This window comes from Streptomyces sp. NPDC051576 (assembly GCF_040681835.1).
GTDB lineage: Bacteria > Actinomycetota > Actinomycetes > Streptomycetales > Streptomycetaceae > Streptomyces.
Map to the genome: position 1 here is coordinate 153,774 of NZ_JBFAZO010000011.1, position 57,671 is coordinate 211,444.

48 protein-coding genes, 1 tRNA gene and 1 pseudogene are annotated in these 57,671 nt (G+C 70.1%); 24 read left to right on the forward strand and 26 right to left on the reverse strand.

Annotated features, from left to right (window positions below):
* Positions 1-85 precede the first annotated feature (85 nt).
* From AB0M63_RS32280 to AB0M63_RS32295, 4 genes are read right to left on the reverse strand one after another with little or no spacing between them, the layout of a single operon-like run.
* On the reverse strand, positions 86-409 hold the full coding sequence (locus AB0M63_RS32280; RefSeq protein ID WP_366021891.1) for a DUF202 domain-containing protein: 324 nt from the start codon (positions 407-409) through the stop codon (positions 86-88).
* Complete coding sequence (locus AB0M63_RS32285) at positions 406-798, reverse strand: DUF202 domain-containing protein (protein ID WP_355906374.1); 393 nt, start codon at positions 796-798, stop codon at positions 406-408. Before AB0M63_RS32285 ends, AB0M63_RS32280 begins: the two co-directional genes overlap by 4 nt.
* Before the next feature lie 10 nt (positions 799-808).
* Entirely contained in the window at positions 809-1,339 is a 531-nt protein-coding gene (locus tag AB0M63_RS32290) for an NUDIX domain-containing protein (protein WP_355906377.1), read from the reverse strand.
* 37 nt (positions 1,340-1,376) lie between these two features.
* The gene (locus AB0M63_RS32295) at positions 1,377-2,270 is read right to left on the reverse strand and encodes a DMT family transporter (protein WP_355906380.1); all 894 of its coding nucleotides are present in this window, start codon (positions 2,268-2,270) and stop codon (positions 1,377-1,379) included.
* Positions 2,271-2,623: 353 nt separating this feature from the next.
* On the opposite strand from AB0M63_RS32295, the gene AB0M63_RS32300 reads away from it, so the two are divergent.
* The 4 genes from AB0M63_RS32300 (at position 2,624) to AB0M63_RS32315 (ending at position 6,662) form a co-directional block, all read left to right on the forward strand.
* A complete protein-coding gene (locus tag AB0M63_RS32300; RefSeq protein ID WP_355906383.1) occupies positions 2,624-3,574 on the forward strand; it encodes a hypothetical protein in 951 nt (316 codons plus the stop codon).
* Positions 3,575-3,631: 57 nt separating this feature from the next.
* On the forward strand, positions 3,632-5,185 hold the full coding sequence (locus tag AB0M63_RS32305; protein ID WP_355906386.1) for an APC family permease: 1,554 nt from the start codon (positions 3,632-3,634) through the stop codon (positions 5,183-5,185).
* Between the two features lie 114 nt (positions 5,186-5,299).
* Complete coding sequence (locus tag AB0M63_RS32310; protein ID WP_355906389.1) at positions 5,300-6,043, forward strand: molybdopterin-dependent oxidoreductase; 744 nt, start codon at positions 5,300-5,302, stop codon at positions 6,041-6,043.
* Complete coding sequence (locus tag AB0M63_RS32315; RefSeq protein WP_366021892.1) at positions 6,027-6,662, forward strand: cytochrome b/b6 domain-containing protein; 636 nt, start codon at positions 6,027-6,029, stop codon at positions 6,660-6,662. Before AB0M63_RS32310 ends, AB0M63_RS32315 begins: the two co-directional genes overlap by 17 nt.
* A gap of 291 nt (positions 6,663-6,953) precedes the next feature.
* Here AB0M63_RS32315 and AB0M63_RS32320 read toward each other — a convergent pair.
* The 3 genes and pseudogenes from AB0M63_RS32320 to AB0M63_RS32330 form a co-directional block, all read right to left on the reverse strand.
* Positions 6,954-7,152: pseudogene (locus AB0M63_RS32320) on the reverse strand (L-idonate 5-dehydrogenase); the annotation flags it as partial.
* A gap of 219 nt (positions 7,153-7,371) precedes the next feature.
* A complete protein-coding gene (locus AB0M63_RS32325; protein WP_355906395.1) occupies positions 7,372-8,769 on the reverse strand; it encodes a gluconate:H+ symporter in 1,398 nt (465 codons plus the stop codon).
* Positions 8,770-8,812: 43 nt separating this feature from the next.
* The gene (locus tag AB0M63_RS32330) at positions 8,813-9,331 is read right to left on the reverse strand and encodes a gluconokinase (protein WP_355906398.1); all 519 of its coding nucleotides are present in this window, start codon (positions 9,329-9,331) and stop codon (positions 8,813-8,815) included.
* A gap of 152 nt (positions 9,332-9,483) precedes the next feature.
* Between AB0M63_RS32330 and AB0M63_RS32335 the strand changes: the two genes are divergently transcribed.
* Positions 9,484-10,185, forward strand: a complete 702-nt coding sequence (locus AB0M63_RS32335; RefSeq protein ID WP_355906401.1) for a FadR/GntR family transcriptional regulator — start codon at positions 9,484-9,486, stop codon at positions 10,183-10,185.
* Between the two features lie 5 nt (positions 10,186-10,190).
* Here the strand turns inward: AB0M63_RS32335 and AB0M63_RS32340 are convergent, their stop codons facing one another.
* The 6 genes from AB0M63_RS32340 to AB0M63_RS32365 form a co-directional block, all read right to left on the reverse strand.
* Complete coding sequence (locus tag AB0M63_RS32340; RefSeq protein ID WP_355906404.1) at positions 10,191-10,571, reverse strand: YchJ family metal-binding protein; 381 nt, start codon at positions 10,569-10,571, stop codon at positions 10,191-10,193.
* Between the two features lie 19 nt (positions 10,572-10,590).
* Positions 10,591-11,319, reverse strand: a complete 729-nt coding sequence (locus tag AB0M63_RS32345) for a hypothetical protein (protein WP_355906407.1) — start codon at positions 11,317-11,319, stop codon at positions 10,591-10,593.
* Positions 11,320-11,383: 64 nt separating this feature from the next.
* A complete protein-coding gene (locus AB0M63_RS32350; protein WP_355906410.1) occupies positions 11,384-12,727 on the reverse strand; it encodes a M1 family metallopeptidase in 1,344 nt (447 codons plus the stop codon).
* 80 nt (positions 12,728-12,807) lie between these two features.
* On the reverse strand, positions 12,808-16,674 hold the full coding sequence (locus AB0M63_RS32355; protein ID WP_366021893.1) for a Pls/PosA family non-ribosomal peptide synthetase: 3,867 nt from the start codon (positions 16,672-16,674) through the stop codon (positions 12,808-12,810).
* 291 nt (positions 16,675-16,965) lie between these two features.
* Complete coding sequence (locus tag AB0M63_RS32360) at positions 16,966-17,871, reverse strand: hypothetical protein (RefSeq protein WP_366021894.1); 906 nt, start codon at positions 17,869-17,871, stop codon at positions 16,966-16,968.
* Positions 17,872-18,142: 271 nt separating this feature from the next.
* Positions 18,143-18,230 (reverse strand) — tRNA-Leu (locus AB0M63_RS32365).
* Between the two features lie 198 nt (positions 18,231-18,428).
* Here AB0M63_RS32365 and AB0M63_RS32370 point away from each other — a divergent pair.
* From AB0M63_RS32370 to AB0M63_RS32380, 3 genes are all read left to right on the forward strand, one after another.
* Positions 18,429-19,754, forward strand: coding sequence for a M20/M25/M40 family metallo-hydrolase (locus tag AB0M63_RS32370; RefSeq protein WP_355906419.1), 1,326 nt, complete (start codon positions 18,429-18,431; stop codon positions 19,752-19,754).
* Positions 19,755-19,911: 157 nt separating this feature from the next.
* Positions 19,912-20,145 (forward strand): chaplin ChpH, encoded by a 234-nt coding sequence (chpH, locus tag AB0M63_RS32375; protein ID WP_329508865.1) that lies wholly within the window; start codon positions 19,912-19,914, stop codon positions 20,143-20,145.
* 144 nt (positions 20,146-20,289) lie between these two features.
* A complete protein-coding gene (locus AB0M63_RS32380; RefSeq protein ID WP_355906422.1) occupies positions 20,290-21,105 on the forward strand; it encodes a chaplin in 816 nt (271 codons plus the stop codon).
* Positions 21,106-21,180: 75 nt separating this feature from the next.
* On the opposite strand, the gene AB0M63_RS32385 is transcribed toward AB0M63_RS32380, so the two are convergent.
* A complete protein-coding gene (locus AB0M63_RS32385; protein ID WP_005485166.1) occupies positions 21,181-21,369 on the reverse strand; it encodes a DUF5703 family protein in 189 nt (62 codons plus the stop codon).
* 47 nt (positions 21,370-21,416) lie between these two features.
* Here AB0M63_RS32385 and AB0M63_RS32390 point away from each other — a divergent pair, with 47 nt between their 5' ends.
* The gene (locus AB0M63_RS32390; RefSeq protein WP_355906425.1) at positions 21,417-22,130 is read left to right on the forward strand and encodes a hypothetical protein; all 714 of its coding nucleotides are present in this window, start codon (positions 21,417-21,419) and stop codon (positions 22,128-22,130) included.
* An 87-nt stretch (positions 22,131-22,217) separates the two neighbouring features.
* Here the strand turns inward: AB0M63_RS32390 and AB0M63_RS32395 are convergent, their stop codons facing one another.
* Both AB0M63_RS32395 and AB0M63_RS32400 read right to left on the reverse strand, forming a co-directional pair.
* Complete coding sequence (locus AB0M63_RS32395) at positions 22,218-24,497, reverse strand: helix-hairpin-helix domain-containing protein (protein ID WP_355906428.1); 2,280 nt, start codon at positions 24,495-24,497, stop codon at positions 22,218-22,220.
* Complete coding sequence (locus AB0M63_RS32400; protein WP_355906431.1) at positions 24,494-25,477, reverse strand: aldo/keto reductase; 984 nt, start codon at positions 25,475-25,477, stop codon at positions 24,494-24,496. The genes AB0M63_RS32395 and AB0M63_RS32400 overlap by 4 nt, the downstream gene beginning before the upstream one ends.
* A 186-nt stretch (positions 25,478-25,663) precedes the next feature.
* On the opposite strand from AB0M63_RS32400, the gene AB0M63_RS32405 reads away from it, so the two are divergent.
* Positions 25,664-26,719: an LLM class F420-dependent oxidoreductase gene (locus tag AB0M63_RS32405; protein WP_355906434.1), complete on the forward strand. Its 1,056-nt coding sequence runs from the start codon at positions 25,664-25,666 to the stop codon at positions 26,717-26,719.
* Between the two features lie 237 nt (positions 26,720-26,956).
* A complete protein-coding gene (locus AB0M63_RS32410; RefSeq protein ID WP_355906437.1) occupies positions 26,957-27,745 on the forward strand; it encodes a ferritin-like domain-containing protein in 789 nt (262 codons plus the stop codon).
* 3 nt (positions 27,746-27,748) lie between these two features.
* Here the strand turns inward: AB0M63_RS32410 and corA are convergent, their stop codons facing one another.
* On the reverse strand, positions 27,749-28,747 hold the full coding sequence (gene corA, locus AB0M63_RS32415) for a magnesium/cobalt transporter CorA (RefSeq protein WP_355906440.1): 999 nt from the start codon (positions 28,745-28,747) through the stop codon (positions 27,749-27,751).
* 62 nt (positions 28,748-28,809) lie between these two features.
* Here corA and AB0M63_RS32420 point away from each other — a divergent pair, with 62 nt between their 5' ends.
* The 4 genes from AB0M63_RS32420 to mshC all read left to right on the forward strand — a co-directional run bounded on the left by AB0M63_RS32420 (position 28,810) and on the right by mshC (position 32,281).
* A complete protein-coding gene (locus tag AB0M63_RS32420; RefSeq protein WP_355906443.1) occupies positions 28,810-29,496 on the forward strand; it encodes a histidine phosphatase family protein in 687 nt (228 codons plus the stop codon).
* Between the two features lie 75 nt (positions 29,497-29,571).
* Positions 29,572-30,162, forward strand: coding sequence for a DUF3090 domain-containing protein (locus tag AB0M63_RS32425; protein WP_355906446.1), 591 nt, complete (start codon positions 29,572-29,574; stop codon positions 30,160-30,162).
* On the forward strand, positions 30,126-30,947 hold the full coding sequence (locus AB0M63_RS32430; RefSeq protein WP_355906449.1) for an SCO1664 family protein: 822 nt from the start codon (positions 30,126-30,128) through the stop codon (positions 30,945-30,947). Before AB0M63_RS32425 ends, AB0M63_RS32430 begins: the two co-directional genes overlap by 37 nt.
* A gap of 104 nt (positions 30,948-31,051) precedes the next feature.
* Positions 31,052-32,281 (forward strand): cysteine--1-D-myo-inosityl 2-amino-2-deoxy-alpha-D-glucopyranoside ligase, encoded by a 1,230-nt coding sequence (gene mshC, locus AB0M63_RS32435; RefSeq protein ID WP_355906452.1) that lies wholly within the window; start codon positions 31,052-31,054, stop codon positions 32,279-32,281.
* A 63-nt stretch (positions 32,282-32,344) separates the two neighbouring features.
* Here mshC and AB0M63_RS32440 read toward each other — a convergent pair whose 3' ends face one another.
* The 6 genes from AB0M63_RS32440 to AB0M63_RS32465 all read right to left on the reverse strand — a co-directional run bounded on the left by AB0M63_RS32440 (position 32,345) and on the right by AB0M63_RS32465 (position 39,591).
* Entirely contained in the window at positions 32,345-33,361 is a 1,017-nt protein-coding gene (locus AB0M63_RS32440) for a PAC2 family protein (RefSeq protein WP_366021895.1), read from the reverse strand.
* A gap of 198 nt (positions 33,362-33,559) precedes the next feature.
* Positions 33,560-34,231: a FadR/GntR family transcriptional regulator gene (locus AB0M63_RS32445; RefSeq protein WP_355906458.1), complete on the reverse strand. Its 672-nt coding sequence runs from the start codon at positions 34,229-34,231 to the stop codon at positions 33,560-33,562.
* A gap of 156 nt (positions 34,232-34,387) precedes the next feature.
* Entirely contained in the window at positions 34,388-36,004 is a 1,617-nt protein-coding gene (locus tag AB0M63_RS32450; protein ID WP_355906461.1) for a glycerol-3-phosphate dehydrogenase/oxidase, read from the reverse strand.
* A 20-nt stretch (positions 36,005-36,024) separates the two neighbouring features.
* Positions 36,025-37,563 (reverse strand): glycerol kinase GlpK, encoded by a 1,539-nt coding sequence (gene glpK, locus AB0M63_RS32455; RefSeq protein ID WP_355906464.1) that lies wholly within the window; start codon positions 37,561-37,563, stop codon positions 36,025-36,027.
* A gap of 95 nt (positions 37,564-37,658) precedes the next feature.
* The gene (locus AB0M63_RS32460) at positions 37,659-38,438 is read right to left on the reverse strand and encodes an MIP/aquaporin family protein (protein ID WP_355906467.1); all 780 of its coding nucleotides are present in this window, start codon (positions 38,436-38,438) and stop codon (positions 37,659-37,661) included.
* A 379-nt stretch (positions 38,439-38,817) separates the two neighbouring features.
* Positions 38,818-39,591, reverse strand: a complete 774-nt coding sequence (locus tag AB0M63_RS32465; protein WP_355906470.1) for an IclR family transcriptional regulator — start codon at positions 39,589-39,591, stop codon at positions 38,818-38,820.
* A gap of 319 nt (positions 39,592-39,910) precedes the next feature.
* Here AB0M63_RS32465 and metH point away from each other — a divergent pair, with 319 nt between their 5' ends.
* The 4 genes from metH (at position 39,911) to AB0M63_RS32485 (ending at position 47,954) form a co-directional block, all read left to right on the forward strand.
* Complete coding sequence (gene metH / locus AB0M63_RS32470; RefSeq protein WP_355906473.1) at positions 39,911-43,426, forward strand: methionine synthase; 3,516 nt, start codon at positions 39,911-39,913, stop codon at positions 43,424-43,426.
* A 129-nt stretch (positions 43,427-43,555) separates the two neighbouring features.
* A complete protein-coding gene (locus AB0M63_RS32475; protein ID WP_355906476.1) occupies positions 43,556-44,254 on the forward strand; it encodes an HAD family phosphatase in 699 nt (232 codons plus the stop codon).
* Between the two features lie 447 nt (positions 44,255-44,701).
* Complete coding sequence (locus AB0M63_RS32480) at positions 44,702-46,306, forward strand: ABC transporter substrate-binding protein (protein ID WP_366021896.1); 1,605 nt, start codon at positions 44,702-44,704, stop codon at positions 46,304-46,306.
* Between the two features lie 67 nt (positions 46,307-46,373).
* Positions 46,374-47,954 carry an ABC transporter substrate-binding protein gene (locus tag AB0M63_RS32485; protein ID WP_366021897.1) on the forward strand — a complete coding sequence of 527 codons (1,581 nt, stop codon included), beginning with the start codon at positions 46,374-46,376 and terminating at the stop codon, positions 47,952-47,954.
* Between the two features lie 72 nt (positions 47,955-48,026).
* Here the strand turns inward: AB0M63_RS32485 and AB0M63_RS32490 are convergent, their stop codons facing one another.
* Together AB0M63_RS32490 and AB0M63_RS32495 are read right to left on the reverse strand one after the other, a co-directional pair.
* Positions 48,027-48,698: a response regulator transcription factor gene (locus AB0M63_RS32490; RefSeq protein WP_019066105.1), complete on the reverse strand. Its 672-nt coding sequence runs from the start codon at positions 48,696-48,698 to the stop codon at positions 48,027-48,029.
* Between the two features lie 143 nt (positions 48,699-48,841).
* Positions 48,842-49,774, reverse strand: a complete 933-nt coding sequence (locus tag AB0M63_RS32495; RefSeq protein ID WP_355906487.1) for a PD-(D/E)XK nuclease family protein — start codon at positions 49,772-49,774, stop codon at positions 48,842-48,844.
* Positions 49,775-49,949: 175 nt separating this feature from the next.
* Between AB0M63_RS32495 and AB0M63_RS32500 the strand changes: the two genes are divergently transcribed.
* The 3 genes from AB0M63_RS32500 (at position 49,950) to AB0M63_RS32510 (ending at position 53,324) form a co-directional block, all read left to right on the forward strand.
* Positions 49,950-51,530 carry a site-2 protease family protein gene (locus AB0M63_RS32500; RefSeq protein WP_366021898.1) on the forward strand — a complete coding sequence of 527 codons (1,581 nt, stop codon included), beginning with the start codon at positions 49,950-49,952 and terminating at the stop codon, positions 51,528-51,530.
* 50 nt (positions 51,531-51,580) lie between these two features.
* The gene (locus AB0M63_RS32505; protein ID WP_355906493.1) at positions 51,581-52,486 is read left to right on the forward strand and encodes a tRNA (adenine-N1)-methyltransferase; all 906 of its coding nucleotides are present in this window, start codon (positions 51,581-51,583) and stop codon (positions 52,484-52,486) included.
* A gap of 253 nt (positions 52,487-52,739) precedes the next feature.
* The gene (locus tag AB0M63_RS32510; RefSeq protein ID WP_366021899.1) at positions 52,740-53,324 is read left to right on the forward strand and encodes a hypothetical protein; all 585 of its coding nucleotides are present in this window, start codon (positions 52,740-52,742) and stop codon (positions 53,322-53,324) included.
* Between the two features lie 14 nt (positions 53,325-53,338).
* Here AB0M63_RS32510 and AB0M63_RS32515 read toward each other — a convergent pair whose 3' ends face one another.
* A complete protein-coding gene (locus AB0M63_RS32515) occupies positions 53,339-53,644 on the reverse strand; it encodes a ferredoxin (RefSeq protein ID WP_366021991.1) in 306 nt (101 codons plus the stop codon).
* Positions 53,645-54,030: 386 nt separating this feature from the next.
* On the opposite strand from AB0M63_RS32515, the gene arc reads away from it, so the two are divergent.
* Both arc and dop read left to right on the forward strand, forming a co-directional pair.
* Entirely contained in the window at positions 54,031-55,797 is a 1,767-nt protein-coding gene (gene arc, locus AB0M63_RS32520; protein ID WP_355906499.1) for a proteasome ATPase, read from the forward strand.
* Between the two features lie 245 nt (positions 55,798-56,042).
* Positions 56,043-57,554 carry a depupylase/deamidase Dop gene (gene dop, locus AB0M63_RS32525; protein ID WP_355906502.1) on the forward strand — a complete coding sequence of 504 codons (1,512 nt, stop codon included), beginning with the start codon at positions 56,043-56,045 and terminating at the stop codon, positions 57,552-57,554.
* Positions 57,555-57,671: the final 117 nt, after the last annotated feature.

A 57,671-nucleotide genomic window follows, 5' to 3' on the forward strand; every position in this document is an offset into this window, starting at 1 on the left:
CGCCGGGATCGGCGGTCGGCGCTGGTGGGCTTTGGCGTGTGCGAGCGCATCCGCGGCTCCGGTCGACTCACTGGCACCGCACGCCTCAATACACAAGCACCGCCGCGCACACCGCCACCGCCACCGTGCACAGCACCGCCGTCGTGGCGAGGCGAGGAGAAAGGGCCGGGGGTGTGGTGTCGGTCGTGAGGGTGTGGATTCGGTTGTGGGCCACTGCCAGGAAGGACAGCCAGAGGGTGCAGCACAGGGCGCAGATGATGACCCCCTCCGGGCGGACTCCGCCGTGAAGGGAGGCCTTCACGGCGAGTACCGCGGCGACCGTGCTCGACAGGGTGGTGCGGCGCCAGGCCAGTCGGGTGCGTTCGGGTTGCAGGCCCGGGTCGCGGTCCGGGGCCGGAGGCCTGGTCATCCTTCCCAGCCGGCGAGTACTACGACGACCATCACCACGGCCACCACCGCGACGGCGATGCTCAGCAGCGCCGGGAAACGCGACACCGGCAGATCCTCGCCCCGGCGCATCGCCCGCTCGCAGCGCACCCAGTGGTTGACCGCGCGCAGTGAGCACAGGACGCCCGCCGCGAGCAGCGCGAGGGCGAGGCCGACCCGCCAGGCCCAGCGCAGATCGGGCAGGAACTGGTCGACCGCGAAACCCCCGCCGATCAGCGCGAGCGCGGTGCGCAGCCAGGCCAGGAAGGTGCGCTCGTTGGCCAGCGAGAACCGGTAGTCGGGTGTGCCGCCCTCCTCGCGGATCTCCTGGGGCGCGAACCACAGGCGGACGTTCCGTGCGAATTCGATCACGGGCAGGACCCTATCCGGCCCGTCCGGCCGATTCCTCCCGGTACCCCTTGAGCTTCTCGTAGGCCGCCAGCCCGTCCGGCACCCACTCCCACTCGTCCAGTCGCCGTACGATCTCCCCCTCCTCCAGGAAGGCGTGCCAGGCGACCTCCTCCACCTGCGGGCTGACCGGAAGCTCGCAGCGCACCTCGTACACCGCCGACCACCAGGTCCGCCCGCCGCCGTCGTCGTACAGGAACTTGAAGAGGAAGCCTGGGTGCGGCAGCCCGGAGACGCCCAGTTCCTCCTGGGCCTCGCGCAGCGCCGCCTCGTCGTAGGACTCGCCCGCGCCGACCACCCCGCCGACGAACATGTCGTAGAGGGACGGGAAGACCAGCTTCGTGGGCGTGCGGCGGTGGACGAAGATACGGCCCTGCGCGTCCCGTGCCTGGATGAAGACCGCTCGGTGGCGCAGGCCCCGCGCGTACGCCTCGCCGCGTGGGGCCTGGCCGGTGACCTGGTCGTGCTCGTCGACGATGTCGAGGAGTTCGTCTGCTGCGCTCATGTCCCCATCCAAACAGGGGCCGGGCCGTCGGTGTCGGTCAGTGCGGCTGGAGGTCCAGGGCCTGCCGCGGCTTCGTGATGCCGCGCGGCATCGCGGGGTGCATCCCGAGCAGCAGGATGCCGACGACGATCCCGGCGAGGCCCACCGCCTCCCAGGCCAGCGCCCCGGTGTCGGTGCGCAGCCGGTCGCCCAGGAAGCCCACCCCGCAGATGATCCCGGCCAGCGGCTGGGCCGCGGTGAGAGCGGGCAGGGACATGCGCAGGGGAGCGGTCTCGAACGCGCTCTGCACGAGGATCAGGCCGGTCACCCCGAGCGCGAGCACACCGTACGGCTGCCATCCGGTGACGAGTTCGGTGAGGCCGCCCTCGGTGAAGCGCTGGCCGCTGACCCGGGTCAGCGCGTCCTGCACGCCGTAGAGGAGCCCGGCGGCCAGGGCCAGCAGGACCGGGCCCGAGCTGAGCCGGGACCGCTTGGCGTATGTCGTGAGGAGCAGGGCCAGGCCCACCATCGCGCCGATGATCAGCCAGTGGCGGAAGGGGTCCGAGACCGCCGTCCCGCTGCGCGGCTCGCCCGCGACGATGAAGGTCGTGACGCCGCCGGCGAGCAGCGCGAGGCCCGCCCAGCCCTGACGGCCCAGGGGCTGTCTGGTCTGCTTGCGGGAGAGGGCGAGTGCGAAGAGCAGGTTCGTCGCGAGCAGCGGCTCGACCAGGGAGACCTCGCCGCGGCTGAGCGCTATTGCGCCGAGCACCATGCCCGCGACCATCAGACCGATACCGCCGAGCCAGCGCGGCACCCGCATCAGGTCGAGGAGGAGCCGCGGCGAGAGGAAGTCGCTCAGGGGTGCCTGCTGGGCCACGTTCTGCTGGAGCACGAACCCGAAGCCGAGGCAACAGGCCGCGCTCACCGAGAGCATCAGAACCAGAACCGACACGCTGCGTACCTCGATCGTTGGGCCGGGCTACGGGATGCGTTTGGGCGACTGTAGCGCCCCGGGGTCCGGCGTGCCCCTGGAAGTTCCCGGATACGGGACCGTGCTGCCATGGTCCGCTGCCGAGCGCCCGAGCGCCATGGCGTACGCCACAACGGTGACCCGCGAACGCTTGGGAGCGTACCGTCCCGGGTAGGTGGTCGGGCCACAAGTGCCGCACACGTAACGGCAGTTGACAGGTGTAACGGTGGTGCGGCCCTTGACGTGAAGTATTGGCGGAGGGTTTGCTGTGCGTGATCGGCCGATAGCGCGCCGATGTCCCGCAGCGTCGCGTGAGGATCGTGAGGAATACCCGGGTGTCCCCACCCCCGCCACCCCTCGGACGCCGTCACAAGCGTGCGTCCCAGGCCTTCGACGCCGCGCTCGACGACGACCAACTCGTCGCAGCCCGCGCCGCGTTGGCCCAGGGCCGCTGGCAGGTGGCGCGCGGACTGCTCGCCCGGACGGGCAACGACTGGGACCTCCGTGCCCACCGGGTCACCGTTCTCGCCCTGGAGTCCTACGCCGCCGCCTGGTCCCGCGACTGGCTGCTCGCCGAGCCCGAGTCCGGTGACGCCTCCGTCCTGCTCGCCGTGGCCCAGGTCCAGCGGGTGCTGGCGGGCAAGGAGAAACCGGCCCGCGCCCGCGACGCCTGCCGCGCGGCGGCGGCCCGGGTGCCCGCCGATCCGACGCCGTGGCTCGGGCTGCTGCTCCTGGAGCACGGCGTCGGCGCCGACGAGGAGGTGGTCCGGCTCTTCGACGAGGTCCGTCACCGGCACGCCGACCATCACCACGCCCACCATCTGATGGTGGCCCGGCTGGCGGAGCGCCGGGCCACCGCCGGTCTCGATCCGCTGCACGAGGTCTACGACTTCGCCTACTGGGCCGCCGAACAGGCCCCCGCCGACTCCCCGCTCGCCATCCTGCCGGTGATCGCCCACGCCGAGCGCTACCGCGTGCTGGCCGCCGCCGGTCTGGAACCCGCGGATCCGGCCGCCTCCGGGCACTGGTCGGGGCGCCGGGCCCGGCAGGTCATGAAGGCCGCCTTCGACTGGTGGCTGGAATGGGAGCACGAAGGGCATCCGCGCCGCCTGGTCGACCTCAACTTCCTCGCCCACGCCAAGTGCTGCGAGGGCCGCAGCGCCGAGGCCGCCGCCCTGTTCCACCGCATCGGGGAGCATCCGACCCCGGCCCCGTGGTCCTACCCCGACCGCGACCCGCTCACCGCCTTCCGTGCCGCACGCGCCACCGCGCTCGGGACGTCGTAACGCCCCCGTAGCGACCCCTCAGCGATCCCCTAGTGACTCCGAAAGGACGTTCCCGCCATGACGACGGGCAGTTCCAGCACGAGCAGCGCCACCGCCGACGGCGGCGGCAGCGGTATCAGCACGTTCAGAGGGCAGGAACGCGCCCTGCGCGCCGACCGCCTCGGCACCGGAGGACTGCTGCTCTCCGTGCTCGCGGCGACCGCGCCCCTCATGGTGGTCGCGGGTGTCATGCCCACCACATTCGCGGTGATGGGTATCGAGGGGCAGCCGCTCCTCTTCGTCCTCCTCGGCGTCGTCCTGATCCTCTTCAGCGTCGGCTACGCCGAGATGAGCCGACACGTCCACAACGCGGGCGCCTTCTACGCGTACATCTCCCGCGGCCTCGGCGGCACCGCCGGCGCGAGCGCGGCCCTGGTGGCGCTCGTCGCGTACAACGCCCTCCAGTTCGCCATCTACGGCATCTTCGGCTTCGAGGTCTCCGGGCTGTTCTCCACCTATGCCCACCTCCAAGTGGCCTGGTGGATACCGGCGTTGGTGGGCGTGCTCGTCGTCGGCACGCTCGGCTGGCTGAAGATCGACGTCAACGCGCGCGTGCTCGGCGTCCTGCTGGTCATCGAGGTCGCCCTCGTCGTCATCTTCGACATCGCGGCCGTCGCCGACCCGGCCAAGGAGGGCCTGTCCCTGCACGCCTTCAACCCGGACACCCTCAGCGGCGCCGGGATCGGCACCGCCCTCTGCTTCTGCATCGCCGCCTTCCTCGGCTTCGAACAGGCCCCGGTGTACGCGGAGGAGACCAGCCAGCCGCACATCCTGGTGCCGCGCGTGATGTACCTGGCCGTCGGCGGCGTCGCCGTCTTCTTCGCGCTGAGCTGCTGGGCGCTCACCGTCGCGACGGGGCCCTCCCAGATCGTCGGTGTCTCCCAGAAGCAGAGCGCCGGCCTGCTCTTCTACCTCACCGAGTCCCGGCTCGGCGGCACCTTCACCGACGTGCTGCACGTCCTGTTCGTCACCGGCATGTTCGCGGCCATGCTCAGCTTCCACAACGTCGTCGCCCGGTACGCCTTCGCCATGGGCCGTGAGGGTCTGCTGCCGTCCGCCTTCGGCCGTACGACGGGCTCCAGCGGCGCCCCCGGCACCGGCTCGCTCCTACAGACCGCCGTGTCCGCCGTGACCGTGATCGCCTTCGCGATCGCCGACGACAAGCCCACCGGCGACCCCACCGAACCGGTCCTCCACCTGTTCACCTGGTTCGGCAACATCGGCGCCCTCGGTGTGATCGTGCTGATGGCCGCCGCCTCGCTCTCGGTGATCGTCTTCTTCGCCCGCCGCGGCGCCGCCGGTGCCCAGGCCTGGCGGCTGGTCGCCGCCGGGCTGGCCGGTGTCGCGCTCGTCGTCATCGCCGTCTACACGGTCAAGGACTTCGACGTCCTGGTCGGCGCCGGCCCGAACTCCTCCCTCAGCTGGATCCTGCCCGGCATCATCGGCCTCGCCCTGCTGGTCGGTCTGGCCCAGGGGCTGCTCCTGCGCTCCCGCAACCCCGAGGCGCATGCCCGGATCGGTCTCGGCAACGAGGCGTTCCAGCTCGACAAGGCGGCGACGGAGGCGTCGTAGGAACGGGTCGTCGAAACTCTGGTCGCTGAGAAGCACGTAAGAAGTGGTTACGGAAGTCTGACGGGTATCCGCGATCCCTGGCCGTGCCGGGGTCGCGGGTGTTCGAATGAATGCGTGAACCCTGAACAACCCGAGCCCGAGGGGACAGAGAAGGCGGAGGGCCGGCCGCTCGGCCGCCGTGTCCTGCTCGGCACCCTCGGCCTGGGCGCCCTCGGCGTCATCACCGCGCCCGCCGTGCAGAAAGGCATGGAGGGGTTCCTCGGCGCCATGTCCGGCAAGGACCCCACGGGGCTGACCGGACTGCTCCCGAACGGCGGCGGCTTCCGCTACTACTCCGTCACCGGGTCCGTGCCGCGCAAGAACGCCCAGAACTACCGGCTCACCGTCGACGGCCTGGTCGACAAACCGGCGTCCTACACCCTGGCCGACCTACGGGCCCTGCCGCAGACCAGGCTGGTCAAGGACGTCCAGTGCGTCACCGGCTGGCGGGTCCCCGGGACGCCCTTCGAGGGAGTGCGGCTGTCCCGGCTCCTGGACGCCGCGGGAGTGCGCGCCAAGGCCGGGGCGGTCCGCTTCACCTGCTTCGACGGCGCCTACACGGAGAGCCTCACCCTCGACCAGGCGCGGCGCTCCGACATCCTGGTCGCACTGCGCATGCAGGACAAGGACCTGGGCCATGACCACGGCGGCCCGGTCCGCCTCTACGTCGCCCCCATGTACTTCTACAAGTCCGCGAAGTGGCTCTCCGGCATCACCGTCACCGAGGACGTGAAGCCCGGATACTGGGAGGACCGGGGCTACGACGTCGACGCCTGGGTCGGCAAGTCGAACGGACGCGACGATGACCCTACGAGCTGACACCCCCGCCCCGCGCACGGAACCGTCGGCCCGCGTCCGCCGCTTCGGCCGCACCGAGCGCTGGGTGCACCGGACCACGGCCGCGCTGATGGGCATCTGCGTGGCCACCGCGGCCTGCCTCTACATCCCGCAGTTCGCAGAACTCGTCGGCCGCCGCGAACTCGTCGTCCGTATCCACGAGTTGGCCGGCGTCGCGCTGCCCGTGCCCGTCCTGATCGGCCTCGTCAACCGCGGCTTCCGCGTCAACCTCGGCTTCCTCAACCGCTTCGGCCCGCACGACCGCGTCTGGCTGCGCGGCGCGCTGCTGCGCGACAAACGCCGATCGGCCCGCCCCGCGGGCAAGTTCAACGCCGGCCAGAAGATCTACGCCAACTGGATCGCCGGCGCCACCCTGGTCATGCTCGGCACGGGCCTGATGATGTGGTTCAGCCACCTCACCCCGATCATGTGGCGCACCAGCGCGACCTTCGTCCACGACTGGCTCGCCCTGACGATCGGCATCGTCCTCGGCGGCCACATCGGCATGGCCCTGGGCGATCCGGAGGCACGGGAGGGATTGCGCACGGGGTCGGTGCGCAGGGAGTGGGCGAAACGGGAGCATCCGTTGTGGAAGCCGTAGGGGCGTAGGGATCTTCGGGACTGTTTGATTCTCGGCGGACCCAACTGCTCCGGCGGACGAGGGCGTTGCTGTGTGAGTGGGCCGTAACCAGTGGGCCACGGCGGGGAGTTCCCGGCGGCGGGGGACGTAGGTCCTTGTGTCCGGCGGCGCGCGGAACCCCCGGCCGGGGACGCGGGGCGAGGTTGCCGCTTCTCGGCCTTGGCCGGGCGGTCGGCCGCCCGGGACGTCAGCGCACCCTCGCCAACCGACCTACACCTGGCGGCTGCTGACCGACGGCCGCGCCGGCGCCCTGCCCGAGGGATTGGCCGACCTCAACTGACCTGAGGGGACCACGACTTGGGCCGCGAAGCCGCCCTGTACGTGTGGGAAGCGGGCCGCGCTGCCGAGATGCCGGGTGGCCCAGCGGCACCGGTTCCTTGAGGTGGAAGTCGCCGACGCCGCCGTGGCGCCAGAAGTGGAAGTCGGAGCCGGGGCCGGGCTCCGGGGTCATCAACTCCTCGACGCGCAGGACGTCCTGACCCCGGATCACACAACCCAGCGTGCCCGGCACCGTGGTCCCCTTCACAGCACGCTCGTCATACCGCCGTCGACGTACAGCGCACCTGACCGCTCACGAAGTCCGCTGTCCCGGCGGTGACCGACGGGCCGTCAGTGACGTCGAAGGCGGCCTTGGTGAGCCGGTCGCCGTCACGTCTGTTGCGTCGTACCCCTAGATGATCAGCGAGAGGAGGAGGACCAGTCCGCCCGCGACCACCGAGATGATCGTCTCCATGACGGACCAGGTCTTGAGGGTCTCGCCGACGCTGAGGCCGAAGTACTCCTTCACCAGCCAGAATCCGGCGTCGTTGACATGGCTGAAGAAGACCGAGCCCGCGCCGATCGCCAGCACCAGGAGGGCGGTGTGGGTCGTCGACATGTCGGCGGCCAGCGGGGCGACCAGACCGGCCGCCGAGATGGTGGCGACCGTGGCCGAACCGGTCGCCAGCCGGATCGCCACCGCGATCAGCCAGGCCAGCAGCAGCGCCGGGATCGACCAGTCCTTGGAGATGTCCAGGATCATCTGGCCGACGCCGGAGTCGATCAGCGTCTGCTTGAAGCCGCCGCCCGCGCCGACGATGAGCAGGATGCCCGCGATCGGCATCAGGCCCTTCTCGACGGTCGTGGAGAGACGTTCCTTGGTGAACCCGGCCGGACGGCCCAGCGTGAACATGCCCACGACGACGGCCGCGAGGAGCGCGATCAGCGGGGAGCCGATGACGTCGAAGACGCGCTGCACGGTGTGCTCGGGGTCGTCGATGACGACGTCGACCAGGGCCTTGGAGAGCATCAGCACGACCGGCAGCAGGATCGTGGCGAGGGTCGCGCCGAAGCCGGGACGGTTCTCCAGCTCCTCGGAGGGACGCTCCGGGAGCATGCGGTCCGGCGCCTGGACGTCCACCCAGCGGGCGGCGACCTTCGAGAACAGCGGACCGGCGATGATCACGGTCGGGATCGCGACCAGCACACCGAGCGCGAGGGTCAGCCCGAGGTTGGCCTTGACCGCGTCGACCGCGACCAGCGGCCCGGGGTGCGGCGGAATGAGGCCGTGCATGACCGACAGACCCGCCAGCGCGGGGATGCCGATGCGCATCAGCGAGTAGTTGCCGCGCTTGGCGACCATCAGCACGACCGGGATCAGCAGCACGATGCCGACCTCGAAGAACAGCGGCAGCCCGATCACCGAGGCGATCAGGACCATCGCCCACGGCATCGACCGGGGGCCGGCCTTCGCGAGGATCGTGTCGACGATCTGGTCCGCGCCGCCCGAGTCGGCGAGCAGCTTGCCGAGGATCGCGCCCAGCGCGATCAGCACGCCCACCCCGGCGACCGTGGAGCCGAGTCCGGTGGTGAAGCTGGTGATGGTCTTGTCCAGCGGCGCCCCGGCGAACGCGCCGAGCGCGAGCGAGCCGATGGTCAGCGCCAGGAAGGCGTGCATCTTGAACTTGGTGATGAGCAGGACGATGACGGCGATGCCCGCCAGTACGGCGATGCCCAACTGCGCGTGGCCGGCCGAGGTGATGGGCTCGACGGGGTCCGCTGCCAGCATCTCGACGCTGAGTCTGGTCACAGTGGATTCCTTGCGGATTCGGGGTGGGGTGGGGTGAGAGGTGCTACAGGGTCGGTTCGGGAACCTGTTCCAGCGCTGCTGTCGCCCGCTCGGCGATCTGCTCCGGGCTGCCCGTGATGTCGACGGCGACCCCCGCCTCGTCCGCCTCCAGCGGCTGGAGCGTGGCGAACTGGGAGTCGAGCAGCGCGGTCGGCATGAAGTGCCCGTGCCGGTGCGCCATCCGGTCCTCGATCAGCGAGCGGTCGCCGGTCAGATGCACGAAGACGACACCGGGGGCGGCGGCCCGCAGCCGGTCCCGGTAGGACCGCTTCAGCGCCGAGCTGCTGACCACTCCGCCGAGCCCCGCGCGTCCGTGCGCCCAGGAGCCGATGGCGTCCAGCCACGGCCACCGGTCGTCGTCCGTCAGCGGGTGTCCGGCCGACATCTTGGCGATGTTGGCCTGCGGGTGGAAGTCGTCGCCCTCGGCGTAGGGAACGCCGAGCCGGGCCGCGAGCAGGGGACCGATGGTGGTCTTCCCGGTGCCCGCTACGCCCATGACCACGACGACATGGGGGGTGCGCATCGCTGCCTCGCTGTCCTGTCTCCGTCGGCACCGAATGCCGACCGACCGACTGATGTGAACCCACTGAAACCGATTAGGTACGACGAATTCAAGAGTCTGTGACTTATAAGTCTGACTTTTTGGTTCCGTGACCCGCCCCGTACTCTGAGTGCATGACCACTCCGGGCCGCGGGTTGCACGGCCGCGTACTCGACTCCCTCGGCCCCGACATCACCGCGGGCCAGTACCCGCCGGGCAGTGTCCTGCGTACGGACGAACTGGCCAAGGACTTCGAGGTGTCGCGTTCCGTGATGCGCGAGGCGGTCCGCGTGCTCGAATCCATGCACCTGGTCGAGTCCCGCCGCCGGGTGGGCGTGACGGTGCGGCCCAAGGCCGAGTGGAACGTCTACGACCCGCAGGTCATCCGCTGGCGCCTGGCCGGCGCCGACCGTCCGCAGCAACTGCGCTCACTCACCGTGCTGCGCTCCGCCGTCGAGCCGATCGCGGCGGGCCTCGCGGCCAAGTTCGCCACAGCGGAGCAGTGCGCGGAACTCACCGAGTGCGCGATCGGCATGGTGGCCAACTCCCGCGGCCACAGGCTGGAGGGCTACCTCGTCCACGACGTGGCCTTCCACCGGGTGATCCTGGCCGCCTCCGGCAACGAGATGTTCGCCCGCCTCGGCGACGTCGTCACCGAGGTCCTGGCCGGCCGCACGCATCACGAGGTCATGTTCGAGGACCCCGACCCGGCCGCCGTGACCCTGCACGTCCAGGTCGCGGAGGCGGTCCGCGAGGGCGACGCCGTCCGCGCGGAGGCCCTGACCCGCGAGATCACGGTCGGCGCCCTCCAGGAACTGGACATCCTGGCCCCGTAGCCCTTCTAGTCCAAGAACTCCCCGTCGAGATACACCCACGCCCCGTCGACCCGCTCGAACCGGCTCCGCTCATGGATCGACCCACCCCGGTACGACGCCCGGAACGTCACGGTCCCCGCCGAGTGGAACGCCGACCCGCCCCCCGTCTCCAGAATCTCCAGCCCCGTCCACCGCATCCCCGGGTCGAGCTCCAGCGGTTCGGCGGGCCGCGTCCGCGGGTGCCAGGTGCGCAGCAGATACGGCGCGTCCAGCCGCACGAAGGCGGAGTAGCGCGAGCGCATCAACGCCTCGGCGGTGGGGGCGGCGGCGGTGCCGGAGTGGTAGCGGCCGCAGCAGGTGTCGTAGGGGGTGAGGAGGCCACAGGGGCAGGGGGTGGGTCGGGACATGGGGACCATTGTGCCGGGGTTACGTTCGCGGGCGCTCGGGGGTGACGCGGAGCGGCAGCCGGACATAGTCGTCCTCGGGCAGTTTCGTCTCCTTGTCACGCGTGAGAGCCGCGCAGGCCAGGAGAGGCAGCGGCTCGCCGCCAGGAGGGTCAGGGTCCTCGTGCGCGGGCGCCGCACCGACGAACTGGACGAGGAGCGCGCCGGTGACCCGGGTCCCGATCTGCTTCACGAAGTTCGCCGGGAGCGTCCACTCGACTCCCTGGTGAAGGTCCCCGGCGGGACTGCGGTGCACCCTCTTGACGTACCACTCCTCGTCCCGCATCTGGGGCGCGCTGCGCGCCCTCATGTGGGCCGCGGCGGACGTGATCGCGTTGAGCTCGGGAAAGCCGACCAGGTCCGCCGTGAGCTTGCCGGCGGCCTCCAGAACGGGACCGGCCGCCCGCATGTCCCTGGCCAGTGTGGCCCGCCACGCCCGCTCGTCCGCCACCGGTGGCAGGTGGTACACGATGGCCTGGACGTCCTTCACCCGCCAGCCGCCCACGGCGGGGAACAGCAGCGTGACCTTCACCTGCGGCGCGTCCCCCGTGTACCCCAGCGTCCAGACGTAGAGGTACCCCGTGAAAGGGGCCGCCTTGTCCGATCCCGTGGCGAAGATCCGCTCCAGCGGGATGGACTGCGGCTCCGTCTCCCCGTAGACCTCCAGCCACTCACCCGTCCCCGCGCACCCCCGGCTCCATGCGGCTGCCATGACCTCACCCCCGTGAAGTCACTTGATACTCCGTCAGTTCCACCCTCGCAACGGAACCGACGACTCAGACCGCGATCCCCGTCTCGGCCGAAGGCATCGGCGGCAACCGAGTCCCGAACACCCACGCGTCGAAGAGCTGGTCCAACGGCTCGGAGGTGAACCGGGACGCGTGGGACGTGAACGTCGTCGTGGTGACCGTGCCGTTGCGGTGCAGGCTTGCCCAGCTGCGGAGCATGCGGAAGAAGGCGATGTCGCCCAGCGCGCAGCGGATCGCGTGGACGGTGACTCCGCCGCGTTCGTAGAGGCGGTCGTCGAACATCGACTTGCGGCCGGGGTCGGCGAGGCGCAGGTCCTGGGGGAGTGTCGAGAGCAACCGGTGTGCGGCGGCGGCGTGTTGGTGGGCGGTGCGGCCGCCGGAGCGCTCGGACCACAGCCATTCCGCGTACTTGGCGAAGCCCTCGTTCAGCCAGATGTGCCGCCAGTCGGCGATGGACACGCTGTTGCCGAACCACTGGTGAGCCAGCTCGTGCGCGACGAGCCGCTCCGAACCCCGGGCCCCGTCAACGTGGTTGGCGCCGAACAGCGACAACCCCTGTGCCTCGACGGGGACATCGAGTTCCTCCTCCGTCACCACGACCGCGTACTCGTCGAAGGGGTACGGGCCGAACAGCTCCTGGAAGAGTTCCATCATCGCGGGCTGGCGGGCGAAGTCCCTTGAGAACTCGGGGAGTAGCTCGGCGGGGAGGTGCCCGTGCTGCGGGACACCGCCCAGGCCCGGGTCGCCCAGCAGCACCGTCTGGTACTTCCCGATCGACAGCCCGACCAGGTAACTCGACGTCGGCGCCGACTGTTCGTACACCCAAGTCGTCGTCGAGGCCTTCGTCGTGCGCGTCAGCAGCCTGCCGCCCGCCACCACCGCGTACGCCGACGGTGTGGTGATCGAGATCTGGTACGAGGCCTTGTCGGCGGGGCGGTCGTTGCACGGGTACCAGGACGGTGCCCCGATCGGCTGGCTCGCCACGAGCGCGCCGTCGGTCAGCTCCTCCCAGCCGAGGCCGCCCCAGGGGCTGGCGACCGGCTTGGGGTTGCCCGACCAGTGCACCTCGACGGTGAACGCGGCCCCGGCCCGCAGCGGCTTCGCGGGCCGGACGCGCAGCCGGCCGCCGCGGTGCGTGTAGTGCGGCTGGCGGCCGTCCACCCGGAGCCGACCGATCTTGAAGTCGCCCAGGTTGAGCTGGAATTCGGGCATCGGCGCCCGGCCCGCTATCGCGTTGATACGGGCCGTGCCGGACAGGCGGTTGGGGCCGGGACGGTAGTCCAGCGCCAGCTCATAGCGGTGCACCCGGTAGCGGGCATCGCCGTTTGCCGGGAAATACGGGTCCTGCCCTGCCGCCTGCTGAACGGTCACTGCTGCGTCTGCTCCCTGCGCTGTGCTCGTATCTCGTACCCGTGCACCGCCTTCCGAAGCCGACGCCGCGCGACCCGTGTTCAGGGTCGCCATGACTCGATCGGATTGCCCAGCCAGCGGGTGTCGTCCGGGACGGACTCCGCCGCCATCACGAGCGATGCGGGGCCCAGAGTGGTGCGCGCCCCGACCTCGCTGCCGGGCAGGACGATTCCGCCAGGACCCAGCGTCGCGCCCTCACGGAGGACCACAGTATCCGTCCGCAAGATCCGGTCGTGGAAGAGGTGGGTCTGGAGCACACAGCCGCGGTTCACGGTCGCGGCGTCCTCCAGGGTCACCAGGTCCGTCTCGGGCAGCCAGTAGCTCTCCACCCAGACGCCCTTGCCGATGTGCGCGCCGAGCCCGCGCAGCCAGGCCGTCAGCACCGGAGTACCCGGGACCGAACCGGCCAGCCACGGCACCGCCACGACCTCGACGAAGGTGTCCGCCAGCTCGTTGCGCCACACATAACCGCTCCACAGCGGGTGCTCGGCACCGCGGTGCCGCCCCACGAGCGCCCACTTGGCGACGATCGACACCAGCCCGGCGAGAGCACCCACCGCCAGCAGCACCACGCCCGCCAGCAGCGGCGCCCACACACCCAGTGCACACAGCGCGGCCACCGTCAGCAGCGCCAGCGCGGCCGAGCAGAACACCGGTACGATCCGGCACAGCTCCACAAGGCCGCGCGCCCACAGCAGCCGGGCCGGCGGGTCGTACGTCCGGCTCTGGTCGCCGCCGCTCGTGCTGCGCGGCAGCTTCACCGGCGGCAGCCCCAGGTACGACGTGCCCTTCTTCGCCTTCTTCGGCGTCGCCGACAGCACCCCGACGAGCCCGCCGTCCGGCACGCTCCGCCCGGGCGCGGTCATCCCGGAGTTCCCGAGGAAGGCCCGCCGCCCGATCTCGGCCCTCCCGACACGCACCCAGCCGCCACCGAGTTCGTACGGCGCGGTCAAGGTGTCGTCCGCCAGGAAGGCACCCTCGCCGACGGTCGTCAGGCTCGGCAGCGCGAGCACCGTCGACACCTCGGCGCCCCGCCCGATCCGCATCCCGAGCAGCCGCAGCCACACCGGCGTGACAAGACCGGCGTACAGCGGGAACAGGGTCTCGCGGGAGAGGTCCATCAGTTGCGTGACGGTCCACGCCTGCCAGCCGATCCGGCTGTGTGTGGGGTGCGTACCCTCGCGCAGCCCGAGGCTGAGCAGCCGGACCCCGATCAGGATCAGCAGCGCGTACGTCAGCCCGAACGCGAGCGTCGCCGGGACCAGGGCCACGGACGCGCCCCGCAGCGCCTCGCCGAGACCGTCGCCCGGCGCCACGAACAGGCTCGTCACCAGCAGGGCGACCGCGCCGGCGACCACCGGCAGCATGGTCAGCGCGAAACCGGTGATGCCGTACATCACGCGCCAGTACGTGCCCCGCTGCGGGCGCTCCTTGGGCCAGTTGCGCTTGGCCTTGCCGAGCTTGACGGCGGGCGCGCCCGCCCAGCGCTGGCCGGTCGGGATCGTGCCGGTGACCGCCGAACCCGGCGCCACCTCGGCCCGCTTGCCCACCCGGGCACCGGGGAAGAGCATGCTGCGCGTGCCGACGACGGCGTGCGCGCCGACCTTGACCGGGCCGATCTCCAGACGGTCGCCGTCCAGCCAGTAGCCGGACAGGTCCACCTCGGACTCGACCGCGGCACCGCGGCCCAGCTTGAGCATGCCGGTGACCGGCGGGAGGGAGTGCAGGTCGACGTCCGGGCCGATCTTGGCGCCGAGGGCACGCGCGTACCGTTCCAGCCACGATCCGGTCAGTGAGGTCGCCCCGCTGAACTCGGCCAGCCGCTCCGCCGCCCACAGCCGCAGATGGACGCTGCCACCACGGTCGTAGCGTCCCGGCTTCACGCCTCGCAGCAGGAGGCGCGCACCGCCCGCGGCGATCGCGAGCCGGCCGGGCGGGCTGAAGAGGAGCAGCGCACCGGCGGCGACCAGCCACCAGGACGCGGTCGGCAGCCAGGCGTAGCCGTTCAGCACATTGCCGAGGGCGGCCAGTGCCACCGTCCAGCGGAGGCCGGCCAGGGTGAACAGGGGGACCAGCGCGAGGAGTTGGATCACCTTGGCGCGGGCCGGGACCGGCGCGATCACGCGCGCGGTGCCGTCGCCCTGCGCCGAGTCCTCCAGGTGCCGGGCCAGCTTGCGCAGGGTCGGCTGCTGGTAGATGTCGAGGACGGCCGCGCTCGGGTAACGGGTGCGCAGCCGGGTGGTGAGCTGAGCGGCGGCCAGGCTGCTGCCGCCGATCGCGAAGAAGTCGTCGGCCGCGCTGCTCACCGGGATGCCGAGCACCTCGGCCCACTGCTCGGCGAGCCAGGCCTCCGTGCCGTAGAGCTGCTCCTTCGCGCCACGGGTCTCCATGCCTTCGAGCGGCCACGGGAGCGCGTTGCGGTCCACCTTGCCGGAGGTGCGGGTCGGGAGGTCCTCGACCGGCGCGATCAACGGCACGAGGGCGGCGGGCAGTTCGGCCCGCAGCTTCTCGACGGCGGCGGCCTGGTCCCAGCCCTCCTGGGTGACGACGTAGCCGACGAGGAGCTGGTTGCCGCTGCGCGCGGTCCGCACGGCGGCAGCCGCACCCGCGACTCCGGGCAGCGCCTGGAGCGCCGCGTCGACCTCGCCCAGCTCGATCCGGCGTCCGCCGAGCTTGATCTGCTCGTCGGCCCGGCCGAGGAAGATCAGCCCCTCGGGCTCGGCCTTGACCAAGTCACCGCTGCGGTACGCCCGTTCCCAGCCCAGCGATTCGAGGGGCGCGTACTTCTCCGCGTCCTTCTCGGGGTCCAGATACCGGGCGAGCCCGACGCCACCGATCACCAACTGCCCGCTGCCGCCCATCGGGACGGGCACGCCGGCCTCGTCGACGACGGCCAACTCCCAGCCGTTCAGAGGGAGTCCGATACGGATCGGCTCGTCGCCGGTCATCAGGGAGGCACAGGCCACCACGGTCGCCTCGGTCGGCCCGTACGTGTTCCAGACCTCACGGCCCTCGGTGACCAGCCGCTGCACCAGCTCGGGCGGGCAGGCCTCACCGCCGAAGATCAGCAGGCGTACGTCGTTGAGCGCCTCCGGCTCCCACAGGGAGGCCAGGGTCGGCACGGTCGAGACGACGGTGATGTCCTGGTCCACCAGCCAGGGGCCGAGGTCGGCGCCGCTGCGGACCTGGGAGCGCGGCACGGGCACCAGGCAGGCGCCGTAGCGCCAGGCGAGCCACATCTCCTCGCAGGAGGCGTCGAACGCGACGGACAGTCCCGCCATGACCCTGTCACCCGGACCGATCGGGTCGTCGGTGAGGAACAGTGCCGCCTCGGCGTCCACGAGGGCCGCCGCGCTGCGGTGCGAGACGGCGACGCCCTTGGGCTTGCCGGTGGAGCCGGAGGTGAAGATGATCCACGCGTCCTGCTCGACACCGGGCCGGGCGGCCGGGGCCTCGCCCCGCCCGAGCACGGTCAGCGCGTGCTCGGCACCGATCACGGCCCGTACGTCGGCCTCGCCGAACACCAGCTCGGCCCGCTCGTCCGGGTCCTCGGCGTCCACGGGGACGTAGGCGGCGCCGGCGGCGAGGACGGCGAGGATCGCGATGTAGAGGTCGTTGGTCCCGGAGGGAACGCGCACACCGACCCGGTCGCCGAGGCCGACACCGGCCGCTGCGAGCGTCCGGCGCAGGGTCTCCACCTCGGTGGCCAGCGCACGGTAGGTGAGGGAGACGGTGCCGTCGTCCAGGGCGAGCTCGTCGGGATACGACCGCACCGACGCGTCGAAGATGTCGACGAGCGTGCGGGGCGAGGCGGCGGGTGCCGCGGAGAAACGTGCCGTATCGCCGAACTGGGTGCGGATCTCTTCGTCGAGCAGGCCGAGAGCACTGCTCTCGTGTATGGCTGCCATCGGTCCTCGCGTCTCAAGCCCGGTAACTTCCGGGGCGCTGGCGGGCCCGCAGGTCTGCCTGGGGTTGTCCAGCTCCAGCTCCGTTCCGTAACAAGCCGGAAATTTTAGTACGACGCTAGGCTCCGGGTCCGCCGACGGCCACTCGGGAGAGCCGAACGGGGGCGCTCCGTGAGCGTCCGGAAACGCTCTGACCTGGTGATCTTCGAACCGAAGGAGACATCCCCCACAAATGCGACGAGGGCCGCGACCTTGGTGGTCGCGGCTCGCCGAGGCGACCGAACTGGCTCAGGCTCACCGGTATGTCCTGGGCGGACTCGCCTTCCACGCCCGGTCCAGGGAGTCGTCCCAGTCGCCGTCCCGGTCGAAGCTCGCGGCCCGGCAGCCGCGGGACATGGGTGCCGCCGCGCTGTGGCGCCAGGCGGAGTCCCCGATCCGGGTGATGGCGTGGCCGCAGTGCCGGCAGGCCGCGTGCCCCGTCAGCTCGTCGTCCAGCCGCTCGAACTGCGCGGTGCGGTCCGCCACCTCCTCCCTGAGCCCCCGCAGCACATCCTCGGCAGTGGAGACCCCTGTCGAGTCGATGAGGTCGCGCACGAGCGCCGCGGCCTCGATCGCGATGTCGGCTCGCCGCGCTGCATCGGCCAGGCTCCGCGGACCATGGCTGCCGGGCGACTTGCGCGCCGTCCGCTCCGCCAGTTCGGCCGACGGGCGGCTCGACACCACCGACCGCTCCTTGCCGGCCTCCTGCTCCGCGACTCCGTCCCCCAGGCGTTTGCGGGCCACCTCGAAGGCCCACGCCTCGGTGGACGCCTTCTTGGAAACGTTGAAGTGGGTGCTGGTCGCCGACTCCATCACCGTGTGGAACTCCTCCATCAGCGCTCCCCAGTGGTAGCCGCCGGCGAAGTCCTCCGGGCACCAGCCGTAGTGACGTACGAGTTCGTCACGGACCCGATCGAAATGCCGCAGGCTCTTGCGCACCGGTCCGCGCGTCTCGATGCCGAGGCCGACGCGTTCCGCCCGCGCCAACATCTCCGGGTCCACGCCTTCCCACTTCATATGGCCGTCGCGTTCACAGGCGTAGTCGACCCAGGACCAGAACGCCTCGGCGTCCGCGACATCGGGTGCCTCGCGGTGATGGCGCGGGCAGAGGAGGGCGAAGTTGCGCACGTCGTTGGAACCGCCGAGCGACTCCGGGACCACATGGGCCCGCTCCACCGGCGCCTGCCAGCAGATCAGACAGATCGGCTCATCGAGACCGAGGTAGTCGGCGATGGCCCGGACCGGGGGCCTGGACCGGCGCGCGTCAGGACTCTCGTCCCGGTTGCGTACCGGCAGCTCGCGGTGGACCCCAGCAGGAAAGCGCGGATGATCTCCCGTGCGTCGGGGCTTGTCGCCGCGGCCATGGCATACGACCCGGGCCCGCGCCCCAGCCGGAGAAACAGAAAAACCCCAGATCAACTGGGGTTTCTGCTGGTGTCCGAGGGGGGACTTGAACCCCCACGCCCGATAAAGGGCACTAGCACCTCAAGCTAGCGCGTCTGCCATTCCGCCACCCGGACAAGGTGTGCGTCACGCGTGGTTTCCCCCGCGGCGACGAAGGAAACATTACCAGGCTTCCAGGGGTGGCCGATCACCCCCTGTTCCCACCCTCGTCCCGCGTGAACGGCGTGTGACGGGCCGGGTCCGGCCTTGGGCGCGGGCCCTGGGAGAGGGAGGATGAGGGAGGACCACCAGCAGTGACAGTGGGAGGAAGCAGCGTGAGCGACACGGACACGGCCAAGGGCGTCACCGGCGAGGACGAGGTCGTGGACCTCTGCCGCGAGCTGATCCGGATCGACACCAGCAACTACGGCGACCACTCGGGACCGGGTGAGCGCAAGGCGGCCGAGTACGTCGCCGGGCAGCTCGCCGAGGTGGGCCTCGAACCGAAGATCTTCGAGTCGCACCCGGGACGCGCCTCCACGGTGGCCCGGATCGAGGGCACGGACCCCTCCCGGCCCGCGCTCCTCATCCACGGCCACCTGGACGTCGTACCGGCGAACGCGGCCGACTGGACACACCACCCCTTCTCCGGCGAGGTCGCCGACGGGTGCGTGTGGGGGCGCGGCGCCGTCGACATGAAGGACATGGACGCGATGACCCTGGCCGTCGTCCGCGACCGGCTGCGCAGCGGGCGCAGGCCTCCGCGCGACATCGTGGTCGCCTTCCTCGCGGACGAGGAGGCGGGTGGCACGTACGGGGCGCGGCACCTCGTCGACAACCACCCGGAGCTGTTCGAGGGCGTCACCGAGGGCATCAGTGAGGTCGGCGGTTTCTCGTTCACGGTGAGCGAGGAGCGGCGGCTCTATCTGATCCAGACGGCCGAGAAGGGCATGCACTGGATGAAGCTGACCGTGGCCGGGACGGCGGGGCACGGGTCGATGATCCACCGGGACAACGCGATCACCGAGCTGTCCGAGGCCGTCGCCCGGGTGGGCCGGCACACGTTCCCGGTGCGGGTCACCAAGACGACCCGGGCCTTCCTCGACGAACTCGGCGACGCGCTCGGTACCCCGCTCGATCCGGAGGACATGGAGTCGACCCTCAAGCGGCTCGGCGGCATCGCCAAGCTCATCGGTGCCACGCTCAGCAACACCGCCAACCCGACGCAGCTCAACGCCGGTTACAAGGTCAACGTCATCCCCGGCGAGGCCACCGCGAACATCGACGGGCGGTTCCTGCCGGGCCACGAGGAGGAGTTCCTCGCGGACCTCGACCGCATCCTCGGCCCGAAGGTGAAGCGCGAGGACGTGCACTCGGACAAGGCGCTGGAGACCTCCTTCGACGGCGCCCTGGTCGACGCCATGCAGTCCTCGCTGCTCGCCGAGGACCCGACCGCGAAGGCGATCCCGTACATGCTCTCCGGCGGTACGGACGCCAAGTCCTTCGACGACCTGGGCATCCGCGGCTTCGGCTTCGCACCGCTCAAGCTGCCGCCGGAGCTGGATTTCGCGGGCATGTTCCACGGCGTGGACGAGCGGGTGCCGGTGGAGGGGCTGAAGTTCGGGGTGCGGGTGCTGGACCGGTTCATCGACGCGTCCTGACGCCGTACGGCACGGGTTGACGCCGGTAATCGACCGCGTGTGCGGGGATTACTGGGAAGGGTGAATGTGCTCATAAGCTCGTAGCTCCATTACTCCCTCCTCGTTACAGGTGATGCGATCGGCAACACGAGATCGCTTTTGCCAACAAGGAGGAATAATGATCAAGAAGGTCGTCGCCGCTGCGGCTGCCACCGGTGGCCTGGTTCTCGCGGGAGCGGGCCTGGCCGTCGCCGACTCGGGTGCTCAGGGTGCCGCTGTGCACTCCCCGGGTGTCGTTTCCGGCAACGTCGTCCAGGTGCCCGTCCACGTCCCGGTGAACGTGTGCGGCAACACGATCTCGGTGATCGGCTTGCTGAACCCCGCCTTCGGCAACACCTGCATCAACAAGTGACGTCGGCCCTCTGAGGGGCGACCACATCCTCGGCCCCGGAGCGCGCGCCATGCGCTCCGGGGCCGAGAGGTCTTTGCGCGAGAAATCACACGAGAAATCGCGCGACGAATTCGGTCAGGAATGAAGGCAGGGGGGAATTCAGCAATGCGACAAGTCACCCGCAAGAGCTTGATGACCGTGGCGGCCGCCACCGGAGTGATCGCCGCCGCGGGGGGTGTGGCCCACGCCGACTCGGGCGCGCGCGGCTCCGGTTCGGACTCGCCCGGCGTACTGTCCGGCAACACCGTGCAGGCACCGGTGCACGTTCCGGTCAACGTCTGCGGCAACACCGTGAACGTGGTCGGGATCCTGAATCCGGCGGTCGGCAACAAGTGCGGCAACCAGGGCGGAGGCGGCACCGGCGGTGGCGGTTACGGCGACTCCGGGGGCTCGCACGCCGGCGGACACGCCTCCGGCTCACCCGGTGTCGGCTCCGGCAACCACGTCCAGGTACCGATCGACGCACCGGTGAACGTGTGCGGCAACAGCGTCGACGTCATCGGCATCGGCAACCCCGCCACCGGCAACGACTGTGCCAACGGGGGGAGTTGGAACGGCGGCGGCCACGACCACGGGACGCCTCCGGGCGGCGGTGGCCATCACGGGGGTGGTGGTCACCACGGCACCCCGCCGGGCGGCGGCCACGGGACGACCCCGCCGGGAACTCCGGGCACGCCCACGCACCCGGTCACACCCGGTCACCCCGCGTCACCGATCACCTCGCCGATCAAGGGCGGCCACACGCCGACCGGTTCCGCGCAGGTGAACCAGCCCGGCGCGCACTCCGCCGTCCAGGCCCAGGGCGCCGCGCAGCTCGCGCACACCGGAAGCGACCTGCCGCTGGGCCTCGCCCTGCCGGTCGGAGCGGGCGCGCTGCTGGCGGGCGCGGTGCTCTACCGCAAGGCGAAGGCCTCGATGTAGCTCCCGAGGACCTGTGATCTGCGCAACGGAGGGGCCCCGCACCGTCGGGGCCCGCTCCGTTTCGCCCGGCTCAGCTCACCACGTGGCGCGCACCTGGCGGATGATCCGCCGGCGCAGCCGCACCCTGCGACTGCCGTCGCGCAGCAGGCTCAGTCGGTCCAATTCCCAGTGTCCGTACTCGGCATGGTCCGTCAGCAGACGTGTGGCGTCCTTGCGGGAGACCCCGCGCGGTACGTACACGTCGACAAATTCGTATTCCGGCATCGCATCTATTGTGCGGGCAGAGCCCCGGTACGGATAGCGTCTGCACTATGTCTGATGCTGCGCAGCCCACCGCTGCCGAGGTACGCGCCGCCGCCGAGGCGGTCAAGACCGCGCTCGACCGCCACCTGGCCGCGGTCGAAGGCCGGTCGGGGGAGGCCGACCCGGCCGTCTACGAGGCGTTCAACCAGCTCGCCGCGGCCGCCGAGGTCTACGACGAGCTGCTCTACGACCGTTATGACGAGGTCACGCCTTTCGAGATCCCCGGTACCGACGACTCCCTGCCGCCGTACACCGGCCCCGAGGAGCCGAACGCGGTGAGTGTGCTGATCCGCCGTGACTACGCCGTGGCGGAGCCGCAGCGGCTGCTGGCGCAGGCGCAGCGGGTCGAGGCGGCGGTCGGTGACGGCACGGGCACGGAGGCCTCCGGCACGATCCACGGCGCGCTCGGCATCCTCTTCGACGAGTTCGAGGCGGACGAGATCGCCTCCCGGCCCAAGGAGTTCGGCCTTGAGGAGGGCGACTCCACGTTGTGGGTGACCGCCGCCGACGAAGCGGCCGAACCCGGCGCCTGGCTGGAGGCCCCCTTCGAGACGGTCGATCCGCAGAGAGTGGTGTGCCGCTTCGACGTCAGCGCGGTCTTCGACGACGAGATCGACGACGAACTGGACGACCCGGACGACATCGACGACATCGATGAGGCGGTCGAGCCCGAAGCCGAGATCGAGGACGAGGACCTGGAGGCGCTGGAAGCGGACCGCTGAGAGGCGCCGCGCCGGCTGTGACACCACGACGGCGGCGGTCACGGAGGCAGCCCCTCCGCGACCGCCGCCGTCGTCGTGTCCTCCGGCTCAGGCCTCCGCCGGGACCTGCGGTCGCAGCAGGACCGGCAACCGGGTCGTCCGCGGCTTGGCCGGGACCTCGGCGACGGCCCGGGGCAGTGCCTGGTCCACACCGTGGACCACGGACAGATGCCGGTCCGCGCGGCTGAACGCCGTATACACCCAGGGCCGGCTGAGAGCCTGCGCCGCGTCCCCCGGAAGCACCACGACCACCGCGGGCCACCGCGCCCCGACCGCCTGGTGCGCGGTCAGCGCCCACCCGTGCCGCACGGACTGCTCGACCCGCTCCTTCGCTACGACGACGGGCTCGCCCGCGCACGTCAGGTGCAGCCCCTCCGCGTCGGCCTTCACCACCTGGCCGGGGACCGTACGGCCCGGGGCGGAGGAGTACGCGATCCGGTCGCCGGGGTCGAAGCCGCCGAAGCGGCCGGGGCCGGGGTTGAGCCGCTCCTTCAGCGCCACGTTGAGCGCGCGGGTGCCGGCCGCGCCGCCATGGCCCGGTGTGATCACCACCGTCTGCTCGGCCGGGACACCGATCACCCGGGGCACCGAATCGGCGACGAGCTGCACGGTCCGGTGCACGGCCTCGCCGGCGTCCCGCACCGGCACGATCACGACCTCCTTGCCGGGGGCCTCCACCTGGTTCAGCTCACCGATGCCGATGCCCGAGACCAGCTCGCCCACGGGGCCGAGGTCCGGTCGCCGCGAGACGACCTGCGGGCAGACCCGCGCCGCGAGCAGATCGGCGAAGACCCGCCCGGGGCCCGCCGACCACAGCACGGCCGGGTCACCGGCCAGCACCAGCCGGGCGCCGTCCGGCAGCGACTCGGTGAGCAGCGCCGCCGTCTCGACGTCGAGCTGAGGCGCGTCGAGCACGACGAGGAGATCCAGGTCCAGGGCGCCGTCCGAGTCTCGCCCGGGCCCTTCGACACCGGCCAACAGTCCGGCGACGGTTGCTGCTTGGGGACCATCGCCTGCCGCTTGGTGTTCATCACCGGTCCCGGCAGCGCCTGACGCGTGACGCTCGGCCCCGGGGTTCTCGTCGCCGGGCACGGTACCCTCCACCGCGACCGACCGCGCCAGCAGCGCGGTGAACCGGTCCTTGCCGACCGGGCTGTGGGTGGCGGCCCAGGCACGCAGCCCGAAGCCCGCCGCCACGCTCAGCAGCGCGACCGCCTCTTCGAGAGAGGCCTCCCCGCCGGTGTGGAGGACCAGGCCGTGGCCCGCGACCGCGCGGATCAGCTCGCCGGTGGAGCCCTTGGCGGCGCCGGCCCGCTCCCACTCCGCCGCCGAACCGTCCTCCTTCGGCACCGAGTTGATCAGCTTGGCCAGTCCTTCGGCGAGGCTCTCCTCGGCGAGCGCGTACCGCTCCAGGCCGATCAGCACCCGGACCGGACGCTCCGCGTCCTCCTCCGTCTCCTCGTCCGTGCGCTGCACCGGGACCGCGGGCTCGTCCAACGCGTCCTGGAACACCAGCACTTCGCCCTCCGCGATGGCGCTCTGCGTCGCCGCGTCCGGGTCGGGCACACCCTGCTTGGCCAGCGCCGCCGTCAACGCCGACGCCTCCAGGGCCGTATGCCCGGCCAGGGCCGCCTGCTCCAGGAGCCAGCCGGTGACCGCCCGGCCGCGCCGCTCGTCGTCCGGCGCACACTCGGCGCCGAGCAGCGCCCGCGCGAACCCGTCGGCCTGCTCGGGCCGTACCCCCGGGACGCGCAGCAACTGCCAGGGATCCTCGCGGAGTTGGTGGTCCGCGCCGTCGCCGAGAGCCGCCGCGACCTGTGCCGCGAGCGTCTCGGGCGCGCCGCCCTCGGCCAGCGCGAGCCGCGCGGACTCGACCGCCTCGGTCGCGGGGCCGCCGGGCTCGGCGGCGACGGGCTGGGGCCGGCTCACCGCCACCGGGGCGGCGTCGGTACGGCGTGGGGTCGGCTCCGGCTTGGCGAAGGCAGTGGTCACGGGCTTCTCGCCGCTCTCCACGGCCCGCACCGCCGCGAGCAGATCGGCGGCCGTCCCGCTCAGCTTCGTCCCCGCCGCGATGGGCCCGGCCTTCTCCGCCTTCCGCCGCTCGATCCGCTCCCGCTCCAGCCGCTGCGCCTGCAACTCCGCGGCGGCCTCGGACAGTTCGGTAGCGGCGGCCTCGGTCGTCGCCTCACCGGTGCTCTCGGTGCTCTCGGTGCCCTCGGCGGCCGTGGCCTCACCCGCGTCCGCGCCTGTGCCCTCGGCGCCCGCCCCGGCTTCCGCCTCCGTGTCCTCGGCCGGCGAGGTCTCCGTGGTCTCCGGGTCCGTGCTCACAGCGTGCTCCAGTCGTGATCGGGATAGCGGTGCAGAGGCGCCGACACATCGTCGAGCGCTCGGCAGATCTCGTCAGGAAGACTAAGCGCCTCCACTGACAATGCGGCCGTGAGCTGCTGCGCGTTGCGCGCGCCGACGATCGGTGCGGCCACCCCGGGCCGGTCGCGGACCCAGGCGAGGGCGACCTGGAGAGGGGTCACGGCGAGCCCGTCCGCGGCCGTCGTCACGGCGTCCACGATGCTGGTCGCCGTCTCGTCGAGGTAGGGCGCGACGAAGGGCGACATGTGCTCCGAGCCGCCGCGCGAGTCGGCCGGTGTCCCGTGCCGGTACTTGCCGGTGAGGACCCCGCGCCCGAGCGGCGAGGAGGGCAGCAGCCCGATGCCGAGGTCGAGCGCGGCCGGCAGCACCTCGCGCTCCACGCCCCGCTGGAGCAGCGAGTACTCCAACTGCGTGCTCGCCAGCCGGGTCCGCGTGCCAGGCGCCGCGAGCTGCCAGGTCGCCGCCTTGGCGAGCTGCCAGCCGCAGTAGTTGGAGACGCCCGCATACCGAGCCCGGCCGCTGCTGACCGCCAGGTCGAGGGCCTGGAGGGTCTCCTCCAGCGGGGTGAACGGGTCGAAGGCGTGGATCTGCCACAGGTCGACGTAGTCCGTGCCGAGGCGGGCCAGCGAGGCGTCCAGCGCGGCGAGCAGATGGCCGCGCGAACAGTCGAAGCGGCGGTCGGGGTCGGGCACGCTCCCCGCCTTCGTCGAGATGACCAGGTCCCGGCGCGGCACGAGCCCCTCTATGAGCTGTCCGAGCAGATACTCCGCCTCCCCGTCGCCGTACACGTCCGCCGTGTCGACGAGGGTGCCGCCGGCCTCCCAGAACGCCTTCAAGAGGTCCGCGGCGTCATGCTCGTCGGTGTCGCGCCCCCACGTGAGGGTGCCGAGTCCGATCCGGGACACACGAAGGCCGGTACGGCCGAGATGCCTCTGCTCCATGAACGCCGAGATTACTGGCCTGAACCTGCCTCGTGGGGGCCTGTGGATAACCGATTTCCACGATGATCCACAGTCCATCGCACGGCACGCTCCGTGACCACTCACCGGCACCCGTCCTGCCGGCCAGGGGCACCTCGCGCTAGGGTCGGCACGACAGCGACGTTACTGATGGGTAAGGGGTCTGCCATGCAGCTCGGGATCAACCTCGGCTACTGGGGTGCCGGAATGGACGGCGACAATCTGGCCGTGGCCCAGGAGGCCGACCGGCTCGGCTACGCCGTGTGCTGGGCCGCCGAGGCCTACGGCTCCGACGCGGCCACCGTGCTCACCTGGGTCGCCGCGCAGACCGAGCGCATCGACGTCGGCTCGGCCATCTTCCAGATCCCGGCCCGCCAGCCGGCGATGACCGCGATGACCGCCGCGACCCTCGACTCGCTCTCCGGCGGCCGCTTCCGCCTCGGCATCGGTGTCTCGGGCCCGCAGGTCTCCGAGGGCTGGTACGGCGTCAAGTTCGACAAGCCGCTGGCACGCACGCGTGAGTACGTCGAGATCGTACGGAAGGCGATGACGCGCGAGCGGCTGTCGTACGACGGCGCGCACTGGACGCTGCCGCTGCCCGGCGGCCCGGGCAAGCCGCTCAAGCTGACCGTGCACCCGGTGCGCGAGCACATCCCGCTGTACATCGCGGCGATCGGCCCGAAGAACCTGGAGCAGACGGGCGAGATCGCCGACGGCGCGCTGCTCATCTTCCCGTCCGCCGAGCACCTGGAGGACACCGCCGTCCGCCATCTGCGGGCCGGCCGCGAGAAGGCGGGCAAGACCCTCGAAGGCTTCGACATCGTCCCGACGCTCCCGCTCGCCCTCGGCGAGGACAAGGACGTCGAGAAGCTCGCCGACACCTTCCGCCCGTACACCGCGCTGTACGTCGGCGGCATGGGCAGCCGACAGCAGAACTTCTACAACAAGCAGGCCCAGCGCATGGGCTTCGAGGCAGCGGCCGCCGACATCCAGGACAAGTACCTGGCAGGCGACAAGGACGCCGCCGCGGCCGCCATCCCGCACGACCTGATCGACAAGACGACCCTGCTGGGCTCCGTGGACCGCATCGCGGACCGGATGAAGGAGTACGCGGCGGCCGGCGTCACGACCCTGACCCTGGCCCCTGCGGGCTGGACACTGGAGGAGCGCCTCGCCGCACTCCGCGCCGGCAGTGAGGCACTGGAGCGCGCGGGTCTCGCGTAACGCGGCCTGCGGTGCTGAAGAAGGTTTCTACGGCCGTGGTGGGGGCTCGGGGGTCTTCCCCGCCACGGCCGTCACGGGGAACAACGCGCGGCGGCCCGTGCGGTTACGCCCCCGTCGGGACATCGGCCGTCCTCCTTTTGGCGGAGTTGTCCGACACAGCTGTTGCAGCACCTCCGATGCGGCATTTGACTCGTTCTTTGCGGAATGCGGCGGAATCCTGCATGGAGGTGCCTTCAGATGCTTTCGGCCAAGAGTCTGTTCCAGGAGATCCTCGACAACGACGAGTCCTTCCGGCTGTTCTGCTCCATCGCGGCCAGCGGTGAGTCTCAGGGCGGCTGGGAGAACGGCCGCATCGCCGCCCTGGTCCCGCCGGGAGAACGCGACCTCGCCCCCAAGATCGTCCGGCACGGCGCCGACGAGGACAAACACGGACGCATTTTCAACGCCCTCATGAAGAAGCGTGGCCTCGAACCCGTCCCGGTGCCCGCCGACACCGACTACACGATGCTCCTGGAGCGCCACGGCATCGGTCTCGCCCACGAGAAGCTCAAGGGCGACGAGCAGCTCACCGTCCAGGACATCGTCACCTACCTCGCCCACAGCAGGGTCACCGAACAGCGCGCCTCCGAGCAGATGGACCTGCTGCGCAAGCACTTCGCCGACCACCCCGACCTCGGCCGCGCTGTGCGGATGATCTCCCACGACGAGGACAACCATCTCGCCTACTGCCACGAGGAGTTGCTGCGCTTCGCGCACGCCGGACACGGCCGCGCCATCCAGCGGACGCTGCGCGAGTGCGCGCTGGCCGAGATCCGCGTCTACCGGGACGTCAGTCTCGCCGTGATGGCCCACATGGGACGCGTCCTGGACTGGTCGCGCACCAAGTCGGCGGCGCTCGCCGCGGGCATCCACGCCGTCTATGCGTACGAGCGCCTCGGTGGCTGGCGGCGGATGGTGTCCCTGCGGATGCCGGAGAGGCGCGACGCCCTCGGCGGACCGGCGACCGCGGCACCGGAGTTCGCATGAGTGCTACAGCCAGCCGCGCCGCTTGAACTGCCGGTACAGCAGCACCTCCAGGCCCGCCATCAGCAGGATCGCCGCGGGATACCCCCACAGCCAGTGCAGCTCCGGCATGTGGTCGAAGTTCATGCCGTAGATCCCCGCGATCATCGTGGGGACCGCGGCCATGGCCGCCCACGCGGAGATCTTCCGCATGTCGTCGTTCTGCCGGACGCTGGTCTGTGCGAGATGCGCCGACAGGACGTCCGACACCAGCCGGTCCAGGCCCTCCACGGACTCGTTGACCTTCGTCAGGTGGTCGTTCACGTCACGGAAGAACGGCCGCGACTTGTCCTGCACGAACGGCACCCGGTCGACCGCGAAGCCGAGGCCTGCCAGCCGGGCCACCGGCTGTGCCAGCGGGCCCGTCGCCCGGCGGAACTCCAGGATCTGCCGCTTGAAGTCGTAGATCCGCGACGCCGTGGTCCGCGAGCCGCCGCCGGTCGGCGAGAACACCGCCGCCTCCAGCTCCTCCAGGTCGGTCTGCAACTCGCCCGCCACGTCCACGTAGTGGTCGACCACCGCGTCGGCGATCGAGTAGAGCACCGCGGTGGGCCCGTGCCGCAGCATCTCCGGCTCCTCCTCAAGTCGGTGCCGTACGGCCGCCAGTGGGGCCTCCTCGCCGTGCCGGACGGTCACCACGAAGGAGTCGCCGACGAAGACCATGACCTCGCCCGAGGTGACCACGTCGCTGTCCGCCTCGTACCCGACCGGCTTGAGGACCATGAACAGCGAGTCGTCGTACACCTCCAGCTTGGGCCGCTGATGCGCGGTCAGGGCGTCCTCGACGGCCAGCGGATGCAGCCCGAACTCCTCCGTGACCTTGTCGAACTCCTTCTCCGTGGGCTCGTAGAGGCCGATCCAGACGAAGGCGTCGCCCACCCGACGGCAGTGGTCCAGGCCGTCGGAGAAGTCGCCGGGCCCCTCCGTCCGGCGTCCGTCACGGTAGATGGCGTAGTCGACGATCACGGTGCGTATTCTCCCGTCGTCCGGCCGTAGGCGCACTCTGGCGTGCGCCTACCCTTGGCGGCATGCCCACGTTGATCCTTGTCCGGCACGGACGTTCGACCGCGAACACCGGGGGAGTGCTCGCCGGCTGGACGCCCGGCGTCGCCCTCGACGAGCGGGGCAACGCCCAGGCTGCCGCGCTCCCCGGACGGCTCGCCGCGCTGCCGATCGCCGAGGTGGTCGCCAGCCCGCTGCAACGCTGCCAGGAGACCCTCCAGCCCCTCCTCGACGCCCGCCCCGACCTGCGAGTCCACACCGACGAGCGGATCGGGGAGGCCCACTACGGCGACTGGTCCGGCCGCAAGCTCGCCGAGCTCAAGGACGAGCCCCTGATGGAGGTCGTCCAGGCACACCCCTCGGCCGCCGCGTTCCCCGGCGGCGAGTCGATGCGGGCGATGCAGACCCGCGCGGCCGAGGCCGTACGCGAGTGGAACGCGCGCGTGGAGCGCGATCACGGCGCCGACGCGGTCTATCTCATGTGCTCGCACGGCGACATCATCAAGTCGCTCGTGGCCGACGCACTCGGACTTCATCTCGACCTCTTCCAGCGGATCTCCGTAGAACCGTGTTCCATCACCGCGATCCGTTACACCCGTCTCAGGCCATTTCTCGTACGGCTCGGGGACACCGGAGATCTCGCGTCCCTTGCGCCGCGCGAGGAGCCCCCGGGCGACGACGCCCCGGTCGGGGGCGGCGCGGGCGCACCGTGATCGTCGGCCGCAGTAGGGTGAAGCGGTCGCAGTAGCGCCGCACTTGTCAGCAGTCGATTCCAATGGAGACAGGACGTGTCCCGTCAGGTGTTCCTCTATGACCCGCCGGACCGCTTCGTAGCCGGCACGGTAGGACTGCCCGGGCGCCGTACGTTCTTCCTCCAGGCCGCCGCCGGCCCTCGGGTGACCAGCGTGGCCCTGGAGAAGACGCAGGTCGCCGCGCTCGCCGAGCGCATGGACGAGCTTCTGGACGAGGTCGTACGGCGCAGTGGCGGCAACGCGGCCGTCCCGGCCGTCACCCCCACCGAGATCTCCGACACCCGTCCCCTGGAGACGCCCGTCGAGGAGGAGTTCCGCGTCGGGACCATGGCGCTCGCCTGGGACGGCGAGGAACAGCGCATGATCGTCGAGGCGCAGGCCCTCGTGGAACTCGACGCGGAGTCCGAGGAGGACCTCGCCGAGGCCGAGGAACGGCTGCTCCAGGACGAGGAGAACGGACCCCCGATGCTGCGGGTCCGGCTCACCGGAGCCCAGGCCCGAGCCTTCGCCAAGCGCGCCCTGGACGTCGTCAACGCCGGTCGGCCGCCCTGCCCGTTGTGCAGCCTCCCGCTCGACCCGGAAGGACACGTATGTCCGCGCCAGAACGGATACCGCCGCGGAGCGTGACCACCGCCGAGCTGCTTGCCAAGGGTGAGCTGAAGGTGCGCGGACGCATCCGCGAAGCCTCGAACGCGGTGCTGTACTGCTCCGTGACGCACGAGGGCCGCGAGGCGTCCTGTGTCTACAAGCCAATTGCCGGGGAGCGGCCCCTGTGGGACTTCCCGGACGGCAACCTCGCCCAGCGCGAGGTCGCCGCCTACGAGGTCTCCGAGGCGACCGGCTGGGGCCTCGTGCCGACCACCGTGCTGCGCGACGGACCGTACGGCGAGGGCATGTGCCAGCTCTGGATCGAGGCGGCGACCGACAAGGACGGGTCCGAACTGCTCGCCCTGGTCGACGCGGAGGAGCCCGAGGCCGGATGGAAGGCCATCGGGTTCGCCGAGGTCGGTGAGGGCAAAACCGCCCTCCTGGTGCACGCCGACGACGAGCGGCTGCGCAGACTCGCCGTCCTCGACGCCGTCATCAACAACGCCGACCGCAAGGGCGGCCATCTGCTGCCCGCCGACGAGGGCCGCCTCTACGGCATCGACCACGGTGTGACCTTCAACGCCGAGAACAAGCTGCGCACCCTCCTGTGGGGCTGGGCGGGGGAGCCGCTCACCGCGGAGGCCGTCGAGGCCCTCACGGGGCTGCGTGCGGCCCTGGACGGGGCGCTGGGGACCCGACTGGCCGAACTGATCACCGCCGCCGAACTCGACGCCACACGCGCGCGTGTCGACGCCCTGCTCACCACGGGGAAGCACCCGGAACCGAGCGGCGAGTGGCCTGCCATCCCCTGGCCGCCGGTATAGCGCTCACCAGCGCGTTCCGGAGCACATCGCGGGGCCGAGATCAAGAGCGCCTTGTCGGCCGTCCGGTTCGTATACCGAACTCGGGTCCGGTTACGCTCATGTACATGCATGCCTGGCCCGCTTCCGAGGTCCCCGCCCTGCCTGGTCAGGGCCGCGACCTGAGGATCCACGACACCGCGACCGGCGGTCCGGTCACCCTCGACCCCGGTCCCGTCGCCCGAATCTATGTCTGCGGCATCACGCCGTACGACGCCACCCACTTGGGACACGCGGCGACCTACAACGCGTTCGACCTCGTACAGCGCGTGTGGCTCGACACCAAGCGGCAGGTGCACTACGTCCAGAACGTCACGGACGTCGACGACCCGCTCCTGGAGCGCGCCCAGCGCGACGGCGTCGACTGGGTCGCCCTCGCCGAACAGGAGACGACCCTCTTCCGCGAGGACATGACCGCCCTGCGGATGCTGCCGCCGAAGCACTACATAGGCGCGGTCGAGGCCATACCGGGCATCGTGCCGCTGGTGGAGCGGCTGCGCGACCTCGGCGCCGCCTACGAACTCGAAGGCGACGTCTACTTCTCCGTCGAGTCCGACCCCGACTTCGGCAAGGTCTCGAACCTCGACGCCGCCGCGATGCGGCTGCTGTCCGCCGAGCGCGGCGGCGACCCGGACCGCCCCGGCAAGAAGAACCCGCTCGACCCGATGCTGTGGCTCGCCGCCCGCGAGGGCGAACCGAGCTGGGACGGCGGCTCGCTCGGCCGGGGCCGCCCTGGCTGGCACATCGAGTGCGTGGCCATCGCCCTGGACCACCTCGGCATGGGCTTCGACGTCCAGGGCGGCGGCTCCGACCTCGCCTTCCCGCACCACGAGATGGGCGCCTCGCACGCCCAGGTGCTGACCGGCGAGTTCCCCATGGCCAAGGCGTACGTCCACGCCGGCATGGTCGCCCTGGACGGGGAGAAGATGTCGAAGTCCAAGGGCAACCTGGTCTTCGTCTCCACGCTCCGGCGCGAGGGCGTCGACCCGGCCGCGATCCGGCTGGCGCTGCTCGCCCACCACTACCGCGCCGACTGGGAGTGGACCGACGGCGTGCTCGCGGACGCGGTCGCCCGGCTCGGGCGGTGGCGCGCCGCCGTCTCCAGGCCCGACGGCCCCTCCGCCGCGAAGCTCGTCGAGGAGATGCGCGAAGCACTCGCGAACGACCTCGACGCTCCTGCCGCGCTCGCCGCGGTCGACCGCTGGGCGGCCGTCCAGCGCGACCGGGGCGGCAGCGACGAAGGCGCCCCCGGCGTCGTGTCCCGCGCGGTGGACGCCCTGTTGGGCGTGGCCCTCTAGCAAGCGGTCATGAAGAAGGCGGTGCGCACCTCGCGCACCGCCTTCTCTCACGTCTTCCGCGGATCACTCCTCGGCGGAGTCCTCGTCGTCGGCCTCGGGCCCGGTCTCGGTCTCGGGCTCCGCCTCCGGCTTCGTGGGCCGCGTCGGCTTCGTACGGCCGCCGCCGGGGTTGTCGCGCAGATACGACGCGCTGTCGCTGCCGTCCGCCGTGGCATGCCCGCCGGGCTGCGGGCTGCCGCCGCCGTCCCGTCTGCGCAGATAACGCTCGAACTCGCGGGCGATCGCCTCGCCCGACGCCTCCGGCAGCTCCGCGGTGTCGCGGGCCTCCTCCAGCGTCTGCACGTATTCGGCCACTTCACTGTCCTCGGCGGCCAGTTGGTCCACGCCGACCTGCCAGGCGCGCGCGTCCTCGGGCAGCTCGCCCAGCGGGATGCGTACGTCGATCAGGTCCTCCAGGCGGTTCAGCAGCGCCAGGGTGGCCTTCGGGTTGGGCGGCTGCGACACGTAGTGTGGCACCGCCGCCCACAGCGACACGGCCGGTACGCCCGCGTGCGTGCACGCCTCCTGGAGGATGCCGACGATCCCGGTGGGACCCTCGTACTTCGTCTCCTCCAGGTCCATCCGCTGCGCCAGGTCCGAGTCGGACGTGGTCCCGCTGATCGGCACCGGACGGGTGTGCGGGGTGTCACCGAGCAGCGCGCCCAGGATCACCACCAGCTCCACGCCCAACTCGTGCGCGAATCCCAGCAGTTCATTGCAGAACGAGCGCCAGCGCATCGATGGTTCGATACCTCGGACGAGGACGAGATCGCGCGGCTTCTCACCGCCGACCCGGACCACCGAGAGACGGGTCGTGGGCCAGGTGATCTTCCGCACTCCGGCGTCCATCCACACCGTGGGCCGGTTCACCTGGAAGTCGTAGTAGTCCTCGGCGTCGAGGGCCGCGAACACCTCGCCCTTCCACTCCTTGTCCAGATGCGCGACCGCGGTGGAGGCGGCGTCGCCGGCGTCGTTCCAGCCCTCGAACGCGGCCACCATCACTGGGTCGATCAGCTCGGGAACCCCCTCCAGCTCGATCACCCAGCGCCTCCTTCCGGTTTGCCCTCGCGTACGCCCCAACCTTACGGCGTCCGACGGGGGCGCCCGCAGCCCCCTTGCACGGGGGAGTGAACCCATGCCTGCCCCGTCCGAGCCGGTCGAACACACAAGATCGCCACCTTGTGCGGGCCCGTCCCGACCGGATACTCCTCCGATGGGTCGGCGGGCGGCCCCGCTCGTTCAGAGGGTCGAACGCAGCCACTGCTCCACGCTCGCGATGTGCACCGTCGCCCACGACCGCGCGGCCTCCGCGTCCCGGTCGCGCAGCGCGCCCAGGATCGCCCGGTGCTCGTGCAGGGTCCTGCTGACCGCGTCCTCCTGGGTCAGGCCGCGCCAGATCCGGGCCCGCGTGGTGGGTCCTGACAGACCGTCGAGGAGCGAGCACAGAACGGAGTTGCCGGAACTCTGCACGATGCCCCGGTGGAACTCCAGGTCGCAGGCGACCAGTTCCTCCACCGAGGGGGCGCCGCCCAGCGCGTCCAACTGCGAGCTGAGCGCGTCCAGTTGCTGCTCGCTGATCCGCAGCGCCGCCATCGCCGTGGCCGCGGGCTCCAGCATCCGCCGTACGGCCAGGAACTCCAGGACCGTGTCGTCGCGATGGAAGTCCACGACGAAACTCAGCGCCTCCAGCAGGAGTTGCGGATCGAGACTGGTGACGTACGTGCCGTCGCCCTGCCGGACGTCCAGGATGCGGATCAGTGACAGGGCTCGTACGGCCTCCCGCAGGGAGTTGCGGGACAGGCCGAGTTCGGCGGCGAGTTCGCTCTCCTTGGGCAGCCGGTCCCCCGGACGCAGCGCGCCGGAGACGATCATTCCCTTGATTTTCTCGATCGCCTCATCGGTGACTGCCATGGCCGGCCTCCTTGTTGCTCAGACATCCGATGTATCAGGCATATTATGGGGGTTCAGTGGGCTGAACGGGAACGGAAACGCACAGCTCAGGTATGCCGTGCGACACGACGAAGGGGCGGTTCCCGGTCGGGAACCGCCCCTGTCACGTCGTAGCGACTACTTCTTGTCGAGCAGGTCCTGGACCTTCGCGCGGACGTCGTCCGTGGCCAGGCCGCGGATCGTGAGGGTGGTGCGGCGGCGCAGGACGTCGTCCTGGGTCTCGGCCCACTCGTGGTCGCGGGCGTAGACGACCTGCGCCCAGATCTCGGGGGCGTCGGGGTGGACGCGCTGTCCCAACTCCGGGTTCTCGTTGGCGAGGCGGGCGATGTCGAAGGCCAGCGAGCCGTAGTGGGTGGCCAGGTGCTTGGCGGTGTCGGCCGCCATGCGCGGGCCCGGCGCCGGGTTGTCGACCAGGAGGCGGTGGGCGACCGCGCGCGGGTTGGCGACACCCGGCAGGGGCAGCTTCTTCGGCAGCGAGGAGATCGGCTCGAAGTCCTCGCCGAGCGGGCGGCCCGGGAGGGCCTCCAGCTTCTGCATGACAGTGCGGCCGATGTGCCGGAAGGTGGTCCACTTGCCGCCCGCGACGGACAGCATGCCGCCCCTGCCCTCGGTCACCACCGTCTCGCGCTTGGCCTTCGCGGTGCTGCCGGGGCCGCCCGGGAGCACGCGCAGACCGGCGAAGGAGTACGTGATCAGGTCACGGGAGAGCTGCTGGTCGCGGACCGAGAACGCGGCCTCGTCCAGGATCTGGGATATGTCCTGCTCGGTGACCGAGACGTCCGCCGGGTCGCCCTCGTACTCCTCGTCGGTCGTGCCGAGCAGCAGCATGTCCTCCCAGGGGAGGGCGAAGGTGATGCGGTACTTGTCGATGGGGGTCGCCAGCGCGGCCTTCCAGGGGGAGGTCCGCTTCAGGACCAGGTGCGCGCCCTTGGAGAGGCGGATGGAGGGAGCCGCGTTCGGGTCCTCCATCTTCCGCAGGTGGTCGACCCACGGGCCGGTCGCGTTGAGCACCAGCCGGGCGCTCACCCCGAACTCGTCGCCCGAGGTGGTGTCGCGCAGCTCCGCGCCGGTCACCCGGCCCTGGGTGAAGCGCAGCCCGGTGACCTCGGCGTGGTTGAGGACCACCGCGCCCGCCTCGACGGCCGCGCGGACCGTCATCAGCGCCATGCGGGCGTCGTTCATCTGGTCGTCGCCGTACACGGCCACGGCCTTGAGGTTCTGGGTGCGCAGCTCGGGCACGTCCTGCGCCGCCTTGGCGGGGGACAGGAGGTGGCCGACGCCGTCACCGAACGCGGAGAGCGCGGAGTAGGCGAAGACGCCCGCCCCGAGCTTCGCCGCGCCGTGCGGTCCGCCCTTGTACACGGGGAGGTAGAACGTGAGCGGGTTCGCCAGGTGGGGGGCCACCTGGCGGGAGACCGCACGCCGCTCGAAGTGGTTCTCCGCCACCAGCTTCACCGCGCCGGTCTGCAGATAGCGCAGACCGCCGTGGAGCAGCTTGGAGGAGGCGGAAGAGGTGGCGCCGGCGAAGTCGCCGGCGTCGACCAGGGCCACCCGCAGCCCGGACTGCGCGGCGTGCCAGGCGGTGGAGATGCCCAGGATGCCGCCGCCGATCACGAGGAGGTCGTACGTCGCCTTGGAGAGCTGCTCCCGGGTCTCGGCCCGGCTCGGGTTCGAGCCGGAGGCCGGGTGCGTACCGAGGGCAGGTACGGACTGCAGGGTGGACTGACTGGTCATGGTGGGGTTCTTACTCCTCGTCAGTTCTCGTCTTCGAGCCAGCCCATGGTCCGCTCCACGGCCTTGAGCCAGCTCTTGTACTCACGGTCGCGCTTCTCCGCGGCCATGTTGGGGGTCCACTCGGCGGCCCGGCGCCAGTTGGCGCGCAGGTCGTCGGTGCTGGTCCAGAAGCCGACGGCGAGACCGGCGGCGTAGGCGGCACCGAGGCAGGTGGTCTCGGCGACCATCGGGCGCACCACGGGGGCGTCCACGAAGTCGGAGAGGGTCTGCATCAGCAGGTTGTTGGAGGTCATGCCGCCGTCGACCTTGAGCGCGGCCAGCTCGACACCGGAGTCCTTCGTCATGGCGTCCGTGATCTCACGGGTCTGCCAGGCGGTGGCCTCCAGGACGGCGCGCGCGAGGTGCGCCTTGGTGACGTACCGGGTCAGACCGGCGATCACACCGCGGGCGTCGGAGCGCCAGTACGGGGCGAACAGACCGGAGAAGGCGGGTACGAAGTAGGCGCCGCCGTTGTCCTCGACGGAGAGCGCGAGCGTCTCGATCTCGGCCGCGGTGGAGATCAGGCCCATCTGGTCGCGCATCCACTGCACCAGCGAACCGGTGACGGCGATGGAGCCTTCGAGGGCGTAGACCGGGGCCTCGTCGCCGATGCGGTAGCCGACGGTGGTCAGCAGTCCGGAGTACGAGTTGATGATCTTCTCGCCGGTGTTCATCAGCATGAAGGTGCCGGTGCCGTACGTCGACTTGGCCTCGCCCTCGGCGAAACAGGTCTGGCCGAACAGGGCGGCCTGCTGGTCGCCGAGCGCGGAGGCGACCGGGATGCCGCCGAGCAGATCGCCGAGGCGCCCGCCGGTGACCTCGCCGTAGACCTCGGCGGAGGAGCGGATCTCCGGGAGCATGTTCAGCGGGACGCCGATGGACTCGGCGATCTTGTCGTCCCACTCCAGGGTGTGCAGGTTCATCAGCATGGTGCGGGAGGCGTTGGTGACGTCGGTGTAGTGCTTGCCGCCGTTGACACCGCCCGTCAGGTTCCAGATGACCCAGGTGTCCATGGTGCCGAAGAGGATGTCGCCCGCCTCGGCGCGCTCACGCAGTCCCTCGACGTTGTCCAGCAGCCAGCGGGCCTTGGGGCCGGCGAAGTAGCTCGCCAGCGGCAGGCCGGTCTCGCGGCGGAAGCGGTCCTGGCCGACGTTGCGGCCCAGCTCCTTGCAGAGCGCGTCGGTGCGGGTGTCCTGCCAGACGATGGCGTTGTGGACGGGCTCACCGGTGTTCTTGTCCCACAGCAGCGTGGTCTCGCGCTGGTTGGTGATGCCGATGGCCTTGATGTCGTCGCGGGTGATGCCGGCCTTCTCGATGGCGGAGGCGACGACCTCCTGGACGTTGGTCCAGATCTCGGTGGCGTTGTGCTCGACCCAGCCCGGCTTCGGGAAGATCTGCTCGTGCTCCTTCTGGTCGACGGAGACGATACGGCCGTCCCGGTCGAAGACGATGCAGCGGCTGGAGGTCGTGCCCTGGTCGATCGCGGCGATGAACGGTCCGGCGGTGTGCGCGTCGGTCACTGTGTGCTCCTGAGGGGTTCCGTGGTCATGAGGACGGTCATGAGGACTGGTTCTACTGCTGCTTCAGTGCTCGGAGTTCCGGATCGCATCCGGTTCTAAGCAAAGGCGAGGTTGTAGATACCCGCAGCGATCGCGCCGCCGATCAGTGGACCGACCACCGGGATCCAGGCGTAGCTCCAGTCGGAACCGCCCTTGTTGGGCAGGGGCAGGAGCGCGTGCACGATCCGGGGGCCCAGGTCACGGGCCGGGTTGATGGCGTAGCCGGTCGGGCCGCCGAGCGACAGACCGATGGAGACGACCACGAACGCGGTGATCAGGGCGCCCAGGGTGCCCAGGCCGTTGCCCTTGTCGTTCAGACCCTGCGTCAGGATGGCGAGGATCAGGACGACGGTGCCGATGATCTCCGTGGCGAGGTTCTGCACCACGTTGCGGACCTCGGGGCCGGTGGAGAAGATGCCCAGGACCGGGCCCGCGCCCTTCTCCTCGGCCACCACGGCCTTGGCCGTCGGCTCGCCGACGATCTCCTCGTCCGTGAGGTGGGCCTGGAACTGGCCGTAGTAGGCCACCCAGACCAGCGTCGCGCCGATCATGGCGCCGAGCAGCTGCCCGGCCCAGTAGATCGGGACGTTGTCCCAGCCACCGTCCTTGATGGCGAGTGCGAGCGTCACGGCCGGGTTGAGGTGGGCACCGGAGAGCGGTGCCGAGATGTACACAGCCGTCATGACGGCGAAACCCCACCCGAAGGCGATGGCGAGCCAGCCGGCGTTACGTGCCTTGGAGGCCTTCAGCGTGACGGCGGCGCAGACGCCACCGCCCAGCAGGATGAGAACGGCGGTACCTATGGTTTCGCCGATGAAGATGTCGGAGCTGGACACCCGCGACTCCTTTGTCCTTCGTCCAGGGAAGCCGAACCCCGGGTCCCGCCGGGGATTCGTGCGCCCTCGGGGGTGAGAGCGATGCCGGCCTTTGGCGTTGCCACACTCTAGCGCGTATTGCCGGTAGGTGTTCGACAATGCCGACCGATGGACGGGAGTCTTGCTCCGGGGTTACGCGTGCGTCAAGAGTGCTGTTGTCCAAAACACGATCGTTATTGATTGCTGTGGGCTGTCGATCTTGCGGTCTTCGCGCACGGCAGTCGGATGGACACTGTGTGTGGTGATTTGGCATTTTGGCCGACTTTGTCGTCCAGAGTACGACGAAGACCGGAACGTCCCTCAGGGCGTTCCGGTCTTTTCACCTGTGAATCCGGCGGGGTCAGAACCGCCCGGCGCCGAGGTCCCGCGACACCGCGCGGGCGCAGTCCCGTACCGCGGCGATCAGTTCGGGCCGCACCGCGCCTTCCTCTTCGGAGCGGCACACCCGCTCCACGGCGCCGGTGATGCCGACCGCGCCGACCGGCATGCGCCGCCGGTCGTGGATGGGCGCGGCGATGGACGCGACGCCCTCCCAGGTCTCCTCGACGTCGACGGCGTATCCACGCGCGCGTGTGACGTCGAGGATGCGCTCGAAGTCCTGCAGCTCGGACACCGTGCGTTCGGTGAAGGTCTTGCGCTCGGCCTCCAGGACCTCGCTGTGCGCGACCGGGTCGTAGGCCGACAGCACCTTGCCCAGGGCAGTGGAGTGCAGCGGCTGCATGGCGCCGATCTCCAGGACCTGCCGGCTGTCGTCGGGCCGGAAGACGTGGTGCACGATCAGGACGCCCTGCAGATGCAGGACGCCCAGGTGCACGCTCTCGCCGCTGGAGCGGGCCAGGTCGTCCGTCCACACCAGGGCGCGGGCCCGCAGCTCGTGCACGTCGAGATAGGTGGTGCCCAGGCGCAGCAGTTCGGCGCCCAGCTGATAACGCCCGGAGGCCTCGTCCTGCTCGACGAAGCCCTCGTGCTGGAGGGTGCGCAGGATGCCGTGGGCCGTGCCCTTGGCGAGGTCGAGCGACGAGGCGATGTCCGAGAGGCCGAGCCGTCGCTCGCCGCCCGCGAGCAGGCGCAGCATCGCGGCCGCCCGTTCGAGCGACTGGATGTTCCGTGCCATCGCCGTACTGCCTCCGTCCCGTTCGACCGTCGACGCGCGACGTCGCTGCCGCCGTTCGGCAATGTCGAACACTACCGGTCCATGCCGACCTCCCGCTAATGGTCGGTCAATACCGGTGTCGATATCTGTTACGTCACCCGCCGCGAGAACCTAGACGGGGGTTGATCCGCCCGTCACCCCAGTCCGCCCCATGGACGCGTCGAGCATCCTTCCGCCCTCCCCGTTACTCTTGCGGCGTGCACGCTCCCCGGGGAGTTCCGTGAGAGGTTCCCAGGGAAGCCGCAAAGCCGACAGCCGTCGCACTCCAGGGAGCCCCTTCATGGCCTCGTCGCCACTGACCCCTTCTGCCGACAGCCGGACCCGTGTGTCCGCGCTCCGAGAGGCGCTAGCCACCCGTGTGGTGGTCGCCGACGGAGCCATGGGCACCATGCTCCAGGCGCAGGAGCCCACACTCGACGACTTCGAGAACCTCGAAGGCTGCAACGAGATCCTGAACATCACCCGCCCCGACATCGTCCGCTCCGTCCACGAGGAGTACTTCGGGGCGGGCGTCGACTGCGTCGAGACGAACACGTTCGGCGCCAACCACTCCGCGATGGCCGAGTACGACATCGCCGACCGTGTCTACGAACTCTCCGAGGCCGGTGCCCGCATCGCCCGCGAGACCGCCGACGAGGTGGGTGCCCGCGACGGCCGGCAGCGCTGGGTGCTGGGCTCCATCGGCCCCGGCACCAAGCTGCCCACCCTCGGCCACATCGGCTACGCCACCCTCCGCGACGGCTTCCAGGCGAACGCCGAGGGCCTCCTCGCCGGCGGCGCCGACGCCCTGATCGTGGAGACCACCCAGGACCTCCTCCAGACGAAGTCGTCGATCCTGGGCGCCCGCCGCGCCATGGAGGCGACCGGCGTCGACGTACCGCTCCTGGTCTCGATGGCCTTCGAGACCACCGGCACCATGCTGCTCGGCTCCGAGATCGGTGCCGCGCTCACCGCCCTTGAGCCGCTCGGCATCGACATGATCGGCCTGAACTGCTCGACCGGCCCGGCCGAGATGAGCGAGCACCTGCGCTATCTCGCCCGCCACTCCCGCACTCCGCTGCTCTGCATGCCGAACGCCGGCCTGCCCATCCTCACCAAGGACGGCGCCCACTTCCCGCTCGACCCCGAGGGCCTGGCGGACGCGCAGGAGCACTTCGTCCGCGATTACGGCCTGAACCTGGTCGGCGGCTGCTGCGGCACCACCCCCGAGCACCTGCGCCAACTCGTCGAGCGGGTCCGCGAGGCCACCCCCGTCGAGCGCGACCCCCAGCCCGAACCCGGCGCCGCCTCCCTCTACCAGACGGTCCCGTTCCGCCAGGACACCGCCTACATGGCGATCGGCGAGCGCACCAACGCCAACGGTTCGAAGAAGTTCCGCGAGGCCATGCTGGAGGCTCGCTGGGACGACTGTGTGGAGATGGCCCGCGACCAGATCCGCGAAGGCGCCCACATGCTGGACCTCTGCGTGGACTACGTGGGCCGCGACGGCGTCGCCGACATGGAGGAACTGGCCGGCCGCTTCGCCACCGCATCCACCCTGCCCATCGTGCTCGACTCCACCGAAGTCCCGGTGATCCGGGCCGGGTTGGAGAAGCTCGGCGGTCGAGCGGTCATCAACTCCGTCAATTACGAGGACGGCGACGGCCCCGACTCCCGCTTCGCGAAGGTCACCCGGCTCGCCCAGGAACACGGCGCCGCGCTCATCGCGCTGACCATCGACGAAGAGGGCCAGGCCCGCACCCCGGAGCACAAGGTCGCCATCGCCGAGCGGCTGATCGAGGACCTGACGACGAACTGGGGCATCCACGAGTCGGACATCCTCATCGACACCCTGACCTTCACCATCTGCACCGGCCAGGAGGAGTCCCGCGGCGACGGCCTCGCCACCATCGAGGCGATCCGCCGGCTCAAGAGCAGCCACCCCGACGTCCAGACCACCCTGGGTCTGTCCAACATCTCCTTCGGCCTGAACCCGGCCGCCCGCGTGCTGCTCAACTCCGTCTTCCTCGACGAATGCGTCAAGGCGGGCCTCGACTCGGCGATCGTGCACGCCTCGAAGATCCTCCCGATCGCCAGGTTCAGCGAGGAGGAGGTCACCACCGCCCTCGACCTCATCTACGACCGCCGCCGCGAGGGCTACGACCCGCTGCAGAAGCTGATGGCCCTCTTCGAGGGCGCCACCACCAAGTCCCGGACGGCGGGCCGCGCCGAGGAGCTGGCCGCCCTCCCGCTGGACGAGCGGCTCAAGCGCCGGATCATCGACGGCGAGAAGAACGGCCTGGAGAACGACCTCGCCGAGGCGCTGCAGACCCGCCCCGCCCTCGACATCGTCAACGAGACGCTCCTGGACGGCATGAAGGTCGTCGGCGAGCTGTTCGGCTCCGGTCAGATGCAGTTGCCGTTCGTGCTCCAGTCCGCCGAGGTCATGAAGACCGCGGTCGCCTATCTCGAACCGCACATGGAGAAGTCGGACGCCGAGGGCAAGGGCACCATCGTGCTCGCCACCGTGCGCGGCGACGTCCACGACATCGGCAAGAACCTCGTCGACATCATCCTGTCCAACAACGGCTACAACGTCGTCAACCTCGGCATCAAGCAGCCCGTCTCCGCGATCCTGGAAGCCGCCCAGGAGCACCGCGCCGACGTCATCGGCATGTCCGGCCTCCTGGTCAAGTCCACGGTGATCATGAAGGAGAACCTGGAGGAGCTGAACCAGCGCAAGCTGGCCGCCGACTACCCGGTCATCCTCGGCGGCGCCGCGCTGACGCGGGCGTACGTCGAACAGGACCTGCACGAGATCTACGAGGGCGAAGTCCGCTACGCCCGCGACGCGTTCGAGGGACTGCGCCTGATGGATGCCCTCATCGGCGTCAAGCGCGGTGTGCCCGGCGCGAAGCTCCCCGAACTCAAGCAGCGCAGGGTGCGGGCGAGCGCCCCCGCCGAGGTCGAGGAGCGCCCGGAGGAGGGTCACGTCCGCTCCGACGTGGCGGTCGACAACCCGATCCCCACCCCGCCGTTCAGCGGCACCCGGGTCATCAAGGGCATCCAGCTCAAGGAGTACGCGTCCTGGCTCGACGAGGGCGCCCTCTTCAAGGGCCAGTGGGGCCTCAAGCAGGCCCGCACCGGCGACGGACCGACGTACGAGGAACTGGTCGAGACCGAGGGCCGGCCCCGGCTGCGCGGACTGCTGGACAAGCTCCAGACCGACAACCTCCTCGAAGCGGCCGTCGTCTACGGCTACTTCCCCTGCGTGTCCAAGGACGACGACCTGATCGTCCTCGACGACCAGGGCAACGAACGCACCCGCTTCACCTTCCCGCGCCAGCGCCGCGGCCGCCGTCTCTGCCTGGCCGACTTCTTCCGCCCCGAGGAGTCCGGCGAGACCGACGTCGTCGGCTTCCAGATCGTCACCGTCGGCAACCGCATCGGCGAGGAGACCGCGAAGCTCTTCGAGTCGAACTCCTACCGCGACTACCTCGAACTGCACGGCCTGTCCGTCCAGTTGGCCGAGGCGCTCGCCGAGTACTGGCACGCGCGCGTGCGTTCCGAACTGGGCTTCGCGGGGGAGGACCCGGCCGACGTCGAGGACATGTTCGCCCTCAAGTACCGGGGCGCCCGCTTCTCCCTCGGCTACGGCGCCTGCCCCGACCTGGAGGACCGCGCCAAGATCGCCGACCTGCTGGAGCCGGAGCGCATCGGCGTCCACCTGTCGGAGGAGTTCCAGCTGCACCCGGAGCAGTCCACGGACGCGATCGTCATCCACCACCCGGAGGCGAAGTACTTCAACGCGCGCTGAACGGCCACAGCTGAACGGACGAGCACACTGATCGGATAAGTCGTACACTGGTCGGTCCACCGCAGGCCGGTCGCCTCTCTGTGAAAAAGAGGCGGCCGGCCTGATCGTCCCTCAAGGAGGTGCGCCAGGATGACCAGCACGGTCCCCGCGCTCGGAACCCGTACGGCCGAAGGCTCCGCACTCCAGGCCGTACTCCTCGACATGGACGGAACCCTGGTGGACACCGAGGGCTTCTGGTGGGAGGTCGAGGTCGAGGTCTTCGCCGCCCTCGGACACCCCCTCGACGACTCCTGGCGCCATGTCGTGGTCGGCGGCCCCATGACCCGCAGCGCCGGCTTCCTGATCGAGGCCACCGGCGCCGACATCACCCTCGCCGAGCTGACCGTCCTGCTCAACGAGGGCTTCGAGGACCGCATCGGGCGGGCCCTGCCGCTGATGCCGGGCGCGGCCAGACTCCTGGCCGAGCTGTCGGAGTACGAGATCCCCACGGCCCTGGTCTCCGCCTCGCACCGGCGCATCATCGACCGTGTCCTGACCGCGCTCGGCCCCCAGCACTTCGCGCTGACGGTCGCCGGCGACGAGGTCGCGCGCACCAAGCCGTACCCCGACCCGTATCTGTTCGCCGCCGCCGGACTCGGCGTCGACCCGGCCCGCTGCGCGGTCGTCGAGGACACCGCGACCGGGGTCGCGGCGGCGGAGGCGGCGGGCTGTCTGGTGGTGGCCGTGCCGTCCGTGGCACCGATCGCCCCCGCCGCCCGGCGTACCGTCGTGACCTCTCTGGAAGTCGTGGACCTGGCATTTCTCCGGGGCCTGATGCCGGGCCGATGACGGACCGATGACGGAAATGCGCCACGCGTTCACCGAGCGTGCAAAGTTCAATGGGATCCCATTGGATCCAATGGGAGGGGAATTCCCTCCCGGTCGACCGGTCGAATTCCGTTGCGCTCCAACTGAGTTGAAGCATGTGAGGTTCCCCACGTGCCGGAGGGTCGACATCGTCGTCACTCTGTGCTGTTCACCCCATTTCTGAGGCCGATCACGCACCCTTGTGTCCCGATTGGTGAAACCCTGCACTAATCCTTCCCTCGGCGGGTTTTCGGTCCGTCCGCACCCGGTTCCGCTGCGTGATGGGAACCCAACTACGGTGACTGCGGACCCTCGTGCAGGTGCGGACTAATCTCAACGCGAGAACATCGCCCTTGCCCCCGTGATCGGCAACACCACCCCCTGTATGCCGGGTACACGGACTTCGAACAGTTCTGGAGAAACGCCCGCATGAACCGCAAGACTTTGGTGCTGCCGGCCGTTGTCGGCCTGCTCGCGCCGGTGCTCGCCGCGTGTGGCGGCAGCGGCAGCGGCAGTTCCAGCGACGATGCGATAGTCGTCGGCACCACGGACCGGTTCGAGGCGACGAAGGACGCTCCGGCGCCGCTCGACCCCGCCTACGCCTACGACGTCGGCACCTGGAACATCCTGCGCCAGACCGTGCAGACCCTGATGATCCAGCCCAAGGGCGAGGGCGACCCGGTGCCCGAGGCCGCCGAGAAGTGCGGCTTCACCGACACCGGCAACGAGCGCTACGCCTGCACCCTGCGCGACGGTCTGAAGTTCGCCAACGGCGACAAGATCACCGCGGAAGACGTGAAGTACTCCATCGACCGCGCGATGCGCATCAAGGCCGACAGCGGTGTGTTCGCCCTGCTGTCCACCGTCGACACCGTCGAGACCCAGGGCGACAGCGAGGTCATCTTCCACCTCAAGACGGCCGACGCCACCTTCCCGTACAAGCTGTCCACTCCCGTCGCCGGCATCGTGAACCCGGACGACTACCAGAAGGACAAGCTGCGCGACGGCTTCGAGGTGGACGGCTCCGGCCCGTACACCCTCTCCGTCGACCAGAAGAACGACGCGATCACGACCGCCACCTTCACCAAGAACCCCAATTACAAGGGGACTCTGAAGGTGAACAACAGCAAGGTCGAGATGCGCTCCTTCGCGGACGCCACCGCCATGGGCACCGCGCTCACCAAGGGTGACATCGACGTCATGACGCGCACCATGTCGCCGACGCAGATCCAGAAGCTCAGCGACGACACCGACGGCGACGTCGACCTCGTCGAGATGCCCGGCCTCGAAATCCGCTACCTGGCCTTCAACACCGATGCCGCGACCGTCAGGACGAAGGCCGTGCGCGAGGCGATGGCCCAGGTCATCGACCGCGGCGAACTCGTCTCCAAGGTCTACGGCACCGAGGCCGAGCCGCTCTACTCCCTGGTCCCGGCGACCATCACCGGTCACTCGAACTCGTTCTTCAACAAGTACGGCGACCCGAGTGTCACCAAGGCCAAGTCGCTGCTGTCCAAGGCGAACATCACCACCCCGGTGAAGCTCACCCTGCACTACACGACCGACCACTACGGCCCGGCCACCAAGGGCGAGTTCGAGCAGCTCCAGAAGCAGCTCAACGACAGCGGCCTGTTCGACGTCAGCATCAAGGGCACGCCCTGGTCGACGTTCCGCCAGGCCGAGCAGAAGGGCGAGTACGACGTCTACGGGATGGGCTGGTTCCCGGACTTCCCCGACGCCGACAACTACCTCGCCCCATTCCTCGACAAGGACAACACCCTCGGCTCGCCGTACGCCAACTCCGAGATCATCAGCACGCTGATCCCCGAGTCGCGCCGAGAGGCCGACCGGCTCGCCGCGTCCAAGAGCCTCACGACCATCCAGGACATCGTCGCCACCGACGTGCCGATGATCCCGCTGTGGCAGGGCAAGCAGTACGTCGCCGCCCGCGACGACATCACGGGCACCGCGTACGCGCTCAACTCCTCCTCGACCCTCCAGCTCTGGGAGCTGGGCCGAGGCGCGGGCAACTGACAGCCCCGTGTGCCCGGGGCCGTCGCGCCCCGGGTCTTCTCCAGCACCAAAGACAAGGCACCACGCAGTGAACAAGCTCCACCAGTGGCCAGTCCTGCCCATCGTGGCGGGGCTGGCCTCCGGCCTGTTGACCGGATGCGGCTCCCAGACGGGCGGCTCCTCGGACACCGGCTCCTCCATCGTCATGGGAATGTCCGACGACGTCCTGGCCACCGACCCCGCCTCCGGCTACGACCCCGGCTCCTGGCTGCTGTTCGACAACGTCTTCCAGTCGCTGCTCAGCTTCCCCAAGGGCGGCACCGAACCGCAGCCGGAGGCCGCCAAGGAGTGCTCCTTCACGGACTCCCGGGCCCAGGTCTACCGGTGCACCCTCAAGACCGGCCTGGAGTTCAGCAACGGCGATGCGCTCACCTCGAAGGACGTCAAGTTCTCCTTCGACCGCATGCTGAAGATCGACGACTCCGCCGGTCCCGCGATCATGTTCCCGATGCTCGACAAGGTCGAGACACCGGACGAGAAGACCGTCGTCTTCAGGCTCAACACCTCCGACGCCACCTTCCCGAGCAAGCTCGCCTCCGGCGCCGGCTCGATCGTCGACCACAGCCAGTACGACGCGGACGGCCTCCGCGAGGACGGCGAGGCGGTCGGCTCAGGACCGTACAAACTCGACTCCTACGGCGACGACGAGGCCGTCTTCTCCGTCAACGACCACTACAAGGGCACCGCCGAGGTCAAGAACTCCGGTGTCACCCTGAGGTTCTTCCACGGCGACCAGAGCGCCCTGAAGACGGCTCTCCTCGACAACAAGATCGACATCGCCTACCGCGGCCTGACCGCCACCGACATCTCGGACATCGAGAACTCCGACGCCAGTGATGGCGTCGAGGTCGTCGAGGGCAGCAGCGCCGAGGTCCAGCACCTCGTCTTCAACATGGACGACCCCGTCGCCGGACAACTCGGCGTCCGCAAGGCCATCGCCCACCTCCTCGACCGCGACGCCCTCATCCGGGACGTCTACAAGGACACGGCGACCCCGCTCTACTCGATCATCCCGGCCGGCATCGCCGGACACACCACGTCCTTCTTCGACACCTACGGCTCCCACCCCTCCAAGGCCGAGGCACAGGCCGCGCTGGAGGCCGCCGGCATCACCGGCAAGGTGAAACTCACCCTCTGGTCCACCCCTTCCCGCTACGGCCCCGCCACCGACCGGGAGTTGAAGGCCATCGCCGAACAACTCGACGCCAGCGGCCTGTTCGACGCCGACGTGAAGTCCGTGGCCTACGACCAGTACGAGAAGGACATCGCCAAGGGCAAGTACGGCGTCTACGTGAAGGGTTGGGTGCCGGACTACCCCGACGCCGACAACTTCACCGCCCCCTTCTTCGGCAAGGGCAACGTCCTGAGCAACAACTACACGAACAACACGATCACCGACACGCTCATCCCCAGGACCGCCGCCCAGCGCGACCGCGGTGCCACTGACGCCGACTACGACAAGCTCCAGGACATCGTCGCCGACCAACTGCCCGTCCTCCCGGTCTGGCAGGCCAAGCAGTACGCGGTCACCCGCGAGAACGTCTACGGCCTCGAATACTGCCTCGACGCCTCGACGGTGTTCCGCTTCTGGGAACTCAGCAAGGGCTGAACCCGCCCCGCACACACGGAGAGGGCGCCCCTGTCAGGAAGGAGCGCCCTCTCCGCACATATATGTCGTCCCTTACTGCGCGCCGGGACGCACCAGCCCGCTCTCGTACGCGTACACCGCGGCCTGCACCCGGTCACGCAGACCCAGCTTGGTCAGCACATGCCCCACGTGCGTCTTGACGGTGGTCTCGCTGACGAACAGATCGGCGGCGATCTCGGCGTTCGACAACCCGCGCGCCACCAGCTTCAACACCTCGACCTCACGCTCGGTCAGCGTGTGCAGGGCGTCCGGAACCGGCTCGTCACCCGACGGCAGATGACCGGCGTACTTGTCGAGCAGCCGCCGCGTGATGCTCGGCGCGAGCATGGCCTCGCCTGCGGCCACCACCCGGATCGCCTGCACCAACTCGTTCGCCGGAGCGTCCTTCAACAGAAAGCCACTGGCCCCCGCCCGCAACGCCTCCACCACGTACTCGTCCAGGTCGAAGGTCGTCAGCACCAGCACCTTCGCCGGCCCGTCCCGCCCGGGACCGGTGATCTGCCGGGTCGCCTCCACCCCGTCCATCCGCGGCATACGGATGTCCATCAGCACCACATCGGGCTGCAGAGCCCGCACCTGGTCAAGCGCCTGCAGCCCGTCACCGGCCTCACCGACGACCGCGAGATCCTGCTCGGCCTCCAGAATCATCCGGAACCCGGTGCGCAGCAGCGGCTGATCATCGACAAGTAGGACGCGGATGGCCACGTGAATCTCCTTCGCTAGCCCGGCCCCATTCTGCCCTGCGCGAGCCTGGTCGACTCGACCGGCCTGACGGGGTGGGGGAGGGGGACCGAGCCCGCGTCCTCACGGAACGCCACAAGGGCCGACGCCGCGCCAACCCGGAAGAGTCAGTCCGCCACCTGAGACACAGGCAGCGGATAAGGCGGAGGAGTCCCTCCGAACTCCGGGCACACCGCCTGGTGATCGCACCAACCGCACAGCTTCGTCGGGCGGGGACGCCACTCGCCCGTCTCCGTGGCCAGCCGGATCGCCTCCCACAGCGCCAGCAGCTTGCGCTCGACGCGCTCCAGGTCGGCGAGGTCGGGGTCGTACGTCAGCATGTCCCCGCTGCCGAGGTACACCAACTGGAGCCGCCGCGGGACGACCTGCTTCAACCGCCAGACCACCAGCGCGTAGAACTTCATCTGGAACAGCGCACCCTCGGCGTACTCCGGCCGGGGCGCCTTGCCCGTCTTGTAGTCGACGATCCGCACATCCCCGGTCGGCGCCACGTCGACCCGGTCGATGATCCCGCGCAGCTTCAGCCCCGAATCCAGCTCGGCCTCGACGAACATCTCCCGCTCGGCCGGCTCCAGCCGCGTCGGATCCTCAAGGGAGAACCAGCGCTCGACCAGCCGCTCCGCCTCCCCGAGCCAGCGCGCCAACCGCTCGCCCTCCGGATCATCGGCGAACAACTCCACGACCTCCGGCCGGGACTCCCGCAACCGGTCCCACTGCCCGGGGATCAGCGACTTCGCACGCGGCGCCGTACGCTCGGCCGCCGGCGCGTCGAAGAGCCGCTCAAGGACCGAGTGCACCAGAGTCCCCCGAGTCGCCGCCTCGCTGGGCTTCTCGGGCAGCCGGTCGATCACCCGGAACCGGTACAGCAACGGGCACTGCATGAAGTCACTGGCACGCGAGGGCGACAGCGACGCGGGCGCCATGGCGACACGCTCGACCACGCCCGCCGTCCCCGTCGCCACTGTCACTTCCGCGGCCGGCCCCGCCGCCGCGCCCTCGTCGCCGGACATCCCCGCGGCGCCCTCGGTACTCGTCTCCATGCCCACAGACCTTACGGCCCGCCACTGACAGTGACCCGATCCCGGCCGACGCACTCGCGACAGCCGGGGAAACACGGGGGGTGCCGGGGCGGAACGCGTCGCGACCGCCGCATACCATCGACCCGAGACCCCTCCGCCCGGTCGGCGCGGAGGACGCTTCGAACGAGGGGACACCGTGGACGAGAGCGGCGGGAGCGGGCAGCCGCGGTCCGGCACCAACGAGCCGACCGAGCACACCACGGGTGCCACGACCCCGGCCGCCGACCCCCGGACATCCGCCGAGGGAACCGGGGAAGCGAACACGTCGTCGGGTGAACGCGGGGACGCGGACAAGCCGACGGAGGAGCACGGGCTCACGAGCCCGTCATCCGCTCCCGCCCAGTCCGCGGACAACGGCAGCCCGGAGCCGGAGGAGACGGGCACGCCCTCCGCCCCCACCCACCTGAACGGCGAGCCGAAACCCGACAGCGGACCGGCGTCAGGTGACCACCCCAACCCTCACGACCCCCACGACCGAGCCCCCGACCGCCCCCACGCCCACAGCGAGGCCCACACCGACGCCAACCCCGGCATCGCCAAGGGACGCCCCCCGCAGCGCCCCAAGGAGCCCGGCGGCGGCCTGCTGATGGGTCGGCCCTTCGGAGTGCCCGTCTACGTGGCACCCAGTTGGTTCCTCGTCGCCGCGCTCATCACCTGGGTGTTCGGCGGGCAGCTCGACCGCGTGCTGCCCGAACTCGGCGCCGCCCGCTACCTCGTGGCCCTCTTCTTCGCCGTCGCCTTCTACGGCTCGGTCCTGGTGCACGAACTCGCCCACACCGTCGCCGCCCTCCGCTTCAAACTCCCGGTCCGCCGTATCCAGTTGCAGTTCTTCGGCGGCGTCTCCGAGATCGAGAAGGAGGCCGAGACCCCGGGCCGGGAGTTCGTGCTGGCCTTCGTCGGCCCGCTGCTCTCGCTGATCCTCTCCGGCATCTTCTACCTGGCCATGCAGCCCGTGGAGCCCGGCACGGTCCCCGGCGTGCTCCTGGCCGGCCTGATGGTCTCCAACCTGATCGTGGCCGCCTTCAACCTCCTGCCCGGCCTGCCCCTCGACGGCGGCCGTATGCTCCGCGCCGTCGTCTGGAAGATCACCGGCAGGCCCATGAGCGGCACCATCGCCGCCGCCTGGGTCGGCCGCGCCCTTGCCGTCTCCGTCCTCATCGGCCTCCCGCTGCTCACCCAGACCGGCGCCCTCGGAACCAACACCGAGGACATCAACGGCATGGACACCGTCACGGACGCCCTGCTGGCCGCGATCCTCGCCGCGATCATCTGGACCGGCGCCGGCAACAGCCTCCGTATGGCCCGACTGCGCGAACACCTCCCCGAACTGCGCGCCCGCAACCTCACCCGCCGCGCGGTACCGGTCGAGACCAACACCCCGCTCTCCGAGGCACTGCGCCGTGCCAACGCCGCCGGCGCCCGCGCCCTGGTCGTCGTCGACGCCGACGGCCAGCCCCTCTCCCTCGTCCGCGAGGCCGCCATCGTCGGCGTCCCCGAACACCGCCGCCCCTGGGTCTCCGTCAGCGGCCTCGCCCAGGACCTCACCGACGGCATGCGCGTCTCCGCGGAACTCGCCGGGGAGGACCTCCTCGACGCCCTGCGCGCCACCCCCGCCACCGAATACCTCGTGGTCGAGGAGACCGGCGAGATCTACGGCGTCCTGTCCGCCGCCGACGTCGAGCGGGCCTTCGTGAAGGCCATGGCCCGCCCCAACTGAGGCACACGCGCGTGGTCGGCGGCCCCCGCAAACGCCGGTAGGGTGTTCACATGTCCGAACCGACCGGTGCCGCCCGCAGGCGCGGGCCCTTCAAGGTCGGGGACCAGGTTCAGCTGACCGACCCCAAGGGCCGCCACTACACGTTCACGCTCGAAGCGGGGAAGAACTTCCACACCCACAAGGGTTCCTTCCCGCACGACGAGCTGATCGGCGCACCCGAGGGCAGCGTTGTCCGCACCACCGGAAACGTCGCCTACCTCGCGCTGCGCCCCCTGCTCCCCGACTACGTCCTGTCCATGCCCCGCGGCGCCGCCGTGGTCTACCCCAAGGACGCGGGGCAGATCCTGTCCTTCGCGGACATCTTCCCCGGCGCACGCGTCGTGGAAGCGGGCGTCGGCTCCGGCTCGCTCAGCAGCTTCCTGCTGCGCGCCATCGGCGACCAGGGCATGCTGCACTCCTACGAGCGCCGCGAGGACTTCGCCGAGATCGCCCAGCAGAACGTGGAGCGCTATTTCGGCGGCCCGCACCCCGCCTGGCAGCTCACCGTCGGCGACCTCCAGGACAACCTCTCCGACACGGACGTCGACCGCGTCATCCTGGACATGCTCGCCCCCTGGGAGTGCCTGGAGGCCGTCTCCAAGGCGCTCGTGCCCGGCGGCATCCTCTGCTGCTACGTCGCGACCACCACCCAGCTCGCGCGGACCGTCGAGTCCATCCGCGAGATCGGCTCCTTCAACGAGCCGACCGCCTGGGAGACGATGCTGCGCAACTGGCACGTCGAGGGCCTGGCCGTCCGCCCCGACCACCGGATGATCGGCCACACCGGCTTCCTCCTCACCGCCCGCCGCCTCGCGGACGGCGTCGAGCCCCCCATGCGCCGCCGCCGCCCCGCCAAGGGCGCCTACGGCGACGACTACACCGGCCCCAACGCCGAAGGCGGCGCCGCCGGCCGCTGAGCCCGCCCCCTGGCGGCCGTGTGCCGCACTCAACGCACGAACGCCGTGGCCGAGTTCCCGGAAGTCCTCCGGAACTCGGCCACGGCGTCCTGCTTCTGACACACCACCACCGCGGCACCACCGCCACCGTCGGACTGCACGCGACCGTGCGACCCCGCGAACGAACTGTCGACCCCGCCGTTCCCCCGCACCGTGCCGTGTGGCACCATGCAGGCCACCCCCACCGGCACAGCCCTCACAGGAGACACTCCTAGTGCAGCACTCCGCCGTCCCGGAACTGGAACTGGCACACACGAACACCCGGCCCATCCACTGGGTCGCCACCGCCACGGCTCTCGCCGGCGTCGTCGCGCTCTCCTCGGTCCTGCAGCCCGACTCCGCCCGCGCTGCCCAGGCCTCGGGCCCGCAGACGAAGTCCGCGCCCACCACCGCCTCCGCGCCCGCGACCACGGGCGTCGACTTCCCCATCGAATGCGGCCCCCTGAAGGCCATCGTGCAGAAGAAGGCCACCGGAGACCTCGACGGCGACGGCAGGCCCGAGACCGTTGCCGTCGTCCACTGCGACGCAGGCATGGGCACCCCGCCCGACGGCGTCTACGTCCTCACCCAGGCGGCCGACGCCGACACCCCGCGCGTGGTCGCCACCCTGGTCGCCCCGAAGGCCCGGGAGACCGTCACCGACTTCTCCATACGCGACGGCGCGGTCCTCGCGACCCTCCTCGGCTACTCCACCGAGGACGTGCCCAGTTGCTGCCCCGACGTCAAGGAAACCGCCAAGTGGCAGTGGCACAACGGCGCGTTCGTCCGCTCCACCCCCGGCAACGCCCAGAGCGTCTGACGACCCGCTGATCCTCAGGCCGCGTCGGGCCCGTACACCTCGACCCGGTCCGCGACCCGGCGCACATGAATGCAGTCACCGGGGCACTCCTTGGCGGAGTCCACGACATCGGCCAACAAGGGCAGCGGGACCGGCGTGGTGGCGCCCTTGTCCTGCAACAGCTCGTCGTCCGGGCTCTTCACATAGGCCAGACCGTCGATGTCCAGCTCGAAGACCTCGGGGGCGTACTGGGCGCAGATGCCGTCGCCGGTACAGAGGTCCTGATCGATCCAGACCTCCAGCGCCCCGCCGTCGGCCGCGGCCTCGTCCTGCACGGTGATGTCTCCTGATTCCGCCGGGTGTTGAACACCTTCGACCCTACCTCCGCCCGCCCGAGCGGCCTTTCTCCGCGATCTCAGGTTTCACGCCACGACATGACGGACACTGTCCGCATGGACACTCTCCGTCAGGAGCGCCATGGCGGGTTTCCGCCGGGTCCCGAACCCACCCACACGGCAACTCACGTCCGCCGTGAAGGGATTCGACCGACCCGGCCTCGGAACAGTCGGCTTCTGAATCACGTTGAGTGGGTATCCACACGGCGTGAGGGAGAGCGCAGGGTGACCGACGACACACCTTGACAGTCTTTGTGATCTAGGGGTTTCAATCGACACCCACCCAGGTAGGGTCTGGAAGCGTCCAGCTCCCCTTGGAGGAGGTGAGGACCGTGGCAGCCCACGACGACGACATGAACCGCGGCATCCGCCCGGGACGAGGGTCCGACGACCCGTCCGGGCAGATTGCCTACCTTGAGCAGGAGATCGCCGTCCTGCGACGTAAGCTCGCCGACTCTCCGCGACACACGAGGATTCTCGAAGAGCGGATCGTCGAGCTGCAGACCAATCTGGCCGGAGTGTCCGCCCAGAACGAGCGACTCGCCAACACGCTCCGTGAGGCCCGCGACCAGATCGTGGCCCTCAAGGAAGAAGTCGACCGGCTCGCACAGCCACCGGCCGGCTTCGGCGTCTTCCTCGTGGCCAACGAGGACGGCACCGCGGACATCTTCACCGGCGGTCGCAAACTACGGGTGAACGTCAGCCCGAGCGTGGAACTCGAAGAGCTCCGCCGCGGCCAGGAAGTAATGCTCAACGAAGCGCTCAACGTGGTCGAGGCCATGGAGTACGAGAGCGTCGGCGACATCGTCACCCTCAAGGAGATCCTGGAGGACGGCGAACGCGCCCTCGTGGTGGGGCACACCGACGAGGAGCGGGTGGTGCGGCTCGCCGAGCCCCTGCTGGACATCACCATCCGCCCCGGCGACGCCCTGCTGCTCGAACCCCGTTCCGGCTACGTCTACGAGATCGTTCCGAAGAGCGAGGTCGAGGAACTCGTCCTCGAAGAGGTCCCCGACATCGGCTACGAGCAGATCGGCGGTCTGGGCGGCCAGATCGAGATGATCCGCGACGCGGTCGAACTGCCGTACCTCTACCCCGACCTCTTCAAGGAGCACGAACTGCGGCCGCCCAAGGGCGTCCTGCTGTACGGGCCCCCCGGATGCGGAAAGACGCTCATCGCCAAGGCCGTCGCCAACTCGCTGGCCAAAAAGGTCGCCGAAGTCACCGGACAGGCCACCGGCAAGAGCTTCTTCCTCAACATCAAGGGCCCCGAACTCCTCAACAAGTACGTCGGCGAGACCGAGCGGCAGATCCGCCTCGTCTTCCAGCGTGCTCGTGAAAAGGCCAGCGAGGGCACACCCGTCATCGTCTTCTTCGACGAGATGGAATCCCTCTTCCGCACCCGCGGATCCGGCGTCAGCTCGGACGTGGAGAACACCATCGTCCCCCAGCTCCTCGCCGAGATCGACGGTGTCGAAGGCCTGCAGAACGTGGTCGTCATCGGCGCCTCGAACCGCGAGGACATGATCGACCCCGCCATCCTGCGCCCCGGCCGCCTGGACGTGAAGATCAAGATCGAGCGTCCCGACGCCGAGGCCGCCAAGGACATCTTCGGCAAGTACCTCACCGAACGCCTCCCGCTCCACCCCGACGACGTCGGCGAGCACAGCGGAGACAAGACCACCACCGTCCAGAGCATGATCCAGACGGCAGTGGAACACATGTACACGGAATCCGAGGAGAACCGCTTCCTGGAGGTCACCTACGCCAACGGTGACAAGGAAGTCCTCTACTTCAAGGACTTCAACTCCGGCGCCATGATCGAGAACATCGTGGGCCGGGCCAAGAAGATGGCCATCAAGGACTTCCTCGACCACAAGCAGAAGGGCATCCGCGTCTCCCACCTCCTCCAGGCCTGCGTGGACGAATTCAAGGAGAACGAGGACCTGCCCAACACCACCAACCCCGACGACTGGGCCCGGATCTCCGGAAAGAAGGGCGAACGGATCGTCTACATCCGTACGCTCATCACCGGAAAGCAGGGCGCCGACACCGGACGCTCCATCGACACGGTGGCGAACACCGGTCAGTACCTGTAAAAAACAGGGCGGCTGCGGGTGCCCACGGCGGGTACCCGCAGCCGACTGCTTTTCAGGCCATGACCGCAACAAGGGGCGCGCGAGGCAATGACGCAAATGATCTCCCCACCAGCGCAAAGCCGTTCTAGGCTCTTCGGTACCGCCGAGTCGCGCAGTGCGGGGACGGGCACCGCACACGCACCGGAGCGCCAGCGGTACTTGAGCGGCGCCCCCGACCGAGGGCGCCGCCGGGCAAGGAGGGCCGCATGACCGTACGGCGAGTAATGGGCATCGAGACGGAGTACGGGATCTCCGTCCCCGGCCACCCCAACGCCAATGCCATGCTCACCTCGTCCCAGATCGTCAACGCCTACGCGGCGGCGATGCACCGGGCCCGGCGGGCCCGCTGGGACTTCGAGGAGGAGAACCCGCTGCGGGACGCGCGAGGCTTCGACCTCGCCCGGGAGGCCGCCGACTCCAGCCAGCTCACCGACGAGGACATCGGCCTCGCCAATGTCATCCTCACCAACGGCGCACGGCTCTACGTCGACCACGCACACCCGGAGTACAGCTCCCCGGAAGTCACCAACCCCATGGACGCCGTCCTGTGGGACAAGGCCGGCGAGCGCATCATGGCCGAGGCCGCCGAGCGCGCCGCCCAACTCCCGGGCGCCCAGCCGATCCACCTCTACAAGAACAACACCGACAACAAGGGCGCCTCCTACGGCACGCACGAGAACTACCTGATGAAGCGGGAGACCCCCTTCTCGGACATCGTGCGCCACCTGACCCCCTTCTTCGTCTCCCGCCAGGTCGTCACCGGAGCCGGCCGCGTCGGCATCGGCCAGGACGGACACGAACACGGCTTCCAGCTCAGCCAGCGCGCCGACTACTTCGAGGTCGAGGTCGGCCTGGAGACCACCCTCAAGCGTCCGATCATCAACACCCGCGACGAACCGCACGCGGACGCCGAGAAGTACCGCCGCCTGCACGTGATCATCGGCGACGCGAACCTCTCCGAGATCTCGACCTACCTCAAGCTGGGCACCACGGCCCTCGTCCTCTCCATGATCGAGGACGGCTTCATCGCGGTCGACCTCGCAGTGGACCAACCGGTCCGCACCCTTCACCAGGTCTCCCACGACCCCACCCTCAAGCGCCTGGTCACCCTCCGCAGCGGCCGGACCCTCACCGCGGTCCAGCTCCAGATGGAGTACTTCGAGCTCTCCCGCAAATACGTCGAGGAACGCTACGGCTCCGACGCCGACGACCAGACCAAGGACGTCCTGGTCCGCTGGGAGGACACGCTCAACCGCCTGGAGAACGACCCGATGAGCCTGGCCGGCGAACTGGACTGGGTCGCCAAACGGGAGCTCATGGAGGGCTACCGGCGCCGCGACAGCCTCGACTGGGACGCGGCCCGGCTGCACCTCGTCGACCTCCAGTACGCGGACGTACGGGCCGAGAAGGGCCTCTACAACCGTCTGGTGGCCCGCGGCCGCATCAAGCGCCTGCTGGACGAGGACACGGTCGAGAGGGCCCGTACGACCCCGCCGGAGGACACCCGCGCGTACTTCCGCGGCCGCTGCCTGGAGCAGTACGCCGACGACGTCGCCGCGGCCTCCTGGGACTCCGTGATCTTCGACCTCCCGGGCCGGGACTCGCTCCAGCGCGTCCCAACCCTGGAACCGCTTCGCGGAACGCGTAATCACGTCAAGGAGCTCCTCGACCGCTGTCGTACTGCGGAAGACCTGGTCAGGGTCCTGTCGGGCGGCTGAGCGGGCCCTCAGGTCCGGGCTGCCCGGCAGGGTGGAATGTCCGGTGGCCGGGAATCATCGAGGTGGCCGCCGTACGTTGTAGTAACTGCGGGGCCGATGTCAGTCCCTGCAAGTAGG

What these genes read in the sequence shown, in the direction of transcription:
- AB0M63_RS32290 (WP_355906377.1), bottom strand. Translation starts at nt 1,339, where the DNA reads ATGAGCGCAGCAGACGAACTCCTCGACATCGTCGACGAGCACGACCAG.
- AB0M63_RS32450 (WP_355906461.1), bottom strand. Translation starts at nt 36,004, where the DNA reads ATGACCAGTCAGTCCACCCTGCAGTCCGTACCTGCCCTCGGTACGCAC.
- AB0M63_RS32495 (WP_355906487.1), bottom strand. Translation starts at nt 49,774, where the DNA reads ATGGAGACGAGTACCGAGGGCGCCGCGGGGATGTCCGGCGACGAGGGC.
- AB0M63_RS32410 (WP_355906437.1), top strand. Translation starts at nt 26,957, where the DNA reads ATGCTTTCGGCCAAGAGTCTGTTCCAGGAGATCCTCGACAACGACGAG.
- AB0M63_RS32385 (WP_005485166.1), bottom strand. Translation starts at nt 21,369, where the DNA reads ATGCCGGAATACGAATTTGTCGACGTGTACGTACCGCGCGGGGTCTCC.
- AB0M63_RS32355 (WP_366021893.1), bottom strand. Translation starts at nt 16,674, where the DNA reads ATGGCAGCCATACACGAGAGCAGTGCTCTCGGCCTGCTCGACGAAGAG.
- AB0M63_RS32465 (WP_355906470.1), bottom strand. Translation starts at nt 39,591, where the DNA reads ATGGCACGGAACATCCAGTCGCTCGAACGGGCGGCCGCGATGCTGCGC.
- AB0M63_RS32305 (WP_355906386.1), top strand. Translation starts at nt 3,632, where the DNA reads ATGACGACGGGCAGTTCCAGCACGAGCAGCGCCACCGCCGACGGCGGC.
- AB0M63_RS32280 (WP_366021891.1), bottom strand. Translation starts at nt 409, where the DNA reads ATGACCAGGCCTCCGGCCCCGGACCGCGACCCGGGCCTGCAACCCGAA.
- AB0M63_RS32420 (WP_355906443.1), top strand. Translation starts at nt 28,810, where the DNA reads ATGCCCACGTTGATCCTTGTCCGGCACGGACGTTCGACCGCGAACACC.
- AB0M63_RS32390 (WP_355906425.1), top strand. Translation starts at nt 21,417, where the DNA reads ATGTCTGATGCTGCGCAGCCCACCGCTGCCGAGGTACGCGCCGCCGCC.
- AB0M63_RS32380 (WP_355906422.1), top strand. Translation starts at nt 20,290, where the DNA reads ATGCGACAAGTCACCCGCAAGAGCTTGATGACCGTGGCGGCCGCCACC.
- AB0M63_RS32315 (WP_366021892.1), top strand. Translation starts at nt 6,027, where the DNA reads ATGACCCTACGAGCTGACACCCCCGCCCCGCGCACGGAACCGTCGGCC.
- metH (WP_355906473.1), top strand. Translation starts at nt 39,911, where the DNA reads ATGGCCTCGTCGCCACTGACCCCTTCTGCCGACAGCCGGACCCGTGTG.
- chpH (WP_329508865.1), top strand. Translation starts at nt 19,912, where the DNA reads ATGATCAAGAAGGTCGTCGCCGCTGCGGCTGCCACCGGTGGCCTGGTT.
- AB0M63_RS32335 (WP_355906401.1), top strand. Translation starts at nt 9,484, where the DNA reads ATGACCACTCCGGGCCGCGGGTTGCACGGCCGCGTACTCGACTCCCTC.
- AB0M63_RS32400 (WP_355906431.1), bottom strand. Translation starts at nt 25,477, where the DNA reads ATGGAGCAGAGGCATCTCGGCCGTACCGGCCTTCGTGTGTCCCGGATC.
- AB0M63_RS32505 (WP_355906493.1), top strand. Translation starts at nt 51,581, where the DNA reads ATGTCCGAACCGACCGGTGCCGCCCGCAGGCGCGGGCCCTTCAAGGTC.
- AB0M63_RS32405 (WP_355906434.1), top strand. Translation starts at nt 25,664, where the DNA reads ATGCAGCTCGGGATCAACCTCGGCTACTGGGGTGCCGGAATGGACGGC.
- AB0M63_RS32475 (WP_355906476.1), top strand. Translation starts at nt 43,556, where the DNA reads ATGACCAGCACGGTCCCCGCGCTCGGAACCCGTACGGCCGAAGGCTCC.
- AB0M63_RS32445 (WP_355906458.1), bottom strand. Translation starts at nt 34,231, where the DNA reads ATGGCAGTCACCGATGAGGCGATCGAGAAAATCAAGGGAATGATCGTC.
- mshC (WP_355906452.1), top strand. Translation starts at nt 31,052, where the DNA reads ATGCATGCCTGGCCCGCTTCCGAGGTCCCCGCCCTGCCTGGTCAGGGC.
- AB0M63_RS32340 (WP_355906404.1), bottom strand. Translation starts at nt 10,571, where the DNA reads ATGTCCCGACCCACCCCCTGCCCCTGTGGCCTCCTCACCCCCTACGAC.
- AB0M63_RS32430 (WP_355906449.1), top strand. Translation starts at nt 30,126, where the DNA reads ATGTCCGCGCCAGAACGGATACCGCCGCGGAGCGTGACCACCGCCGAG.
- AB0M63_RS32345 (WP_355906407.1), bottom strand. Translation starts at nt 11,319, where the DNA reads ATGGCAGCCGCATGGAGCCGGGGGTGCGCGGGGACGGGTGAGTGGCTG.
- AB0M63_RS32330 (WP_355906398.1), bottom strand. Translation starts at nt 9,331, where the DNA reads ATGCGCACCCCCCATGTCGTCGTGGTCATGGGCGTAGCGGGCACCGGG.
- dop (WP_355906502.1), top strand. Translation starts at nt 56,043, where the DNA reads ATGACCGTACGGCGAGTAATGGGCATCGAGACGGAGTACGGGATCTCC.
- AB0M63_RS32480 (WP_366021896.1), top strand. Translation starts at nt 44,702, where the DNA reads ATGAACCGCAAGACTTTGGTGCTGCCGGCCGTTGTCGGCCTGCTCGCG.